The organism is Desulfitobacterium dichloroeliminans LMG P-21439, from assembly GCF_000243135.2.
GTDB classification, from domain to species: domain Bacteria; phylum Bacillota; class Desulfitobacteriia; order Desulfitobacteriales; family Desulfitobacteriaceae; genus Desulfitobacterium; species Desulfitobacterium dichloroeliminans.
In genome coordinates this window covers 1,712,402-1,770,072 of record NC_019903.1, presented here as the reverse complement: position 1 = coordinate 1,770,072, position 57,671 = coordinate 1,712,402, and the positions used below count along the sequence as shown (strand labels likewise).

The window sequence follows — 57,671 nt, the reverse complement described above, 5'->3', positions numbered from 1 at the left end:
CACCAGCCCTGTCCCGTAGAGCGCCCAAGCCAGATAAACAAAGAACAGGACGATGGACTGCACCCAGGTCATATCAAACAGGTCGGCGCCCATATTTCCCATAGCCGAGAAAAAGTTACCGAGGAAGCCGATGATCTGGCCGTAGATCCAATCAACGATCTGGCCGAGGACGGTGTCAGCGACAAAATCCCATATGAACACGGGACGTCACCTCCTTTCGGATAAAAAAATACGGGAGCCTGTCATTTCACAAGCTCCCGAAAAAATTTGCTTACATGCCGCGCATTGTTAGGCCGTTTTCGCACTGACCGGACTCCTCCATCTCCAGCTTCGGTTCACGGTATACGTCAAGGTAATCGTTGATAACCTCGGATATCTGATCATAGTCCGCTTTTGTCGGTTGATAAACATACCATTCGCTTCTGTCCCCATACCTCCATATATATGGGGTGACGCCTTCCCTGAAGTTCGGATTGCTGACCGTTTTCTTGCCGAGCAGGTCGGAAAAGCGCAGCGTGACAGCGTCCACTGGCCCGTCGGTTCGGTTGATGACGGTTGCCTTGATCGCCTCGTAATGATCCGCCGTGCCCATCGTGACGAATTCGACTCTCACGCGGAGGCTGTCGGAGAGCTTTCCGAAGAAAGCTCTGCCGATAAACCTTTTATCAGAGATAGCCGGGTCGTTTCCGAACAGCTTGCGAAGCTCCTGTTCAAAGTAATTCATATTTCGCACCTCCTACATTCCAAGGATCTGCCAGATGTATAGCGGCGCGGTCAGGGTGAATACCAGGCAAGCGAACAGAATCGCCGGCGCCGCCCATTCGAACTGCCCGTGCTTTCGGTAGTCGAAGTAGGCTGTGCCGAGCTTGGCAAAGAAAAATACGGCGAGGATCAGGTCGATTGCTGGGAATACCACCTTGTTCACCACGGTCTTGATCTGCCCGGAGGCGTCGTTCCAAGTGTTTTCAATTGCTCCGGCCACGTCGCCATTGGGCGCAGCATAGGCAGTTGTACAGAGCACGCAGCCCAGCAGCAGAGCCATGAGGAGAACAGGCAGGATTCGATTAATTTTCATAAAATTACCACCTTTCAATATTGATTTTTGCAAAGAAAAAGACCACAAAGCTTTTTAGCCTTGCGGTCTCGTTTCTTTTTTCTGTATTTATGGCTTTACCGGCACGACCGGCATCCAGATAGGAGTGTAATATCTAAGTACTCTCTTGACATATTTTCCTTTCAGAGCGTTACTATTACCACGGGGGTTTCCCCGAACTAAAAAACGTCATAGCAGACTGGTGCGCTTGCGACACACCAGCCCTGCGAAAGGTGAACGAACCACCCCGCGCAACCGTAAACGGCACTATGACGCTTCCATATTACCATTTTTCATGGTGTTTTACAATAAGTTTAGGCGTATGCAAGGGGTCATGGCGGCTGAGCCGCCCGCCTTAGTGTACGCTTTTTTGCCTATTGGGGAACCTCCCGACTAAATAAGAAAGGTCGGGAGAAAACATGAACATTTTTGAAAACGAGTCCGGTTTTCTTGGAGATGCCTCGGTGAAACATCTAAAAAATTTGTTTATTGAATTCATCAAACAGGCAGCCGAGATTCGGACAAATTTAGGTAAACAGGGATATCTGCTGGACAAGTATCTATCCTATCTTTTTGAGACGTCGAACGAGATAATGGCTTATGAGGCGGCATCGGAAGGTTTTGAGACTGGGGGAATCCTAAATGGCCTATGCTCCGGAATACTCAGTGGCGATTCCAAAAACACAGACCACCCATTTTACAATGAAGTCAAAGCGTACATCGAAGCACATCCGTTGAGATCTCAGGAACGTGCCACCAAGGTTTCTATATATTGCTCCGTTCTTTTTGAACGCTGTCTTGGTAGCATGAGCGAGGAGTATTACGAGCGGATTGAGTCGAATGCACATGATGTCTTAGATGTCAGTGATTTTCGTAAGCTATATGACCGAATTGTTGAAGTGCTTGGAGATGAGGAAGCAATGAAGAACCTGAACCTGCTGTTCCGCCAGCGGTTTCTGATTGTTACTGCAATGGCGGCTTTCCTTCAGGGGATTACCAACGATCTTCTGTACTCGCTCACATATCGGGACAGGGAAAGCTCCAAGCAGATTTTTCAACTATTACTAGATGAGCCTTCTCTGATATCTGAGGGGGAGTAAAAAGCACCGGAAAAATTATAAAGAGCTGCTCTTCGAAATCTTCAAAGAACAGCTCTTTATTTTAATGATTCTTTGCTTATGGCTTTACCGGTGCGATGTACCAGTCATCCCAAAGGCTTCCCCGGATAGTCACCGAGTCGGTGAGGTTAATACTGAGCATTCCTGCGGGCGTCCAGCAGTCGGCGAGCCAGGTATACGGTGTGTAATTTCCATCCGGCATCCATATAGGGGTGAAATGCGTCCGGCGTTTGTAAGTCGAGTATTTATTGGACGCGAACTCAAATTTAGAACTGTACCCCCGGCTTGTTCTTTCCAGCAGCCGCCAATACGTTTTATACTGGTATTCAGGGAAATAGGTTACCGCGTTCTGCGCTTCGGTTACCGCCGAAGATTGGTTTGTACTGACATTTACAGTGACTGTTTGATTAATTCCATAACCGCTTTTCATCAATTTTTCAGATGCTGTTGGAGCTTTTGCATCAGGAACGACGCTCATGGAAGATGAAAGGCTTGCATTGTAAGCGTACCAGTCGAATTCCCACCAGCCATGGTCACACCAGTATCCATCTTCTTCAGTTCCATGCCATACCCAATAGGCATGCCACCTTGGATGCCACACGCCCCAGGAGGACGAGGTTTTCTGCGGCTTATTGGGTACGGAGGTACTGGAGTAGGAATTGTTGCGATCATCAGCCACCGGATTGGGTGGATCGTTTCCGGAAAGGTCCACGATCTTTGCAGTGATGGTTCCTTGACTCGCTGATCCGCCGCCCGATACCGATACATGAATATTCATGGTCTGTGGAGTGGGCGGAGTTGTCCAGCGGACCCACACCAGCTGGCTGTCGTCCTCTGGATAATACACACCGCTTACGGTATATGTCTGACCGCCGATTGTAAATCTCACCGTGACGGGATGATAAGGATCTGCCTGACCGCCTCTCACAGTCACCGAGGTGATGACCTCTGTATTGATCCGGTACTCATAGTCGTAAGTGGTGACCTCCGGAGGCTCCGGCTCTGCTTCATTGAAGCGCACAATACCAAGTCCAAGGGAAGAAATAATATCGGTGTTTGATGCAGCGGTGGTCGTAGATCCGTCCCATGCCGGATAACCAAGATCCGGGGTTTCAAGAAACATTGCCAATGGTAGGTTTTTATGGCTAAGCGAAACCATCTTGCTCCGCAGACCGCCATTCAGTTGTTGGTCAAAAAGCGCGGCCTCGGTGGCGGTCATGGCCATTTTGACTCCCTGAAATGTCATATAGGCGATGGGTTCCAAAAGAATTTTATATTGACCGTTTATGAGCACTCCATAATCCATACCAGTAACATCGGATATACGCATTAAAGTGTATTCAGAACAGAAATATCTCTTAATTTCATCAATATCTGCTTGTCCGCTACCGGAGCTTATAATGTGTGGCATGGCTATGCCTGGGGTGTTGTAAGTATAACCATTCATATGCGGAGTAAGTGATGTTCCACTGTTGTATTGTAGCTTGCTGATTTTTCCGAAATGAGCTGTTGTACTGGAAGGAGCCTTATCTGTAAAATCTATTGGCGTGGTAACGACAGCCCGGTCACTTGCACGAACAACAGTGATTCTGACCCCTTCATCTCCGGGATTCCAGTAATTTTCGCCGTTGCCGCTCCCCATTCCACCACCACCGTGGTCGATATTTCCGTCGCCCTCGGCATCAGCTGTAACGGGAAGAAAGAAAGAAAAAAGCAGCACCAGTATAAGAAAAACACTGAGACGCTGTTTCATAGGCTACCTCCTTAAAAAGCAAGAAGCACCGTTTTTTACGGTGCTTCTTGCTCTATATAAAGTTTGTAATAAATCAATCCATGTTTCCAACCGGTTTATTTATATCACCCTCACCATCCACTACTGTTCCGGTATTTGCTCCTTCATCATCGACCCATCCAAAGCCAGGAAACCATATCTGCCCTTTATCATTTTTATCTCCTGCCTTTGGCGTAGACGTTTCCGGAGCTGGAGTTGGCACATTGCTATGTTCCACCGGAGTCACTGCGTCCACCTTTTGGCCATCGGGAGTTTTGGACGGATCGGTCTTTACTTCCTGCGATGGTTCCGGAGGCTTTGTAACTTCTGCCTGAATGCTCTGATCGGTGCCGGTGGAATCACCGGTGTCTGTTGAGGTTGCAGAAGTCACAGTCGAATCAATTGGCTGAGCGTTTACCTCCTGTGTATTGGTTGGACCTGTGGAAGGAGTGCTGGGAGTGACCGTATCCACTGCTGTTGATGAAGGCTGAACGGACACTTCTTTGGGTTCCTCCGTTTTAAACTGCGAGGCTATAACTATAACAAGGACTACACATACCACGCCGAGCCCGGCGATGGTAAGCCATTTCTTTGTTCTGTCAGTAATCTTCATTGGTTTTACCCCCTTTTCAAAGGTTGCTGGTTTGGTCTTTTCAACCACACCATACTACAAAATTTTCCATAAGTCTACGATTATTTTAATTTCGTTAAAATAGCGGCATATATTTTGCCTGCACCTTGAGGTTAATCGTCATAGGAGGCAGGCTTTTGCCACCAAAGGATACAGGAACCTCTAATCGTATAGTCGCATCCGCTAGAAACCCCTTGGAATTATCAGGATTCGCTGGTGCTAATGGCATATTTTTGAGGGAAACGGAAAGTCCCGACAAGCGAAACTCTACAGCGTTTCCGGCATATTTCACATGGTATCCGTTTTCCTGCCGGAGTCCCAGCAGTTGATCCAGTCTGCCATACATATCGCCGTAATCCAGGCTTTCCTCAAAGTCATCCGTGGAGGGCTGATAGGCTCCGCTATATCCTTCCCGAACACCGTGATACACATCGTCATAGCTGTCGTTTACTGTCGAAATCACAGCGGACTGCACGGCATCCCGAACACCTTGGGCGATGATCATCAGCCGAATGTATTCGGATATGCCGCAAAAGACAATCACAAGGGCCAGGGTCACCGCTACGATAAGCGGGAAGGACGTGCCTTTTTTGCTTCTAATTATATCACATATTTTACCAGCTGTCATTTCCAGTACACCTCACTTTTGCCTGACGCCTGCGCCTTCAGGGTAACGGGAAAGCTCCCGAAGCCGCCGAACAGGCCGAGATCCATCTGCATGGTTACTGTAACGGTAAATTCCTCATTGAGCTGGAGCCTTCCGGTTTTTGACCATGATATATTAGGGGAAAGCCCTGTCTTTTCCGAGAGAACCTGCGCCCGGAGTGTTGTTTCGCTGCCGACGCGCCCGGCGATTTCCGCTTCCCGGCACAGCTCGGCGGCATAGGTATCTAGCTGGTTCTTGCTCACAAACACCGGCAGAACGCTGACCGCCAAGGCGATGACCAGCATCACGCACAGCACCAGCACTGCCACATCGATATACCCCTCGCCACGCCGGGACCGGAGATGCTTCAGCATAGGCGCACCTCCTGTTCGGGCGGACGGAAGGCTTCGTCCAGCTTTTCACGCAGCGCCTCCAAAATTTGATTGTTTGTCATTTGGCATACCTCCTTAGAACATATTGCCGAGAGAATTGAGAATCTCCAAGGCGATGATAGCCAGATAGGTAAGCAGGAAGCACATCAGCATTACAAAGGAAAACACCCTGATTTTCGGAGGAATCTTCTGAGCCTGACCTTTGAGACGCTGAAGTTCCAGAGCTTTAAAGTCATGCGCCAGCATCTGAAAATACACGGCACTGTCATCGCCCCGCAGGACACCGATCAGCCCCCTGACCACATCGGAAAGCATCGGGGAGTTGAGCCTTGCTTCAAACCTGGTTAGTGACGCCTCATAGCTGGAGGAGCGCATATCCGCAGTCAGCACGTCCAGTTCCAGAACAAAGGCGGGGCCGGCGTTTTTCTTGTAGTTTTCCATCATCGCCAGCACATCACGGCTGGTCTTGAGAGTTTGCTCAATTGTTGCAACAAACCGGGGCAGCTCACCTTCGATTTGATCCCGTTTCGCCTTCAGCTGCTCATCCGCTTTCCGGATTTCTTTGAAATAGGATAATACGGCAAGGATAATCAGCACCGGCGAGAGCAGCGGGAGCAGAATCAGGCATGGAATCACTCCAAGCAGGATAGCTCCGGCTTTAGTAATTGCGTAGGCGGAGTACACCTCCGGGGTCATGGATATCCCCGCCGCCTTGAGGATATTGGCCATCCTGCTGTGCTTATACTCATCTATGCGGATATATTGTGAGAGTTTTACCGCACCGGACATAAGCCAGGCTTCCACCGTTTTGGCTGCTTTTTTACTCTCTCTCCCCGCACCCAGCATGGCCTTAGCGGTTTTCATGGTCGGCAGCTTCAGCACATCTGCTAAAATGAAATACAGCCCCACAGCAAGAAGGATTCCTGTAAAAAATAATTGTGTCATCATCTCCGTCACCTCCTGTACTCAATGGGCTTAGTCAGCTTAATGACAAACGCCGTCGAGATAAAAATCGCCGCCGCACAGACCGCCAGGATGGCCTGTCCCACCGCGGTATGCATCAAAGTGTGATACCAGTCCTTATTGAGAAAATACATGACCGGCACATTCCCAACGACCAGCAGAGCCATGATGATGAATTCCTTGCGGGGTTCGAACACCAGATATTCCAGCTCCGCATTAACGATGCGCATGTCACTTAGCTTGCTGACAATCGGGGTCAGCGTGGTTTTCAGGCCGCGGTCATACTGACAGGCGGCAATGGCATCGCACCATTCACGAAACACGTCGTTGTCAATTTTGGGCTTCATGGCATGAAGCGCTGTGTCAATATCCGGATTAATGAGCTTTACCCTCGTCAGAAATTCCGCGAACACGCTTCGTACAGGAGGATTGAGATATTGAACGCTTTCCTCCACAGCCGTGAGGATATCCTCGTTTCTAAGATAAGCTGTGGTAATGATGGAAAGGGCCGTTTCCAGTTCCGCGGCGATGCTCTTTTTGTAATGAGTGGCCGTAAGCCGGATATACCAGAAAGGGATAAACATCATACCTACAGCCAGCACAGGAACAAGAAACATATTCCCCATCAGAATGGCTAGACTGCCACCCGCGGCAAAGAACAGAAGAGACGCCGCGCAGACGAGAGAAAAGCGGCTGCTACGTCCGGTGATTGTAAGAATCTCCTGTACTTCTGCAATTTCCCTGCGAAGGATGGATGTTTTTTTACGACGGGTAGTCTCGTTAATTTCTGCACGGATGCTTTTGTTTTTACGAGTCAGGAACCCAAACAGCCCGCCGGTAAATTCCAGCGGTGAGAGTCCCATCAGCAGAAAGGCGCCGATGATAAGACCGGCACATGCAATTAAAAGAATTGCGGTCATCGATTGGCACCTCCCATAGATAGGATTTGTTTTAATGTATCCTGGGGCATACCATTTTCAAGAAAGCGCTTCTGCAGACTCTGGGAAATCTCCTGTACCGCACTGTGCTGGCCGCTCACGATGAATTTTCCATCCTCTACACGGTTTTCAGTGATTTTGAATTGGAACAGGCTCCGGTAGTTTCTACTGCCATCCGGCAGAATTTCGCATTCCATAATCTCCATCAGCTTGCGTTGTTTGTTTTCCAGCTGCTTTGCAAAAACCACTATGGGGAATGCCTCTGTTACCAGATCCATGAGAGTATTGTCCGCCATGTCATATTTCCGTTTGCACAAGGTAACCATGCGGCGCCATGTGGCTTCGCAGCTATTGGAGTGGATGGTGGTCAGCACCGTGTGACCGGTTCTGGCGGACTCCTGGGCGGCATAGGCTTCCGGTCCGCGCATCTCTCCAACGCAGATGATTTCCGGATTAAAACGCAGCGCCATGTCCAGCAGGATATCCTGATCAATGTTCTGTTTCTCGTTTTCACTCATGCGGGTCAGCGTGTGGATGACACTGTTACAGACCATTCCGTCATCTTGCCGTACCAGCGCCAGTTCGCGCGAACCATTTTCAATGGTAAAAATACGCTTGTTATCCGGTATGGTGGTCAGCAGCCAGCCTGCCAAAGTGGTTTTCCCGGAGCTGGTTGCGCCTGCCACGCAGATGGAGATGCCGTATCGCAGGCATTCCGACAGAAAACCCAGCATCGGATCGGTGGCCGTCCCACCGCGGATAAAATCCTCCTTCCGCATGCTCTGCGGATTGACGATACGAATGGAAGCTGCTACGCCTACATCCTCATCCACCAGCGGAGTTTTCAGCACGGCGATGCGGATATTTTTACTCAAATGTCCCAGAATTGCCGGGCTGGCGTTATCCAGCACCATTCCTGACACATGGAGCATACGGCGCACCACGTTGATGGCATGCTCAGGACTGTCAAAGTGTTCATCCAGCTTCTTGGTGATGCCGCTGCTGTACTGCACCTCGACGTCATTCCAGGCATTGACGTCTATTTCCTCAATACCGGTGCCGAAAATGTATTTAGTCAGAAACGAAAACTCCGCCATTTCCGTATACAGGGCATCCACCAGCTGCGTCTGTGTCATACCTGCAACAGCGATGCGGTAATCCTGTACATATTTGGTGATGTACCGTTTGACCTGCGCCTTCACTTCTTCTGTTCCTCCGCTGGTGATCAGCGTCGCGTATTTACTGGAGATGTACTCCTGCACTTCATGCAAGACCGGGCCAAATTCCCTGGCGGCTCCATCAGATGAAAAAAACAGGCTTTGGTTACCTGTCATGCTGATGGTATGTGACTTTTCACCTGTTTCCTTTGAGGTGACATCCAGTACCGGCGCCAAATGCGTCGGTATATTGGTGGCGTCCCGCCTGCGGTTCTTCTTACTCATACGCCAAACACCTCCTTTGAAATCTTTGCGATCTCAGTACGAAAGCTCCGGCTGTCTTTGAGAGCCAGTTCTCCCAGCGTGTTTCCTGCAAGGGCCAGGTTTTCAAGCTCATCCGAGTGCGGCAGCTTGAAAGAGACAGACCCGAGCACCTGCTCGATATGCTCTCCAGCCTGATTGGATTTGATGTTGGAGGCCACCTTATACTGCTTATCCGCATCCCATTTCTGATCCTTGAGGAGCGGCAATTGTGACGACAGGTAGCTGATGGACTTGAGATCGCAGTTGACCAGTCTCAGCACCGTGTCTGCTTCCAGCAGGGAAACCGCCGACAGGATGTCGTTGGCGATGGAGCTACCGCAGTCAATGATGATGTATGGAGCGACGTCCCGCAGATGATCAATGAGCTCGGCCGCCAGCTTCTGGGTATATGGCGGATAGGTGAACACATTCTCGCCCTTGAGCATGCCGATCATTGTGAGATAGCTCAATTTTTTATGGGTAACACAGTTTTGCTTGATCAGCGTATCGTTGATATGGGTTGCTGCGAGGATGCTTCCGAGGGATCTCTCGCATTCCAGCTCTGCAGGCGGGCAGATGCAGGGCAGCATTGGGGTGGTCATATCGCATAACAGCAGCACAACGTTGTGTTTGTGGTCCGCCAGATACCTGGCAAGGCGTACACTGACCGTGGTTTTTCCGCTGCCTGGGCTGCCCCATACCGCCAGCACCTGCACATCCTGTTCCGGTTCCTCCTGCATTGATTCTAATTGCTTTCGGGAGAAGATGCTCCCTTTCATGAAGTTGAGCAAATTACTCACCTCCGGCTTCCGGAACAGTATTTTCAGTCTCCGTGACTGTATTGTGCGGAGGGGATTGTGCTTGTCCATTAGTTGTTTGTGCCGCGGGAACCGGATACAGTGCTTGGATCACCTTATCCTGCAGCTCAATAAATTTGGCGGCGTTCTCCTTGGCGCCTCTGTAAACAAGGGAAAGATGAAGCTTGCCGTCCGCATCCAGCTCCGCAAGGATCTTTGCCTGCTCCGGAGATGCCAAAAGCGTCACGGTGGCAGGAAGTTGTTTTTCATCCTCGTTCTTGCCTGTATCCTCATCCCCGGAAGACTGCTCTGAATCAGTGTCATAACCTGTACTGGCCGTTACACCGATGACCTCGACATAGGTCAGCTCCGGAGGGATTACAGTAGATCCCTGTTTCTTATAATCGGGAGCGATGACAGACACGATGTCGCCGGAAATCAGCTTGCCGGACAGACCCTGGGCGAAGCTTTTGATGCTTACGGAAATAGCCTCCTTATTACCGTTCAGGCTGTACAAATAGGCGTTATCCGCAGCGGGGACATCAGTCAGCTTGGTGGAAATAATATAGTCACCGGGAGACAGATCCGCAATGGTATACTTGCCGATGACCGAATCAGCCTGCTTCATTATATTTTCGGGTAGGTTGTAACCGCCCACCTCCACGGTCTGCACCATATCCTTGGTGATCTGATCGCCGCACTTTATATCCTTTACTACCCGGACTATGGATGTTTTCTGCGATACAGTCTGGTTGAACAGCGGAGTCAGGGCAAAACAAATAAGCAAAGACAGCACAATGCAGATAACGCCTAGCACTGTGCGGTTTTTAAGAAAACTCATAGAGTGTTCCTCCTTAAATTAAGAAATATGCTGCAAAGCAGCCAAGAGAAAGAAAAGGCGCGAGAGGGTATGCCTTTGGAGCATTCCTCCCGCGCAGCCTTTGGATCAGGGTATAGATTGCATGGAATACCAGCATGGCTGTTAAACCAATGATTATGGCGGCCATGCTTTTTTGCAGACCCAGCACCAGCCCCGCAGCCGCCATAAGCTTGATATCCCCGCCGCCCATACCATCCCAGATCAGGGCAGCAAGCAGAAACGGTAAGGCGGCAAGCACCCCGAACAGTTTCAAAGGTTCAAATATGAACAATCCTGTCAGGACAATGAACACACAAATGGTGTCAGGGATGATCCTTTTTTTAAGATCCCATAGGGAAGCAGCAGACAAAAGGGCAATAAAAAAACCGCCCTGCAAGAGAAGCGGCATATCAGTTTCCAAAGTTGAACATGTCAATAATACGCTGTTTCAGGGTCGGCAGGACGGTTTCACCAAACAGGGCGTACAGGCCGGCAAGGACGAGGGCACCGATGACCACTGCCATTAAAATTTTAATGGCGGTATCCACAAAGCCTTCCCCACGCTGGGAGTAGAGTAATGATTCTGTCATCAGGTACTTTAATGTCAGCTGAGCCTTAACTTTTTTTAAGGTGAAGGAAAACTTTCTCTTCATTGTGTACAGGAATTTTTTCATTATGATTTACCTCCAATATGTTTGTTTTAGTGGTTGAGTAACAAAGATGGCGGGGCTTATAGTCCCACCATCTGCATACCGGCGCTCTGCTCCGGTGCCTGTTCCAAAGACGGTTTATCCGCCGTCTTTTGCTGGTTTTGGTTCTGACTCTGGGTGAAGGCCTGATGGTAGGCGTCGATGACCGCATTGTTCAGCTGTTCCCGGAATTCCTTGGTGACCGGAAAGCAGATGTCCTTGTACTCTCCGTTTCCCGCCTTGTAGCTGGGCATGGCAATAAACAGCCCCTTGGAGCTGTCTACCACCTTCACGTTGCGGATGGCGAAGCAGTCATTCAGGTTGATGGACGCGTAAGCCTTGACATTGCCTTCCGGACGGATGGAGCCGATCTTCACATCCACCTTCATAGGTAGAGGCTGCTCCGTAGCGGCTTGCGCAGATTCCTGCGGAGTTTTGGCGGTAGCTTGTGCTTTACTCATGGATGTTTCCTCCTTAAATATTTGTGGGTTAAAAAAACAGCCTTCCGGCTGCGACTGATAGTGTTACAGGCTCATCGTCGGTCCCTGGTACAGCTCCTGCTCCTGTGGCTGAAAGGGGATTTCCTTAAATCCGAATCGGTCAACATAGTGGAAGGAGCTGCCGGAATCATCATACAGCTCCACCACGTCCGACATGGAAAGGCTGTGTCCCTCATAGCCGAGCGGATGGTCAAGGTTGAATTTGGCGAAGAGTTCCTCCAGATTATTGGTTTCCACCTCGCCGTCATAGACCACCCGGTAGTTGTCAGGGTCAGGTTCTCCGAAGTGCTCCAGCAGTTCGTCATACCCGATGAATTTCATCATTACATCCACATCGGGCTTGAGCTGATGGACCCTGCATTTTTTCAGAACCTGCAGGTTGCCTTCCGGATCGATCTTTCCCTCTGCCATCCGCGCGAAGGTGCCGTTTCTCCACTCCAGCTCCAGTCCTTTTTTCTCTGTGAGATAGGACCGGAGTTCCTCGTTCTGAAACATCGGGTCTACAATAGCCCTGTCCTTTTCGATATAGCCGGCTGTATTGCCGTAGTAAAGGATGCGGTTGTTCTTAATCTGAATACCGTTCATAACACTTCCTCCTTTCCCGGCAGGACTGCCGGAGTATTACTGAAAATAGAAGGTGACAGAATAAGTGATATTGCTTTTGTTGTACATGCAATCGTGATTGGTATAATAGTAGAACTCAAGCTGGCTATAGAGTCCCGGTGATAATGAACGGCTGAAGGTAATGCCGTTAGTGGTTGTGCCGTAGTCTAGCTGATCCCATTGTCCGGTCAATATGTTGTAGCCGCGGACACGTCCATAGTCCTGACCACTGTGTCCATCGACAGGCGGCACCGTGAAGGTGTAATTGGTAATGGTCGCTCCCGCGATACCCTGTTCCAGAATGACGGACTCCGGACCGGTCAGTGTCATGCCGCCGCCGTGATTGGGGTCGGCGATAAAGAACACGATAGCCGCCCAGGGCGACTCGGCTCCGGTGGAATCCACAGCCTTCACGCGCACCACATTCTTACCGAGGGGATAGGCAGTGCTGGTCTGTGCCGGGCGTCCTTCCCATATATAGGTGATGGCATCGCCATCGGGGTCTGTGCTGGAGGCGGAAATGGTGATTGCTACGCCGGGTGCAATGCTGTTGCCGTCAGGAGTACGGGTGATCACCGGCGTCGTGGGAGCAGAGTTCGTTACTATAAAGGTGATGCCCGTCCAGTCCGAATACAGCCCCCACGCGTCCTTTGCTCGAACCCACACGGTTTGGGTACCTACGGCATAGTAGCTGTCTGCTGTGTTGCCGGAGTATTCCAGGCTCACAGCATCGCCGTCCGGATCGCTGGCATAGGCTGAGAGGTTAACCAGCAGCTTGCCATCCTTTGCGGTTCGGGTTACCGACGCGCTTCCGGTCGGCTTATTCGGTGCGTTGTTGGTGATGGTGATGTTCTGCGAATAGCTGAAGTTTCTGCCGGTGCTGTCGGTGGTGCTTGCAGTCAGGACATAGCTTCCGGTACTTTGGATAGCAATGGTTCCGCCGCTGTTTGAGAGGCTTCCGGTGTAACCGGCCGCGTTTCCACCCTTGGTCAGCGACCAATTAAGAGTCCTGCCCTCCAGTCCGGATGTTCCCGGCAGGGAAACGTAAAAGCCGGAGCCGATATGAGCGGAGGACGGAACCGTAAACGGGAAGCTGGCAATAGGCTTGACCATTCCTGCATTGGAGGTGAAAGTGAATCTGCGCCCATTGGTATCGGTGACCACTGCCTGCAGCTTCACGGTAATGGTTTTATCCGTATAGAGCCGCAGAGTGCCGCCGCTGATACCAAGGGAGCCAGTGGCATATTCCGTGTAGGGCTTTGCTCCGCCGTTATCCACCGAAAGGAGCCAGTCAACGGATGCTCCGCTCAGCTCAGTACCGGAGGCAGTGACTGCCATAGACTCGCCGCTGTAGGTCAGCGATGGTACGCCAAGGCTCATGGTTGGAATGGGGTACACCGTGAAGCTCTGACTTCCGGCAAAAGTTCGGCCGGTGGGGTCTGTCAGGGTGAGGATCAGTTCATACTGTCCTTTCCAGGGGAAGGTCAGGCTGCCCCCTGCTTTGGTCAGGGTCCCGGAGGCATAGGCAGTATAAGGCTTCGCGCTGCTGCTTCCCTGAATGACCGTCCAGTCTGCAGTAAGATTCTCCAAATCCGTGCCGCTGACGCTGACTGTTCCAGGTTCACCAGCGTACCAAGGCTGCTGGACGCTGAGTGAAACAGACGGGATGGGGTGCACCGTGAAACTCTGGCTTCTGGTAAAGGCACGGCCGGTGGGGTCCGTCATAGTGAGGATCAGCTCGTACTGTCCCTTCGCCGGGAAGGTCAGGCTGCCACCCTCATTGGTCAGGGTTCCGGAGGCATAGGCTGAATAAGGCTTCACGTCGCTATTCCCCTGGATGACAGACCAGTCCGCAGTGAGGTTTTCCAGATCCGTGCCGCTGACGCTGACCGTTCCAGACTCGCCGGCGTGCCAGGTCTGCGATATGCTGAGTAAAATTGAAGGAATGGGATAGACCGTAATGCTCCGGCTTCTGGTAAACGTTCGGCCGGTGGGGTCCGTCATAGTGAGGATCAGCTCGTACTGACCCTTTGCCGGGAAGGTCAGGCTGCCCCCTGTTTTAGTCAGAGTTCCGGAGGAGTAGATGTAATACGGCTGTGCGCCACCGTCACCCTGGATGATTGTCCAGCCCACAGTGAGATTCTCCAAGTCCGTGCCGCTGACACTGACAGTTCCAGCATCTCCGGCGTGCCAGGTCTGCTGAACGCTGAGTGAAATTGACGGGATCGGATAGACCGTAGTGGATGCACTATAGGAGAACACCCTGCCAAGCGCGTCCGTCATAGAGGCCGTCAGGGTATAGCTTCCGATATCTTTAAACTGTATTTTTCCGCCGTAGGCGTTCAGCGTTCCCTCCAAAGCATCAGAGATTTCCACAGGTTCTCCGTCTTTGATAAGCAACCATTCCACCGGCAGCACATTGTTGTTGCCGCGGGTCCGGAGATCAACAGTGCGGTCGGTGTGGGTCGATTCAGGAAACTCGAAGGATATGTTCAGAACCGGCAGAACTTCGATTTTTCCTCCGTTTTCAAACAGGAATACCCGCCCGGTTTCATCTGTGATTCGGGCGATCAGCTCATAGGTACCGGCGTGCTTGAATCGGATGGAACCGCCGTTGTTGTCCAGAGTTCCATCAACATAAGTCGCAAAATCCTGGAATCCGAAGCCGTTCTCTAACAGCCATTCCACTTTTAGGCTGCCTAATTCCAAGGTTTCTGGAATTACACTGACAATGGTATCGGTGTAGGCGGTTTCAGTCAGCTTGTATGAAATGCTGGGAACAGGATAGACCTTAACCGGTGCTGTGTAGCTATATGTCCTGCCAGCAGGATCTGTAAAAGCTGCTTTCAGAACATATTCGCCTTTTTCTTTAAAGAAGATGAAGCCTCCCTCGTTAGTCAATTCCCCCAAGACCGCATCGGTTAAGGTGACAGCCTCTCCATCCTTGGTCAGCGACCATTGGATTGCGGCTTCTCCAAGGTTTTCGAAGCGGCTCTCCACGCGGACAGCCTTGTCTGTATGGGTGATTTCCGGCAAATAGAAACCAATGGAACCTACCGGGTAGATGGTGATGGTTTTAGAGGTTTCAAAGATTCTGCCAGTTTCATCGGTGATCGATCCGGTGAGCATATACACACCCTTGTCCTTGAAGCAAATTTTTCCGCCGTCATTGGTCAGGGAACCTTCCAGTTCATCGGCAAGCACAGCAGTTTCACCGTTCTTGGTAAGGTTCCAAGTTACAGTAAGTCCGTCCGCTTCTGTAAGTGTTGTTGAAACCTCAAGAGTTGTATCCGTATGGGAGGCTACCGGAAGCTCAAAAGCAATTCCAGCCACCGGATAAACTTTTGTTTTTTCTGTATGGATAAAGACTCGTCCGGTGTCATCCGTGATGGCAGCGGTCAGTGTATATTCACCTTTTGCTTTGAACACAAAAGTACCGCCTTCGCTCCCAAGCTCGCCATTGAGAATGTCGGCCAGCTGAACGGTTTCTCCGTCTTTTGCTGCTGTCCATACAATGTCGTGGCCAAAGAGTTTTTCGAGCTGGAAGGTGAGAGTAACCGATTTGTCCGTGTGAGTCGTTTCCGGAAGGTCAAAGCTCAGATCGATGACCGGATAGACTGTGATCTGTTTGGACAGCACAGTTTCTTTTCCAATTACATTCTTTGCCTTGCCGGTCAATGTGTATTGCCCATCCTGATTAAAACTGATGGAGCCGCCCTCTAAACCGAGAGTACCGCTAACGGCATCTTTCAGTTCTACAGGCTGTTGGGAGCCGTCCACGGCTGTTTTGGTCAGCGACCACGAGAAGCTGCTCATGTATTTCCACACGGGCATTACTTTGATTTCCGTATCGGTATGGGCAGTAGCGGGAAGTTCAAACCGTACCTCGGCATCAGGGTAATAATATGAGCCGCCTCCTGAACCGCCTCCGGAGTCATTGCCGGGATTATTCGGCGTGGGTGTTGGAGTCGGCTGATTGTCATCCGGATTCGTTGGCGTGGGTGTCGGCTGCTCCGGGGTCGGAGTTTGTGAAGGAGGCGTTGGAGTTGGCGTGACCGGCGGCGGTGTAGGGGTTTCCGGTGTAACCTTGTCGATCAGGTCATCGGCTTCTCCCTTGGTCACCGGATCATTAGGATGGATTTTGTTATCGTCCGTTTCTCCTATGATACCGTCCTCACGGCCGACAATGAGGTATCCTTTGTCCTCATCGTTAATGGCATCCTGATCCTCATAGCCGCTGTGTCCCTGCGTGTTTTTCGCTTCCTCATCCTTTCCGCTGATCCGCACGAGCATCTTGATGATCTCAGCGCGGGTTATAGGGTCATCAGGATGGAAGCCGTCCGGATAATCAGCAGGGTCAATGATGCCGGCGTCGATGAGTGCCTCAATGTTTTTCTCCGACCAGTGGCCGTCGATGTCAGGAAAGCTGGGTGGGTCTTTCGCCGCGTTTGCGGTATCCAGCGGTATATCCCGCACCATAATGGCGGCAAACTCACCGCGTGTGATGATTTCATCCTGCCGGATGAAGGCTTCCGGATGAAGGCGGTATGCCGTATAGATTCCGCCGCACACCAGAAGGATGAGAACAAGGGCGAGAATGCCGATGCGTTTTCCTTTTTGTTTCATGGGTTTTCAGTCCTTTCTTTTTGATTTTAACAATGACAAGGCCGGAATCAGCAACCTGACCCCGGCCTTAAGTCTCAATTGGTTTCATAGCTTCAGATCCATTCCGCCTTGCTCCTGTTGTTCCTTCTGGTAGGCTTCCATGGTTTCCGGCAATGGATGGACGATCTGTCCCGCAATCATCTCAAATACACAGAAATCTTCACGGTCGCAGATCATCACCCTGTGCTGGTAGTCCTTCTGCATCTCGATGTAGTCCCAAACCTCCTTGGCGCTGCATAGTCCTACACCGGAGGTGTAGCGTCCGTCCGGCAGAAAACAATAGCCGCTGTACTGCGGCTCGTTATTTTTCAGATCTAGTGCACCGTTTGGACGGATTTGCGAGAGCTGCAGCTGTGCATATTCAGGAAGGAGTTCTGGCTTTAGAATGCCAAGAATGTCGTTCCTGTTCCAGCGGAGTTTTTCGCCTTCCGCCAGGGATACTGTGAAGATGGAGCGGCCGATGGGATTCGGATTGCTGCCGTTTCCTCCTGTACAGAAGTACATCTGGTACTTCGCATTCCGGAATTCCTCCGGCAATGAGGACGGATGAAGTACAATAACCTTTCCGTCAATGGACATGTCATATCCAGTTAGCAGGCAGTCCTCCTGAGTAAACAATACTTTTTCACTCATGGCTCTGCCTCTTTCTCTGCTCGATCAGCTCCAGCAGCCGGGCGGCTATGGCGATTTGGGTGTCCTCCGGCATCTCACGGATAGCAGCATGGACAAAGGCTTCCACCGCCTCAGGCGACTGATCACCTACCTCAATGAGATCCACCTTCTTTGCTGTGACAACGCCCTGATGAATGCTCAGCCTCACAATATCGCCGTAATCCATACCGGAAGCTGTGCGGAGTTCCTTGGGAATAAGAACACGGCCTTTGCCGTCCACGATTTTATAAATGGGTTTAGCTTTCATATAAAATATCCGTCCTTTCTCATAACCTCCCGGACTGTGCCGGGGTCGATGCCAAGCTCGCCGAAGAGCTCACGGAGCTCGTCAGGCAGGTTGTCCAGAACATCCGATTCCATAATGACAATAGCTCCGGCCGTGCAGACGATCTCCAGATCGCTGTCCGCCGGAATCTCCGCCGCTTCCAGAAGATCGTTAGGCAGAGTCAGATCACCTTCCTCATCGTCCTCCCGCCAGCCGGTCAGCTGCACCGCAATTCCCACGCCCTGTGGTGTAATGACAAGCTGCGGGCATAGGTTTTTCGTTTCTTCCTGCCCCACAGCGAGAGTGGCACACAACTCATCGCCGGGCTTCAATCCCGCTGCGCCAAGCGCCTCTCCCGGCAGGATGATGCTGCCTTGTTTGTCTACGAATGTACGCATTTCAATCAGTTTCATAATATTGACCCTCCTAATAAATTTGGATTAGTTATTCCATGCCGTTAAAACAGGCGAGGTCGAATAGTCCCAACTGGGTCGGCATGTCCCTCAGTCGTTCACCGGTATCGTAATTGGAGATAAGAACTTCAGCATATTCGCAGCCGTTGTCATAGCGCTGAGCAAGGTTGTTGATGCGGCTGACCGCTTCAATATTAAAGTCCTTGTACAGCTCACGGATGAATTCGCAGTCGTTGTAGCTGACCAGCCATTTTCCCTGGCAGGCCACCAGGGTATCCCTGAGCCTCGCATGATCTTCCTTTTTAAATTCCACCGCGTAGTGACCTTCCGTCTGATAGTAGGGAGGGTCGCAGTAGATGAAGGCATTTTCACGGTCATACTGCCTGATCAGTTCTTCAAAGTCCTTGTTCTCAATGACCGTATCCTTCAGTCTGCGGCTGCCCTGCCAGAGAAGATGAAAAGTTTTCCGGATGTCGAAGGGCTGACAGCCATAGCTGGTACAGCCGCTTCCGTAGCTTAAGCGGATCTGCCTGTAAAAAGCGGCAGCGCGCTTCACATCGTTCATCTGCGCGTTTTCCAAAAGGATTAGCTTGATTTCTTCAAACTGCGGTTCCGGAAGATATAGCTCAGCAATCTCCAGTTCCTCCCGCAGGTACTCGTTTGTAAATTCCTCCTTCTCCAGATACCTTTTCAAGACAATGAATTCATCCCGCCCGTTCAGCGGAAGGAAATTCAGCTCCTTGAGTAGAGCGAAGGGTCGGTCGCGGACGCAACGGAAAAGATTCGCAAGGTCAGAATTAAAGTCGTTGTAGACCTCCATGGCGACGTCGGGCGTCCGTCCGAACAGCACCCAGCCCCCGCCGCCGAAGACTTCTATGTACCGTCCGAATTCTTTTGGCATCCGCTGGTAGATCAAATCCCGCAGTGCTTTTTTGCCGCCCACCCAGCTGATGATGCTGTTCATTTTCATCACCTGCCTTTGCTTGGACGGCTGAATTTATCAACCTCGGTTTTCATGCAGGAGCCGTCCGGACTCCAGCAGATGAAGCCGACTCGGGGATAAGGACACCCTGTACAACGATCGAGATCTTTGGGCAGAGGTAAGGAATACTTAATCGGCGGATCGCATACTCCCGTGACTGTTTTTTCTTCTGGTGTTACATCATGATTCATGATTCAGCTCCTTTCTCGGAAAAACAAAAAAGGCGCTGCCTTTTTCGTAAGACAGCGCCTTTTCGTTCTTTTATTTAGTTGTAAAGCTCACAGCAATCTGCTGTAATAAAAAAGCGCCCTCCAGCTTCAGAAGAAACCAAAGAGCGCTATTTGTCCGTTCACTTTTTCATTCATTGCATCACCGGGCCTCCGTATCCGAGGTCAGGCGAATTGTTTTTCATATCCTGTTCAAGCTTGAGAGAATAGTTTTCATGATTCCAGAAGCTGACGTAAATCTCACCGTCAGGAGTTTTAATGGGCCTCTGTTCAAATCCTTCGCCATAACCGTCACTCGCCTGACCAGTCACAAAGTTTAACAGCTCGGCTGTTTCTTCGCCAGAGAGGGGTTCTTTAAGCCCTGCGGTCATAACGCCCCACAGCTCGCCGTCGACAACCTCCACAGATGGGATCAGGCTATACACCTTTCCCTTTAGAGCTTCGTCATGGATGTACTCGGCGAGACCCCGGTCATTTTCAAAGTGTCGGTTTTCCTTTGTAATAGCAGCGAGAATTTGATCCTCATACGCCACCGCCTCCCTGGGTGAGATATCCTCTCGCTCATCCTCCGAGCAGTTATACTGAGGATAGGTGAAGATCGTCAACGGTAAGAATATACGCATTGTTTCGTTTGCCATTTTGGTTTCCTCCATTCTTTTTGAGTTTGAGCCCTAAAAAGGGCATAAAAAGCGGGGGTATCTTCGTTAGAAAATACTCCCCGCTGATTTTCAGGAAACAGTTATATTCCGTAATGTATCATAAATTTATATCTCTGCTTTGCTTCATCTATCTTTTCAGAAAGAACTTTTCACGTAGGTTTTAATGAGATCAACCATCACCTGTTCGACCTCAAATTGTTTCGCAATAGCCTCACTCGCATCGTTACCCTCAATCAAGGTTTGAACTATTTTCAGTACCTTACCAATAGTAATGTTCTTCTTGAACTTGGAATTATCGAGCAATGCATTTACGCCATTTTCGTCTAAGACAAGCTGTCGCTGCTTTTTTTGCGGAACAACATTATGGGAGGTAATCTCTTGCACAGGCAGAGTTATCTGAACCTGAACCGGCGGCTTAGATTCAGAGCGAGGCTGTGCATCCATATCATACAATGAAGGCTGCTGAGGCAACGGCAACCGACTATCTGTGCGTTTAGGCTGATTATCGAGCTTTTGCATATCTTTCGTGTATAAGGTCTGTCCCAGCGCGGATTTCCATTTTGTAATGGTTACAATAGCGTATTTACCGTTCGGAACAGTTGCCGTGCCGATTTTACGCATACGACCAATTGCGGTATTTACCCAATCGGATTCATGAGTCTTTGCCTCTGTCACATCGGCTATTTCAGTATGTTTACTGTTATTAGCGAGTAAGAGGTCGGTAAGCCGGATAAGGCAATCGTAGTCCTGGACCACTTTCCACTCGATCGGAATCCAATTAATGCCGCAAAGCATACCCAATAAACCGCCAGTAATGGAGGCGATGGTATCCGTATCTGTTCCGAATGAAAAGGCGGGAACCTTTATACCGAGCGTAGGATTGGTTGCATACCTTGAAGCCAGATAAATTGCGGCCAAGATAGCTACATCACCAGCGCCGTTTGCAGTTGAGAAGCATTCTAACTGAGTCAATACCTTTGTATCGTCCATCATTAAGCCCTTCTTGAGTGAATCCTTGATGAACTCGAGTTGCTTCACCATACGGAAGCGAGTATTCTCCCATTCCGTTGCGTACTCATAGTCGCGATGCTGGCTTGCAATATTAAGCCAGTTTCCAAAGGTATCGTAACTAAGGCATGCCCCCCAGATTTCCTTGCCTTCTATCACTGCGGTCACAAGTTCGCCGTATTCTAATACAGCATCTTTCCTCAGAAGATAGTCCAGCGCATATGCGTAGCAGGTGGTGCCCAAAATTGCCCTCGGATGACCATGGGTGATAATGGCGTCTTTTATAACATCAAGTAATACACCCTTGATATCAGACGTTTGTGCCAATGCTATGACGTGAGGTAAAATACGCATGACAGCACCGTTGCCACCCGCGTTAAAGTAGTCCTTTGAATAGCTGGACTGCCACAGCACCGAACCTTCTTTGCAGGATTTTGCCGCCTTTAATAAGGCCCCGCCGCCACCGCGCTCGTAATTAAGCCAGAAAGGGAGTTCTTTTTCAGCGAAAAATTTCTCCCAGTTGCCCGTGATAATGCTTCTTGCAACGGATAAGGTCATCTGGGTGTCGTCGCTATATTCACCTGGGAGAATCTTCTCGTCATGATAGCATGGCTTGTTATTGCGACGAGTCCACTCAACAAAATAGTCGTTGACTTTGGAGTTCTTTATTTTGTTTTTTGAGCGTAGCTCATTAGGCCAACCTAAAGCATCACCAATGGCGGTGGCCAGCATTGCTCCTTTGCATTTTTCTATATGGGTTGGTATCGCTGTAGACATAACTTACTCCTCCTCTGACCAGCCGCACTGGGTCTCGATTGGTCGACGACCATTCTTAATCATACTGCTCCAATTTGGCATCACTACATCTGGAGCAATATAAAGCGGTATTTGTTCCATGCCGTACATTTTCAGCATCCCATAAATCCGCTTCGCAACCTCCTCATTCCCAACGGCCATGCCGATAATGTACTCTCGTGGAATACTGTCCCTAATCAAGATTTCCGCTTGCCCGTCTGTCGGGCAGGAAGCGAGCATTTGTGGAGACCTCGGGTATGCAAACGTAGGGATAGAAGTTGCAAAGATTGAATCGATATTTTCCATCCTATCATCTATATGGGTTCCATATGATTTGCTCGCATTGCAAGGGCAGAATTTCGCGCTTTTATATTTTAGTATGCTCAAATCGACATATAGAACAACCCAATCTTTGAAGATCTTATCGGTGTTGTTCTGCATAGCCTTTTTCAAGAACCACGAGTTTGGGTACTGAACAGAGCAGCACACATAATCCAATTCGCCGTCGTACCGAGCCGTGTCGGTGACGTTTTTCGTATCTTGGCGTATCGAGCTGCTCGCCAGAATGCCATCCGCCGAAGGAATAATGTGCGTCAGGCTCTGGAACTTCGTAAAGTGGCATAAGCGGGTCACACCACGAGCCGTCAAAATTTCATATGCGCTCATTCCACTTCCTCCTCATCGTGAAAATCACAGCTATCTGAATCCTCAGGGAACAGCGGAGACAACGTGCCGCTATATGTCATGTATAGCCCGTATTTCGAGCGGGTTGTCGCAACGTAAAGCAGCTTTATCTCATCAATATATGCGTCCTCTTCAGATACGGCATTCGCAACTGTATCAGGGTCTGGGAGTTTATCGTCCGTCAAAAATGGGACAAACACGTTGTCGAACTCCAGTCCTTTTGCGGCGTGGAAGGTCGTAAGATAAACCGTCTTTATATGGGCATATCCGGGAGTGTCTTTATCGATTTCCGTTGCGTCGCATCCTTTGTTCTTCAACACTCGCAAAAAAGAATCAATGTCAGCCCTGGTCCTGCAAACAATCACCGTAGACGAGGTTTTTCCTGTGGATATAGCTCGCTCAACTACCCAAGCCATCTCTCGCGGCTTATTTGAGAATTTCACGAGTATGGGCTTAGGTCCTTCGGCAATCTGGGCAGTAGCTTCGACCATATCGCCGTCTTGCCGCCAGTATTCGCTTTCGGTTATGTCTTTAGCAAAAGCCGTAATGGTGGCGGGGTTGCGGTAATTCACATCGAACCGCCAGACCTTATCAGCGTTAATTCCAGAGTCACGCCAAGATAGACGGCTGCCGTAAATCTGCTGCGCTACATCCCCGAAGAAGGTAAACGACCCGCCGTCGGCCACAGCGTCTACCAACGACTTAATCATCATTGGGGAGAAATCCTGCCCCTCGTCCACGATGATGTGGGTATATCTGCGTTCGTTTTCGTCATCCTGCAGTTCGTTGTAGACATAAAAAGCCAAATCATCCCAGTCATATTTCCGACCAGCTGCCTCGCGCAGTTCTATGTATTTCTTATATACCGCGAAAATCCATTTGCGGTTTTCTCGCTTAATATTAGCGGCTGCACGACCAATACGTTCTGCTTCATTGTATGCGGCAAGATCGGCAACCCCGAATTTCTCGATGAAGGTTATCTCGTCAATAAAGAACTCCTTAGAGCGCCTTAACGTGGATTCGGCAGGATGCTCCTTTTTTAATTCTTCTACGGCTTGCTCTATGTAATAAGCCTTTTCGTCCGGGCTCAGAATTCCGTTCCAACGAGGCATCTTTCCTCTACTGTTCAAATAGCCCCTGGCAAACTTATGATAGTTCTCGACAACAAGTTTTGCTGACCGAGATTTACTTATACCACGCATATATTCGACTAACGCGCCGTTGAATGTAACGAGTAACACCCTGCCGTTTTCGGGTATGTTGGCAAGGTGATGGGAGCGAAGCAAAGCAATGGTAGTCTTGCCGCTACCGGCAGTACCAAGCACAACGATGTGGCCTTTTGCGGGCAGAGCCATGACCTCTTCCTGTTTTCCCTTTGGTGTAATCCCATGCATACTTTATCCCCCTCGGATGTTCTATTTACCATTGTTATATCCACACTACGGTGTTGGTATTTGTTTATAGTGCCTATTTATATATGCAAGTAAATCATTCTTATATTTTATATCTGTATTTGCGAAATCATCTTTCCAAAACTCATAATACTTTACTGCTTCTGGTGAAACTAAAAATGGTATTTCCATTCTGATTAATGTATTTGGAAAATTCTCGTAAGAATCATAGTCTTCGTCATAATCAATAGCAAACAAACCCCAACAATCATTTATAAAGGGATCTATTACTTCAAAAACGAACTTAAGTGTAGTCTTTGAAGCATCTATATTACCTGGTATTGGTGAAAAATGTTGTATTCCATTTCTTAGTTTACCAAAATCTTCAAAACTTCTTTGGTTCGGAATTTTTATTCCTGTTGTAGCCCAAAGTCTTGTAGGCAAGTCACTCCACTGAGCGGTTTTTCCTTTTTCGAATAAACTCTGTATTGTGAGTGGAATACCTTCATCTTTAGGTAGCTTTGGAAATTCCTCGAAAATAAGTAGTGGGTGTTCCTGTGCTATTCTTGCTTTGATAATTATTTCTGCTGCGTGTGCGGCTTGTAAAATTGATAATTCTGACCATCGTGAATTTTCAGGATCATGGTACGCAGCATGCCGATTTGCATGTGCCAAAGCGGCTAATCCAAGATCTCGCATATGTTCCCATATACCTTCTAATTCTCGATTCATTCAGCGGCCTCCCCTGATATTTTAAATATCGTTATTGTGCAACCATTTCATTAACTGTCCGTTCAACAGTCTGACTGATCATAACTTTCCATTCCGGAGCCTCACAGTCTGATCGGTATTGCTCACAGTCATTCATTAAATTAATAACTGCTTCTGGTGCTACATTGTTTGTAGTAAACAACGCCTTAAAAAACATATTAAATTGAGAAATAGTTATGGGGATAATATGCAGTTGCATTCTCTCATCGCTTCGTGAATACCACGCACCAATTCTAAATGTTTCTGCGGTGTTGGAATCTATATTGTTGGCAATAAACAAGCCATACACGGGCTTCCCATTAGCTTCGGCATACTGGTTCATAAGATCAGCCACATGACGACGGACGGGTTCTCCTTCGGCAGCCTCCTGTCTAGAGCTCTCGGTCAAAGTAACTTCGATAACAATAACGAAATCACGAAACTCCATAATTAAGTCTGGGCCATTGCCAGGTGCGGTACCCACCGGTAAAAAGTCCTGATCAATCCTAAAACGCCTTGCTTCATATGGCTTGTTCTCCAAACTGTCAATAGCCAAGAATGCGCGCCATAAAGTCCACTCTAGATATGCTGGAGTCTCGCTTCGAGGAATAATGATCTCGGTTTCCTCATCAATACGGCGACGATCTCTACGCGAAGCAATGAGATCAATGTATGTAGCAATTTCTTCCCATTGACCAGCTTGCTCGCTTGCGTAAATTTCTTCTTTTTGCTTAAAAATAATATCTTCAACTTCGTGCCGGATAATGGCGATGTCAGCCGGCGTATTAACTGGCCGATCACCAAGCACAAACGGAATACCCATCTGTGATAACTGTGCAAGTAGATCGTGTAGAACGTCCAACGCCGCATCCTGTGTGTCTGTAGGAAGCACCGCGCCATTACACAGCGTAGTATACCTATCAAGTTCAGTTGCCGGAGCAGATGTATCTCTTGCCATCAACTCTGAAAACAGACGTTTTTCTGGTACTAAAGCAATACCGCGTCCTCTATTTTGGACAAGACCGGTTGCTTTCAAGTATCTGAAATTGGCGTCAGCATAGTCACGGAAGGTTGATGCTTTTAGACCGAAAGCAATACCCGCCTCTTCGTATTTGGCCGAATCGAAACGACGTTTCGATTCAGCGGCGTTGCGTTCATTTCTTAACACGATTATGCGTTCAGCTACGTTCACAATGTTATCTGCGCTACTGGTAGTCTGAACATGAAGAGCCATCTCAATAAAGCTAACAGCAGCCACACCAGTTTGGCGTTCCACTTCGAGAAGAACTGCCAATGTGTGCCGGAGCGGTGAAAACCATGTAGATTGCCCATCGGTATTTTGGATTTCTATATATTGAGCAGCTAGAGCACGCAAAAAACACTCTTGCATGGCAGGCACGGTTTCCGAGCGTATCAGTCGCCATCCATTGGGAGTGATGGTATCCATGGCACCAACGTCTTCCTGACGAATTGTAGCAGAACTCGGAATCTCCGGGTACAGAAATCCCAACTTGCCAAGAGCTGATCGCCATTTCCGTCCTACGCTGTTTGTTTCATCTGTTCCAAGCGAAACAATGCCATGCTGCCCTAGCAATTGACGAAAAGCGCGGTCACCATCTTGACCACGCATGTTGCCTTGTAGGTAAGATGTAGAAAGCGCAACTAAACCGTCACGTAGGCGGAATGCACTTCTGACGGATGTGTTACCTATATACCAAAGTGTCATATCTGCACCTCCTTAATATCCCACAAAAAGGTATTCTTGGACTTGGTTTTTGTTGTTTCCTACTTTGTTACCCTGATTACCGAAAGAGTACCGGTAGTCCACCGGAATAACTTCAACGTGTTCCTTGTGCTTTGAGAGAATGGAAACCATCTCATCAAGTGTTGGCAAACTGTTTGACGAATAGGAAACGATGATTATACTACTTGCATACTTTTTGAACAGTAGATCAAAGGCATCAGCAGCGCCTTTCCTCGTGGAGAAGGGTGTAGGATACGACTTAAACTTTTTTGTTTGCGTATGTTGCTGTATCTCAACGCCTTCCCAATTTCGAGCGAGGCCCTCAACAAAATGGTAACGGCGTACATACTCATTATCAGAGTATGGGGAATAATATGGGGGATCAATGTATACCATGTCCGGCGTTTCAATTCGCAACTGCATGGCATCACTGTTTTTTGCTTTGTTAACTTTCCCATTATTAAAAACAGAACTATTCACAGCAGTTACTGCATCCATGAACTGCTCTTCAAACGATTTTTTAAGATCTTTTCTTCCATCGTCATAGCGTTCCCCAGTGTAAGTAAAAATGCCTCGAGCGCGCTTCTTAATACACGCACGGATTAATGCAGACATAGCAATTGCACGTTTATAGGGGTCTCGGATAGCTGCTATATTTGCACGTAACGTGTCAATAACTTCGTTATCATGATCAGAGAAATATAATCCGGCAAAAGTAGTGTAAACGAAATGATCAGACGCTTGTGATTCTATCAGAAGTTTTTGCGCTTCATTCCGTGGAAGGATAACCGAATTGTTCTCAATCATGGCTTTTGCATAAGTTGCAGACATTGCCATGTAATCATTGCTAATAACTGTTTTGCCTTGAGCTTTAAACATGTATCCAACAATACCAGATCCCGCAAATAGGTCAACAACGCTATCAAATTTGAATTGGGAGGCAATATCCCATATCTGTAATAGTAATTTACTCTTAGATCCCATATAGCGAGTAGACGGATATTTATCAACCTGTGCAGGTAAAGGTGCAGGTACAATTGATAAAGAAATACTCCTTTTCGGAGGAATTGTAATGATGACATCTTCACCTTTACGACTGTTACCATTGCATGAGATATATCGCTTGGTTTGCACAACATCAATATTAAAGGTACTATATAGTTCATGCACTAATGGGTGGTTGGAATTTGTAAGAATTACATAGCAGCCTAACTCATGAAGCCGCTGTACCTCATTTGCAAGTTCTACGTGATCTTCCTCATAGAATTGCTCCTTTGTGTATCGCTTGAAATCCGAGTACTCTGACACAGGAAGATAAGGCGGGTCAAGAAACACAAAGTCGCCCGGCTGTGCATAATCATTTAAAATCTGAAGATAATCAGCACACACAATTGTAGCTCTTTGCAAAACAGCAGATGCTGCATACAAAGCTTCAATATCACAAATTTTTGGGTTCTTATATCGTCCAAAAGGCGCATTAAACTGCCCCTTTTTATTTACTCGGTATAAACCATTGAAGCATGTTTTATTAAGATAGATTGTCCTCGCTGCGGCTTCTGATAATGAAAGTTCATGCCAGTCCAGTGATCTGACAGCGTAAAACATCTCTTCTGTGTTACTATAAGTTTGAAGGTATGTAATAACATCATCCACATTCTCTGCTACTTGCCTGTACATATTAATTAATTCGGGGTTGCTATCTGCTATAATACCATCAGAAGGATTAAGAGCAAAGAAGAGCGCTCCTCCACCAATGAACGGCTCTATATATCGACCATACGGAGTCGGTATTTTAGGTAAGATTTCATTGAGCATTTGGGTCTTGCCGCCCGCCCATTTAAGTAAAGGACGTGCGGGGACACTCGATTGGTGCTGTTCAGCTTTGTTGCGTAATGAATTTAGCACTGTATACAGCCCCCTTTCTTTTGTGGTTATTTTTTATCGGACGTATTTGAATCGTTTACGATCTCCATAATATCACTAATGTCACAGCTTAAAGCAGTACAGATCCGAACAAGTACATCCGTTGTCACATTTTCGTTTTTTCCAAGTTTGGCCATTGACGCGTGACTTATGCCAGCTTTAGAACAAAGGTCTTTCTTTTTCATTTCGCGATCAATTAAGAGCTTCCAAAGTTTTTTGTAGCTCACAGACAAAACAATCACCTCGCTGTCAGGCTTATCTTTCCATAATTATATCGTAATAATTCTGCGATTACAATATTCAATTCAGCGAAAGTAGAATAGAATACATACAAATCTTATTTTCATCATGTTCACTATTTCACAATATATTGGCATCACAATTCCGGTTTTGAATTGGATTTCGATCAGTTCATTATTGATTACCTTGATGCATTGCAGCAAAATTAAGACGACAGATCTATGTAAAATGCAGAGAAGTATTGCCATGACAACAATGCTTCTCTTATCACTTTTTGCATATCGGCAAAGATACGATTCAATAAGTTACCCTATTGAACCATGTCTTTACACAGGACTTTTTAACTCTTAATTCCTGTTTTATCAAGTGTCCGATCTCACTATGGTAGGATATGAAAAAACCACAAGGTCATTTGGCCTTGTGGTTTATCGTCTTTTGGTGGAGATAAGCGGGATCGAACCGCTGACCGCTTGAATGCCATTCAAGCGCTCTCCCAGCTGAGCTATACGACCATATATCAGTATCCAAACGTGGGTTCGAATCCCTCCAGTATGTCAAAATGGCTCGATGTCATCTATGAAACTGAGGGACAAAAAAACGAGGGTAAAAACCCCCGAAAAGGCAGATGCCATGCGGGTTTGACCGCATGGCATCTATATTCACCTAAATTGATGGCGGAGAAGGAGGGATTCGAACCCTCGCAGCAGTTACCCACTCTAACGGTTTAGCAAACCGTCCTCTTCAGCCACTTGAGTACTTCTCCGCAATATTTACTTATGGTGCGGAAGACGGGACTTGAACCCGTATGGAGTTACCCACACGCCCCTCAAACGTGCGCGTCTGCCAGTTCCGCCACTCCCGCATTGTTTATGGAGCCGTTAACCGGATTTGAACCGGTGACCTCATCCTTACCAAGGATGCGCTCTACCAACTGAGCTATAACGGCGTAAGGGATTGTTTAATACAATTTAAAATGGTGCGCTCGGAGAGATTCGAACTCCCGGCCTTCTGATTCGTAGTCAGACGCTCTATCCAGCTGAGCTACGAGCGCATTGTTTTGGAGCGGGTGACGAGATTCGAACTCGCGACTTTCACCTTGGCAAGGTGACACTCTACCACTGAGTTACACCCGCATCTCATTGCCTTGTTAGAAAATGGTGAGCCATCCGCGACTCGAACGCGGGACACCCTGATTAAAAGTCAGGTGCTCTACCGACTGAGCTAATGGCTCATAATGGCAGGGATGGCAGGATTCGAACCTACGAATGCCAGAGTCAAAGTCTGGTGCCTTACCGCTTGGCGACATCCCTACGCTTCTATTAAATCAACTTCCGTTGACTTAAAACCTTTGGTTGCGGGAGCCGGATTTGAACCGACGACCTTCGGGTTATGAGCCCGACGAGCTACCGCTGCTCCATCCCGCGACGTTTTTTTAGTGGTGGGCAGGGATGGATTCGAACCACCGTACCTTTCGGAACAGATTTACAGTCTGCCGCCTTTAACCACTCGGCCACCTACCCACTATGTGTTTCGCGCTATTAAATTAAAATGGCGACCCCGATCGGACTTGAACCGACGATCTCCTGCGTGACAGGCAGGCATGTTAACCACTACACCACGGGGCCGTATTTTGGTGGGCGATGACGGGATCGAACCGCCGACATCCTGCTTGTAAGGCAGGCGCTCTCCCAGCTGAGCTAATCGCCCTAATTTTGGTGACCCATACGGGATTCGAACCCGTGTTACCGCCGTGAAAGGGCGGTGTCTTAGGCCGCTTGACCAATGGGCCGTAGCGCAATAACTATAATACATGGACTAGCTTTACTTGTCAAATGGTTTTTTCAAAGTTGGTGTCAAGTAGACGTGGGCAAAAATTCTATTCCTCGTAGTTGTGTAGATACGTAATAAAATCCCTTTTGCTTCCAGATGCAGTTCAACTCTGGGGTAGACTTGACATGGGACCCAACGGCGGATGCTTCCATGGGTCAAGGCATGGGGCTCACAAGATGTATTCCTTTGGGGTAGGCCCCATCCCCCTGATTTAGGGTAGCATCAGCCGCCCCCATGTCAAGTCTTGATCTGGGGTCTTTTGGTTAAACCTTACCGGTAGATCATCTCGCTAAATGTTTTGAGATTGAACATATTGCGAATGACTTTCCTGCCGTTTGTTACTGAGCAGTTTGTGTAGGGCAACTCTCCTCTATGTACCGGGTATATTGATTTCTTTACGGCCTTCTTTAGTCCGCTTTTGCTGTTCGTTATGGTTTCTACGAATCTCTCAGTCAACCGGTCCGGGAGCTTTCCTGAAACTAGGGCTGCTATCTTTTCCTTGAAGCCTTTTCCCATTTTTAAAGCGATTATTTTGGAGAGATGGGTTGCTCCTTTTTCGCTCCAGCTTCTTGCCCCTTTCATGCGGGAAGCGAATACCCTCACTTGCCTTTCCATCGTGCCTAAATTCCTGTATTCTAAGCCCTCAGGGGCTTTGGGTAACGTCATATCTTCTCTGTCCTTATAGGGTACTATCCCGTCAATATTGCTTCTTATGTAGCTTTCTAGTCTACCAAGTTTTTCTATCTCTTTGGCCACTCCGCCGCTTTCATGCTTGAGCTGCTCAATCTTTTCGAATACCTTTCCAAATTCCCCAGCCTTAAGCCATTTTAGGATGGGTCTTCTAGCCTTTTTGTCTGATACATTTCTAGTGACTGCTTGAGCAAGATGAAAGGGATCGAGCTGAAATTTATCTGTTTCTTGATCATGATCTCGTCTTATCCATGATGCTCCATCACCATTTAGGACTCGATAGATAATTTCATCTACATTGTAATTCTGAGATATTGATGCGTCTCTTAGTTCTTTCATCTCTTCCGATTTCATGTAACCTGCAAAAGCCATTTTGCCCACGGTTTCGTACTCTTTAGATGACGGATATCTTGGCTTCCAACCCTCATAAGTAACACTAATCTTAAGCTCTTTTCTGCCTTTGGAGCTCCCTTTTTCTCTGCTCTTTCCCTGCATAGATAACCACAGGCCATCCGCTTCCTCAAAGAGAATGGGAACGTCTTTACTCCCGCTTAATTCATTTTTCTTAAAGGAGTCCACTAGTGCCTTTTCTGCTTCAATTTGTTTCTCTCCCACAGCTTGCACGATGTTCCATACTCCTTGGTGGCTGATGGTTTGATTCGTTAAGGTTGAAACCGCTTGTGCTACTTCTCGGTAGGACATTGCACAACTGTATTCTAAAATCTTCTCTACGAGATTAGGAGACATAAAGCCCATTGTTTCCAATCTCAGAGCTTCATGCAAAAGATAAACATACTCTTGACTACCATCGTCTTTGGCTTTCCTATATATTGCTCGATCGACTGATACTTCTCCCATCAGGGTCTTCATTGAGGTTGACTTTTTGCCTCTATGTCTTAGAACTGCTTTATCCCTGCTCTCTGCAAGCTCTGTATCCATTTCTTCCAGAAACTTTTGGAGGAGCAGTTTCGCAACTTCACAACCTATTTTGTAAAAATCTCTCTCAATATCCTTGAATGTTATCTTTTCTTTGGTTAAACTATTCATGTCACGCACCCCTGTATTTTGTGGCTTTAGCAACTACCAAACTACAGGAAATTCGTGATTTTGGGAAGAGTTTTTTAGCTCTTCCTAAATTTTTTGCTCTTTTGCCCACGATAATTTTACTCTAACTTTTTCAAAATTAACTACCCTTACTTGTTAAGAGAATTACTGTGGTAATAATAAAGGCAAAGCCAAGGATATCGGCTCCAACAAAAGGTGTATTCAACCAAAAGGCGGAGAACAAAGTAGCTGCCACTGGTTCTACACAGGCGATCATACTGGCCTTGACAGGCCCAATATCACTAACTCCTTGTAAATACAAGGTAAAGGACACTACTGTTCCAATCACAATGATAGCCAGCATTCCCAGAAACACTTGCCAATCCAGGGAAACAGGAATTCGCCAAGGCCGAACCAATACAAGCAAAATCAACCCGCCCATTAACATACCGCAGCTAGTCACTACAATGCTCCCCCACCTGCTGATAATCCTTCCCGGAATTATCGTATAGAGCATCAACCCTAGGGCGGACATTAGTCCCCAAAAAAGACCTTGGGAAGAAATGACCAGGTTACTGAGACTTCCATGCGTAGTCAAGAGAAAGGTGCCGGTAACGGCTAGGACAATAGCTATACCTTCTATCTTCGTCGGCAACCGCCGATCGATTCCGCACACGAAAACCATAATCAACAAAGGCCCTAGATACTGTAGCACCGTCGCTGTTCCCGCATTGGTATATGATATGGCCAACAAATAGGTATACTGGCAAAAAATAAGTCCAAATATACTAAAGCCAATGAGCGTCCAGCGGTCCTTTTTATTACTGAATAACCCCACCATTTTCTCTTTGTATTTAAATAAAACAAAACAAAATATGATCAACCCCGCCGTAAACATCCGTACGGCTGTAACCCAATGAGGATTGATTCCCTTCACAGAAAAAAGGTATTGCCCGCAGGCACCGGAAAATCCCCAACTAATTCCGCCTATCAGTGTAAACAGTACACCTCTAATAGCTTTTCTCGTGATATCCTGGGTCTTTTCTCTATTTTTATCAACACCAATCTCACTCATAATTCTACCTCAAGCACTCACTTCCCTAATAGCATTTGCCGTTGCCTCAATTTGGGATTTTTTAAAAATCCTTCTATATAAGAAGCTATAACAATTATGTGAATTCCTCAGATCTTATACTTTCCCGTCTGACGATTTTGGTCATCTCTTTCTGATGTTTCTCACAATAGACTTTCCAGGCAAATTTATCTGGACGATTAAGACAATATCTTGCCATTCGCGTATTCACAGCTTTTTGGCAGAGGCAACAACGAATATCACCATGCTTTGGTCTCTCCTGCATTCTCATCTTGCGAAGGCGAGCAGCATATTCATTGCGAATCCCTTGATCTTTTACATTGATGCTCTCAATAGCTTCTAGGACTCCAAGAACCTCTTCATCACTAAGCACCACAGGTTGAGTCTGAGCCAGCTTCATAATGGAAGCAAGAAGATCTATATCATAAAACACCGAGCTCAAGAAGACTTTCAGGTTACTGCGGCAGTTAAACGTCACATAAGAAAACACAGGGATGTCCTCATCAAGACCTGCTTGCTCTCGTAATACTTCAATGCGGGCTTGGTTCTCTATGACAGGATTAGGAAAGGTTTTTACCCTCCAGGTAATCATCTGATACCACTTCAGATCGTTTTCTTCCCCGACAATTAGTCCTGACAAATTATAGGCCTCTATAACAAAAAGCCCATAGGGAGAGACCAAGAGATGATCAATCTGCACATATCCCCCCTTGGTATTCAATAGCACACTGCTTATAAGTTTAAACCTTTGAGGTAAATGGGAGAGTTCTACTTCCAGTTTATATTCACCAATTTCATCTTTTCTCTGCCTTTTACTTCGCAGGGACTCTCTATTTCTTATAGAATTCTTAGAATAGTAATTACTTTTATATTTCCTGCACTTCAGAGATTTTTCATGAATCTCTGACTTAGGTGCATTAATTTTCTTTTCTTCTTTTCTCTTTCTGAATAACAAGGAATCCCCTCACTTTCCCCATCGGTCCTCGTCCAAGAGTATATACGATGCCACTATTTTACCATATATGAAAAGGTAATAACTAATCTGTAGATGTCTATCCAATAAAGTAATGGAATTTCCACGTATTACATATACATGAAATGAAGGAACTTTAGGTCTTGATGTCGAATCAAATTGAGTCGAATCAAAATATAATAATATGTGAATCATAGAATAAAGCTGAACCTAGATAAACCTAGGACGGGGGACTATTTCTTGGGGTGAATCGCGTAGCGCACGCGTAGGGCTCACACTTTTGCCCGAATCCGTCAACTAACCTCGTAAGCTAAGAAAGGTGTCAAAGCATGCATTTTCGGGAGAAACTGTCTCAATTTAGAATCGCTTCAACTGACCAAGTCCAGAAATTTGCGAAGACTATTCCTTGGAAATCTCCAAAAGTGATTGGTTCTTTATCTGCTGTCCTGATTTTAGCAGGTGGCTTAAGTTTTTATTCTTTAACAACTACCTCTGTAGCTGCTGTGATGATTAACGGTCAGCAAATGGGGTATGTAGAGAATGTTAAGAGTGGTCAGCTTCTTGTGGATAACTTTCTTCAAGAAAAAGGCGAGCCATACGGTGTCCTTGCCAAAACACGGGACCAAATCGCTTATGAAAATGTTCGAATCAAGAATTCCGCCTATGAGGCCTTGATAATCAACGAGGAGACATTAGCTGAATCCTTAAATTATTATCTAGAAGGCTATAAAATTGTTGCCGGCGGCACACCTATAGCTTATTTGCCTAGCCAAGATGATGCTGAAAAGCTCCTTAAAGAATACGAAGAGTATTATGCTAAAGCAAGCGATGAGAACCAAGTCACATCCGTCAGCTTTGCTGAAGAAGTGAGTATTGAAAAAGTCTCTATCAAGCCTGACCAGATGAACCAAGTAGATCAAGCCTATGAAAAACTCATCGATGGCAAGGTCACCTCAAAGGAATATAAAGTAGAGAAAAACGACTCCTGGTGGTTAATTGCTCGTAAAAACAACATGTTAACCGAGGAAGTTCTGGCTGGAAATCCTGGAACCACTGAAGATTCAGTGATTAAACCAGGTGAAGTGATTAATCTCGTAACGGTTGAACCGTATCTGACCGTATTAAGTCAAGGTACATATTCCGGGGAAGAGATAATTCCCTATGATGTTGTTACAAAGACTGATTACAAGCTCAATCCTGGACAAACGAAGGTTATCACCAAAGGAAACAACGGTTCAAAGTTTGTCACCTATTCTTATGAACAAAGAAATGGTGTAGAAGTAGCCAAGAAAGTCTTGGATGAGAAAATCGTTGAAAAACCTGTGGATGAAGTTGTTGCTAAAGGACCACGTAAACAAACGACCAATATCGCCATGGCGACTTCTCGTGGTAGCGCTGATGGTTCTTCCATAGTCGATCGTGCTCTCAGCCTTCAAGGAACCAGCTATGTATTCGGAGGAACTTCCACAAGTGGCTTTGATTGTTCCGGTTTTACGAAGTATATCTATTCCGGTGCCGGGATATCCCTCCCACGTACCTCCTACGATCAGTTTAGTTCTGGTTCTCAGGTAAGTAGCGATAATTTGCAATCAGGGGATTTAGTATTTTTCAGCACCTATGCTTCCGGAGCCTCTCATGTGGGGATTTACATCGGTAACGGCAAATTTGTTCACGCAGCCAATCCTGGTAGTGGGGTAAAAGTATCCGGTGTAAGCGATAGCTACTACGGTCCTCGCTACCTTGGGGCACGTCGATACTAAGATGCAACTATAATCCTATCGTGTTATATCATCGAAAAGAACCCCATCATGGGGTTCTTTTTTATGTGCATTCAGCTTCCCAAATAATCCTCATTTATTGATACTTAACTCAATAAACCAAATGATAAAAAACACCCTCCTTACAAAGCACGTAAAGAAGGTGTTCGGACTTTTAAGCTCTCTTCGTCGAGCTAAAGAACGCACCTACAAACATAATAAATGCAAATAACCCAAGGTAATAAAGAACAGTTACAAAACCATGTGCGTAAAACGCAGCAATCACCATAAAGATGCAGGCACAGATAGCCAAGACCGGCATCACAAATCTCTTAAAGGAACTTAGGGTCTTCTCTTTAACCATCATCATAATAAAAATTGGGATATACATCGCATACAGGGTAACAATAGGAAGCTCTGAACTATCAAAGCTAAAGGGGCCGAACCAGGGCACGGGTACCAAATTAGCACCGAAGAAATATAGTAACCAAGCCCCACTAAATAACAAACCTAAGATAGCAGAATTGCTAGGCATATTTGTGTTTGCATCAATGTTTTTATAAACATTAGGTTGAGGTCCTAGCCCTCTGGCAGCTAATGAATAGAAACCTCGAGTACAGCCAATCATTAGACCATTGAGGGTCCCTAAGCAAGAAATGACAACAAAGACAAAGAGTACACTTCCGCCAAGACTAGAGAACACCGTGGCGAAAGCAATTTTAGCACCGGTCTCCCCCCCTTGCATGATGACGCTGTTTTCCACGGCGCCTGCAAGACCAGTGTAATATAAAATATAGATGAGTGCTACAAAGAGGGTTCCAAAGGTTAGGGCCCGCGGAAGATTCTTTTTTGCATCTTTTAATTCCGCATTAATACTCGTGGCAATAATCCATCCTTCATAGGCAAAGGCTGTAGCCACCACGGCTGTAAACATAGGATTGGCTGTGGTCACATCGGCAATGACTCCACTAGTGAAGTTCTTGATTAAAACGCCATTGCTTAAGCCAGCAATTGTCCCTAAAACAGCCATAAGAATCAAGGGTATGAGCTTAATGATCGTGGTAGTAACTTGAAACTTCCCAGCTAATTTCGGTGATAATGCATTTAAAGCATAGCTTCCGATCAAATAAAAACCGGCTAGGGCCATCGCCTCTGCACCTACAATATCCCAACCTAAGAGTACACAGGTATAGCGAGCCGAAACCCAAGCCAAAACAGAAGTTATAGCCGGATAATAGATTGTGGTCATAAACCAACCAACGTAAAAAGCATATTTGCTACCCATGGCTGCTTCAGCGTAGTCCACGACTCCATTTACTTTCTCATAACGCGTGGCCATTGTAGCAAAAACATAGGCGCAAATAATCATAATAATGCCGCCAATAATCCAAGCCAATATACCTAACGGCAGATTGCCTCCGGTAGCCACCAAGATCTTCTCCGCTTTGAAAAACACCCCGCTGCCGATAACGATTCCGATAACCATAGCAATAGCCATAAATAAACCGTACTTTTTCTGTAGCTCATTTTCCATACGCAGCTCTCCCCTACTTTTATAATTTTTAGACAAGATCACTTAGTCACATGCACAACTTTAGCAAATAAAGAGGGATTATTCAATAACTTCATCGTCTTACCTACAACATATTTTTCTTCTCATTTCCTGGTATCATCACGAAAGAAAACTTCCTTAATCTCCGCTCGCCATCGCCTTTATTATTTTCAAAACTGCTAAGGGTATTCTTTACTATATGAACCAATTGATCGCACTCCTCATCGCTTAGATAAACAGAGTAATCTCGAAAGGATACTCGATCCTTTTCAAAATTGTGCTCCTTATATTTTGTACCAGCCGAGCCATTTAAATAGTTCTCAAAATCACTGAGCAAGACCATGTTGAAGGAATAAAAATCTCCAAAAAGCTCTTCTGTATTGGCATCCTTAACACGTTCATCGTTATAGAAAGGATTGCTTTTCAGACGATACACCCTCTCCACTGTTCCCCTGATTTTATATTCCGCACAAATTTCGATGATATCAGCCTCAACCAATTTGTTTATATGACGATATAGACTAGCAGGCGGAACGTCGGGAAGCTCTTCGGCAATCCTTTTCACCGTTTCCGTATCATGGCGTAAAAACAGTTGAAAAATTTTCATCCGAACTGGATTCAACAAACTACTCATCTCTTTACTATCCATCAGATACCCCTCGTTTCTTTTGATTTTACAGCATCAAATTTAGCAATTAGCAATATTGATAATGTTCTCGAATATAATATTACTATCACATATGATAATATACAAGTGTAATAAAGTATAATAGCACTTACTTTAGATGTTAGTAAGTGTGCTTTTAGAACTTCGGAAACCTAAAATGTCCCGTAATAGGACTTTGCCAGCTGAGCAATCGATCCTCTTCGGAGGCCACCGGACCACCATTATGTAGCAAATAGGGAACCCCATCCGGCCGGCGCCGGTCGGAAATTATGGCAATATGCTCATAGGGATCGCCAAAAGTGACTATATCCCCTGGCTGCCATTCTGTTAGATTATCTACATCCCCTGGGATAACTTTTGTGGTTAACGCTTGACCATAGCGTTGAAAATAAACAAATAGATTCTGAACTCTGCGGAAATCAATATTCGGTTCTCGCACTCCATCTACTCGAGGGTACAACGATATATTCTGCTGAATGTCTTCATCCACATTTTCTTTGAGGTCATATCCAGCATCCTTAAATGCTCTCCAGATTACATCTGTACATACACCCTCATTCCGAGGCGGATAACCCCCTGCATAATAATTGTCTCGGTAGCGTGGCCTCCGCGAAACTTCGTCTTTGGCGCCTTTCACGATGTCCTTGAGATCATTGATACCGTCGAGATCTATGTCGACAGGGCATTCGATCGTGGGTACCTGAATGTAAAGCTGCGGTTCGAGGTACTTTATTTCATTGGAACTGTCCCTGCTACAACCTGAACTGATAAGTATTGTGAAAATACTTAAGGTAGCCCCCAAGACTAAAGATTTCCTGTACTTTATAAGGCACATAAACTGCTTCCCCCTATGGACAAAAACATGCATTTATTCATATTCAAAGGAAGTTAAAGCTATGATAATGCTGTGGATATTAATTCATTCTTTAGGTAGGTTACATACATTTGTATAAGTATAAAGGGAGTGTCGCAAAACTACTTTTTAGAGTAGTTAGCGATGCTCCCTTTTCCTTCTTGGATAAGACTTTAATTGCAAATATTATATTCTTTCAAATTTTGTTAGGTCCGAACTAAATTTGAGCACACAAAAATAAGCCTATGGTTTTCAAAGATTTTTTAGGCTGTTTTTAATGGATGAAGGGGCTTACCTATCCTTTCATTTTGTATTTTGGCATGAAGCTTATTCACGTTATAGCCCAAGCACAGCAGCATAAATTCTGTCTTTACGTTACTTTTTCCTCGCGTCAAAAATCGGTTGAAGTTGTAGTCGTTTTTTAAAACGCCAAATGCTCCTTCAACCTGAATTGAACGGTTAACTCTAAGCAAGATTCCTTCTTCCGTTGTGATGTTTTCATAAGATACCTGACGTTTTTCTATAAACTTTTTAGATACCTGCATCTTCCGATTGCCCTTCGCCTTGGTACAGCGGCTTTTATGCGGGCAATCACTGCACTCTTCACATTCATAGACGGTTATTTCTGAACGATAGCCAGTTGCTGAGGTTCGGTAGGTAATTCCCACAGGCTTTAGCTGTTTACCATTGTGGCAGGTATATTCATCCGTCTCCGCATTATAAAACATATTTTCTCGTTTACCGATGTTCTTTTTGAAACTCCGCTTTTTCCATTGTTCATGGGTTTGAGGTTTTATGTAGTAGGTCTGCTTTTGTTTTTCGAGATAAAGATAATTTTCTTCGCTCTCATATCCGGAGTCTGCAATCACATTTTCATAACGCATCTTTAGTCGAGACTCCATTTCCTTTAAGAAAGGAATCAGGGTGGCTATGTCATTTCGGTCTTGGAAAACTCCAACTCCAGTGACGTACTCACTTTCTACACCGATCTGTACATTGTAAGCAGGCTTTAACTGAGCGTTGCGCATATGATCATCTTTCATATGCATGAAGGTCGCATCGGGGTCAGTCTTGGAGTAGCTATTTCTTCCCTCAAACAACTGGTTATGAGCATTGTATTGTCCCTGGCGGGCAGAGAATGCCTGCAATGCTTCTGTAAACTTTTGCAGCTTTGATTTCCGTTTACCAATCCCGTGAACAAACTCAAGCTGCTCCTGCTGACGTTTCTCTTTTAAGTACGCTAACGCGACGTTTAGGTCCGCGAGCAAGCTCTCTTTAGAGACTTTGAAGTCAGCCTCATAGGTAGCGTTCATCTCCTCTATGCATGACTGAATCTTTTCGAACATCTTCGCTTCGTTTTTGTTAACGGCCTTTTTCCAGACAAACGTGTAGCGATTAGCATTGGCTTCAATCTTTGTTCCATCGACAAAGAGGTTCTTAAATTCTATCTCATTGATGCTATGTAGATAGTGAACCATTTGATAAAAAAGATTGTCGATACATCCTTGGAGATAGTCTTTTCGGAAACGGGCTATGGTGCTGTGATCGGGAGTTTTATTGCCTTCCAGTAACCACATAAAGTTAATATCCCTTTTGCAGGCGGATTCAATCTTTCGGCTAGAATAGATATTGTTTAGGTAGGCATACGTCAATACCTTGAATAGAATTTTAGGCTCAACTGCAGGTTTTCTTCCAGTGGAAGAGTAGGCCTTGTAAAGTGCGTCGTAATTTAATCCCTCCAAAATGTGGCTTAGCAGTCGAACGGAGTCATCCTCAGGTATTAACACTTCAAGATTAAGTGGCAAAACTAGTTGATAGATGCCACCTAATTGAGTATAATTCTTATTGTATGATTTGGTTTTTTGCATAACTCAATTATACAATAACTGTGGATCTTTCGGGATCCACAGTTTTATTTTTACACGAAAAAAGGGCTGTTGCTCGACGAACTCTTCTGTTCGTTTTGCAACAGCCCCAAATCGTTAGCTCAAACTCTGACTAATCTTTACGTTCCCAATCCGATCTTTTCGGCAAAAAGGGGTCATGTTCAGCCCTAGACTTCATCAGAATATTTAACCATTCATCTTGAGTAAACAGTCTACCTAGCTGAGATATCTTATTTTTCAATGTATCATATTTTTCCGGATAGTCTTCTTCTATAATATCCATCACCAATTTAGGCTGCTCAGGTTCTACCTGTGATATATTCTTTTTTCTTGGGAGTTTCCTTAGCTTTATGAATCGACTCATAAAAACCTCAAGTTTTCGCTTTATTTTATTGTGATTTTATCTCTGTCCATATTCTATCATAGATTGGTAAAACTTCGGAGAGATCTTCAAAAACTTCTGAGTTTTCCAATTGACCATCCGCAGGGTAATATGCAGGATCAGAAGTCAGCTCAGCAGGTAGCATTTCTATAACTTCCTTATGCGGAGTAGAATACCCGATATAATCAGCGTTTTTAAAGGCTACGTCCGTGCTACACATAAAATCAATGAACTTCTGGGCCATGGCCTTGTTTTGGCTGGTCTTAGGAATAACCATTGCATCATACCAAATATTGCTACCTTCTTTAGGAATGACATACTCCAAATCTGGATTTTCGCCTTTCATAAAGACAGCATCCCCTGACCAGACCACAGCCATGGCTGCTTCGTTGCCAATCATCTTATCCTTCACTTCGTCCCCGACATAGGCCATTAGCAAAGGCTTCTGCTGAATCAGCAATTCTTTGGCTTCTGCCAGCTCTTTTTCATCTCTGCTGTTCAGAGAGTAACCCAGCTTTTTCAAAGCTACAGCTATGGAATCTCGTTGGCTGTCCAGCATGAGGATCTGCTTGGTGTATTTTTCATCCCATAAGACATCCCAGCTATCCACCGCTTCCTTCACCATAGTCTTGTTGTAAATTATACCCACGGTGCCCCACATATAAGGAACCGAGTATTGATTCTTAGCATCAAAAGCTAGATTCTTAAAACGATCATCGATTTTGGCGTAATTAGGAATAGCGTTCATATCAATAGTATGCAGCATATCTTCCGTGATCATTTTCGAGATCATATAATCCGAAGGAATTGCCACGTCATATTTTGCAGTCCCTGCTTTAATCTTGACATACATTTCTTCATTCGTCGCGAACTGTTCGTAGATGACATCCACATTATTTGCTTTCTCAAAATCCTCAAGAACCGATTCATCGATGTAATCTCCCCAGTTATAGACATAGAGCTTTTCCTGACCGGATCCACCACAGCCGGCGAGACCTAAGACCATTCCTGCCAGGAGCACAACCACTCCCATTTGCTTAAAGATATTTTTTTTCAATACTTCTCCCTCGTTTCATTTTGTTTATCTTTGGCCATACGGTAATTCACAAAGACTAAGATTATCATGATAAATATAAACATTAATGTTAGCAGTGCATTGATTTTGGGGTTGATTCCTCTTCTAGCCATGGAATAGATGGTGATAGCCAAATTAGATACCCCAGAACCCGTGGTGAAAAAGCTTACCACAAAGTCGTCGATAGACATGGTAAAGGCCAGCAGAAAACCCGTAATGATCCCCGGTGAAATCTGCGGTAGAATGACTTTCTTATAAGCTTCAAAGGGGGTAGCCCCTAAATCCAAGGCTGCATCATAGGTGTCGTTATTGAGCTGACGTAGCTTTGGTAGTACAGAAAAAATCACAAAGGGTAAGTTAAAGGTTATATGGGCCAAGAGCATGGTTATAAAACCCAAATTAAGCTTAACAAAAATAAAGAGAAGCATCAAGGATATCCCCATAACAATATCCGGGCTAAGCATGGGCAAATACGTTACATTTAATGTCATCGCCTTGGGAAACCCGTGCATATTATTAATCCCTATGGCCGCAAGGGTGCCGAGGACTGTAGCGATCAGGGAAGCAAGAATTGCCACAACTATGGTGTAGTACAGAGCTGATGCAATCTGACCATCCTGAAACAGCTCAATATACCATTTGAAGGTAAACCCATCCCAGTTTCCCCGAGACTTGGAATCATTAAAGGAAAAAATCATCAGGATGAGGATCGGTGCATAAAGGAAAAAGAAAATCAGGAAGGTATAGCTTTTCATCAAGAAGGACTTCACCAGAGTCCACCTCCTTCTTGATCCTTATCAGTCTTGGCCATGATTCCCATAGTCAACAACAAGAAGATCATCAAAATCAGGGCTAGCGATGAGCCGAAGCCCCAATCGCCTGTTGTCAGAAACTGCTGCTCGATCAAGTTTCCGATGAGCATATACTGTCCCCCGCCTAACAATCTGGAGATGACAAAGGTCGTAACTGCTGGCATAAAGACCATAATAATCCCTGATGCCACACCGGAGAGACTTAGGGGAAAAATAACCTTAAAGAAGGTCCTGGTGGGAGTCGCCCCCAGATCCTCGGCTGCCTCGATCAGAGACCGATCGATTTTCCGTAAGACGGAATAGATGGGTAAAACCATAAAGGGCAAAAAGTTATAGACCATGCCCAGAACCACGGCCTTATCTGTATAGAGAATATTCAAAGCAGGCAAACTCAAGGCTGCCAAAATCTGATTGATAATCCCGTTGTTTTCTAACAACGTCATCCAAGCATAGGTTCTGGCTAAGAAATTCATCCACATAGGCAACACAAAAAGAACAATTAAAAAGTCTCTCATTTTAAGCTCTTTAGAAGCTAAAATCATAGCCAACGGATAGCCTAGCAACAAACAAAGTAGGGTACTGATAAAAGCTAGCCCTACGGATCTCATAATAACTTTAAGATAAATTGGTTCAAAGACCCGTTCTATATGCTCAGTGGTAAACCGAACCCCAGCGGGCCCAGACTCAAACACACTGAAATAGACCACCAACACTAGGGGGACAATCGTAAAGATTAACATCCATAGCAGATAAGGGGTGGTCAAAAACTTTCTTTTCAATCCCCTCTCACCTTCTTCATAATGTGAATATCATTAGGCAGAATCTGTAGACCGACCTTGTTCCCCACTTCCACCATCTGGGTACTATGAACCATCCAGAGGGACTCGCTACTCCGAATCATCATTTCATAATGTACACCCTTAAAGACCACAGATTGAACTTCTCCGGTGAGCATGCCTTCCTCTACGGTTAAGAGCTTCAGGTCCTCCGGACGAATGACCACGTCCACAGCTTCGTCGTCTGCAAAACCCTTATCCACACATTCGAATTGGCGACCATGGAAATGCACCAAATAGTCCTGTAACATGACCCCGTCAAGAATATTACTTTCCCCGATGAAATCTGCTACAAATACATTTTTGGGCTCATTATAGATATCGATGGGAGTCCCGATTTGCTGTATTCTCCCTTCATTCATCACCACGACCGTATCGGACATGGTTAGTGCTTCCTCTTGATCGTGGGTGACAAAGACAAAGGTAATTCCTAAACGCTGCTGAATATTTTTCAGTTCCATCTGCATCTCTTTTCTCAGCTTAAGGTCAAGGGCTGCTAAAGGCTCGTCCAGCAAAAGCACCTCAGGCTCATTAACAATAGCCCTAGCGATGGCGACCCGCTGGCGTTGTCCACCACTTAGGGAATCAATATTTCTCTTTTCAAATCCTCTTAGATTCATGAGTTCCATAACCTGAAGGACTTTTGATCGAATCGTCTTATTGTCTAATTTCTTAATGCGTAAACCAAAGGCAATGTTCTCAAAAACATTCATATGAGGAAACAGCGCATACTGCTGAAAGACAGTATTTACTTTTCGCTTATAGGGAGGAAAATCGTTGACCTTCTGATCTTCAAAGAGAACCTCCCCGCTGGTGACATTTTCAAACCCTCCAATGATCCGGAGGGTTGTCGTTTTTCCACAACCGCTTGGTCCAAGAAGGGTTATAAATTCATTACGCAATATGTATAGGTTTATATTATCTAAGACTTGTACCCCGTCATACTCTTTCGTGACGTTGACAAGCCTGATGATTTCTTTGTTCATACCTGACCTCCTAATTAAAAGCATAACAATGTCTATTTTACATTTTAGCAGAATATCGTCAAGAATTCTTCAGGAAATATAAAAATAGAACATATATCCAGTGCCTAAGAGTATTTCAGCGAATCTTAGCTCCAAAAGGGATAAGCCCCAGCATTGCAAACTTAAAATGCTGAAGTCCAAAGGGAATACCGATAATCGTCAAGCAAAATAATGCGCCAATCACAAGATGACCGATAGCTAGCTCCCAACCCAAAAAAATGAGCCAGAGGATATTTAAAAGAAGACCTCCCACTCCAAAATGACCCAGCTCGATTTCTTTACCAAAGGGCCACAATACAAACTGAGCTATCTTAAAGCATTGGAGCCCAAAGGGTATCCCGATCACGGTTATGCACAAAATCAGACCTGCTAGAAACCAGGCAATAGCTGCAAGAATTCCGCCAAAAACCAGCCAAATGATATTTCCAAGTAAATTCATTATTTCTCCCCACATTCTCATAAGTCAGTGTTGAAGTCCTTCAGTAATATCTCTATGTCTATAAAAGACTCTTGTGCTGACCGTATTCAACTTATTGATTTACTTGCGAGCATGACACCTTAAGGTTTTAAATACTCAGCAAAAGCAAAGGTAAAGGGCTCTGTACCCTCACACTGGTAGGTTTTAACGAGCATGTAGTTTTCAAGTGCTTCAACTGCGCGGTTTATTCTAGTAACTGTCAACCCGGATTGTTTTTCTAGTTTGAGACCATCTATAAAATTCACTTCTTCAATTATTTCAAGTACCTTTTCAGCATCAAGCGTAGGATCAAATCTCAATTCCTTCTCAAAGATGAAGAAAAGCATGAATGTAGGTCTTACATACGCAAATTGAAAGGGTTCTGTACCTGGTAATCTTTCAAGCTTAACAATCCCCCGTGCTTCAAGCTCTAGAACCCCCTTGTTAAATTGATCAAGACTTAAACCACTTAAAACTTCATGAAAAAGTTCTCTTGCATGATATCTCTTTTCCACGACTTTTACTTCACCTTCACTATATGCCATAACCTTTCCAATCTGTGACGCTTCATTGGATAATTCAGTATTTGATAGTTTCTGTTGATATATTATTCCTTTAATATCCACTTTACTCATTCCCAGTCCTCCAATAAAGAAAAATGTGTGTACCAATAGTATAGCATAAATTATATCGATCCGGTCTGGAGGTAACTGGCATGTCTAACAATCCGACAGCGCTGTCGGATTGTTAGACATGCCCTATAAATGAGATTATCACTTTTGTCATCATCTGCATATCCTGGGGATAAAAGCTATAGAAAGGATCAGCATGTTTATGAGCATAATCACAGAACGCACCCCGCTTGTAGTAGCGGCTGAAATCAATTCAATTAGAAATCAGACGGGGAAAATCCTTCTTGTCAGTGCTATTGAGATAGGTAGTCGTCTGAGTGAAGCTAAAAATATGCTTCAGTATGGGGAATGGCTGAAGTGGTTGAGTGAGTCAGTAAATTACTCTGAAAGAACAGCACAAAGATTGATGGGCCTCTTCGAAGCCTATGGAGAGAACTTGTCTCAACAGCCAAATTCCCTTGACACCACCAACATGCCGAATTTAAATTATACTCAGGCGCTCATCCTATTAGGAATCTCTGAAGAAGAGCGAACCCAACTGATAGCGGAGATAGATGTGGAAAGTATGTCCAGCCGTGAGCTGCAAAAGGTCGTTCAAGAGCGAAGTCATGCCCTAGAAGAACGGAATCAAGTCCTTCAAGAAAAAACAGATCTTCAGATAGCACTCGATGACCAGGTAAACAAAGTAACCCAGCTGACCTCAGAGCGGGATGGCTTAAGGAGGAAAGCAGAGGAATTAAGAAAGTACCAAATAGGGATTGAGACCAAGGTGGGGAAGCTTAGCTCCGAGTTAAACTCGGTCAAGAAAAGTTCATCTTACGAGCATGTCCAACGAATGACAAAGAACCTTACTGAAGCCTACTTCAAGACCTCAGCGAATAAGGTTGCCTTTCTCTATGAAAGTTTAGATAAAACCTTTAAAGATCTTGTATGGGAGCTAGGACAATTGTCTAACAAAAACCCCGAAGTTTATGAAGAGTATAAAAATAAACTAACTAAATTTCTGGCAAAGAACTTGGACAGAATCTGATGGAATGTAAAAAGGCTTAGGGTTGTACCCTAAGCCTTTTTTGAATGGCAATCCACTAACCATTAACTACTGTTCCCCCATTAACATGAAGGATCTGCCCCGATACATACGCAGAACCCTCGCAAGCTAAGAACAAATAGGCAGGTGCTACTTCTACGGGTTGGCCAGCTCGTTGCATAGGGGTAGTGCTGCCGAAGGTTGAGACTTCGTTGGCATCAAAAGAAGCAGGAATCAACGGCGTCCAGATGGGACCAGGGGCAACTCCATTGACTCGTATTCCCTGTTTGATTAGTGATTCTGATAGAGAACGGGTGAATGCTACTACTGCTCCTTTGGATGCGGAATAATCGATAAGCTTAGCATCACCTTTATACGCAGTAATCGAAGCTGTATTGATAATCACAGAACCATACTTAAGATGAGGAAGGGCTGCCTTGGTTAGATACAACATGCCAAAGATATTGGTGCGGAACGTCTGCTCTATTTGTTGTGCAGTAATATCCAGAAGTGAATTCTGGGGATGCTGTTCCGCCGCATTATTTACGAGAATATCCAAACTGCCAAAGGTTTCTAGTGTTCTCTGTACAGCCTGGTGACAGAAACCTTCATTTCCGATATCCCCTGCTATCAACAGACAGCGTCGACTGAGCTGTTCAATTCTTTCTTTTGTCGCCTGTGCATCTCCATGTTCATCAAGATATACAATAACAACATCCGCACCTTCTTTGGCATAGAGCAAAGAAACTGCTCTGCCGATTCCGCTGTCTCCACCACTGATGAGAGCAACTTTCCCTTGCAGTTTGCCACTGGGACGATAGTTCAGATTTTCAAAAATGGGGCTAGGATTCATAAGTGTTTCAATACCAGGTTGCTGATCTTGATGCTGGGCTGGAAAGGTGGGTTTTGGGATCTTTGTTTCACTCATAATTGTCACTCCTTTGATTGTCGGGCTCAACATAAAACTCTCATTAATGTTGCCCTGAAAGGGTGACATTACTCATAATATTAGAAAAAGCCGTCCCACGGACGGCTTTAAAAGTGTTTCTAATAAATAAATTCAGTCTCGACTGCCCGTTTAAGGTAACAACATATCATATCCACCTGTGAACTTTTCTCACAAGCTTTCCACACGTCGGACTATCAAAACATCGTCTTTTCATGTTAAGCGCATCTAAATCCCTTTCCAACAGCCATATCTACGAATTCTTCCTTACTACATTTGACCTTGACGATGCAATTGTATAAATTTCTGAAGTGCGTATTATTATTCTCCACGAAGTCTACTTCCCATTCATAACCTGCTGTATCTGCAAACGTTAATAACTTCGCTAGATATTCCAAACTAACATTGACGAGCCCCCCTGGGTAAACACAGACATCATTATTTGTTGTGAATTTATTGATAATCTGTATTCCACTAATATCATTCGCAATCTCGCCAGCCTTCTCTATATATTTCCTGATGAGTTCCGCATATATTTCCTCATAATTTTCTTTTTCACGTTCGCAGAGTTCTCTAATTCCGCTGTTTTTATTTAATGAAGCGTATTTTTGACTAATGTTAGCTAAGGTTTGGCAACAATCTGACATAACACTACCTCCTTAGAATACGTTTTGTACGGGCAGCTTGTTATTGTAATTTCTTTCACTTTTATCATATAACAAAACTCTCACTTCTTCAATCCTTTTTTGTATTTATCTGTGTCCATCATTTCCTGAAAAGCATTCACATTATAGAAAATCATTACAATAAAAGGCTTAGGAACATACCACATTGGTATACCTCTAAGCCTTATCATTTAAGCCTTTATCGCCCGCACCAGCGGTCTTTACAATTTTCACAGCCCGATCCACACTGGCTGTAATTCGGAATCATGTCAAATTCCTTGGCGATTGCGATGGCAACCTGGTTATCTTTACCTAAATTAGACACAATGCACTGGCTGTGAACATCACAATTTTGATCTGTGCTGTGTATTAGTTGCCCACCTTTATTGCAAAATACGCATGTTTTATTTGATTCCATCTTCTGTATCTCCTTCTCAAACATATATCTCTAGTTTCAATGTTTCGGTTCCTTATGATGGTCACTTAAATATAACATTCGTAATTATTGCAAAGCAATGGGCACATTTTCCTATCACCTTATCAATGTCGACTTGCATAATTGACATAGCTCACCCGGAGCTATTTCCTTTACAGGATAGATCTAATTAAGTCAGACCGGTTCATATTTTGACAGCGAGTCGGTCGGGGTTGTGATAGAAGTTGTTGGTGCAGAAGAGTTTGGGTTTGGTTCTGGTGAGGGAGATGACGTTGGGTCTGGAACAGACTCAGAAGAAGGTGGTGTGGTTTGGATCTGAGATTGCGATTTATTATCCGGGGCAGTTGTCGAAGCATTTCCACACCCTGTAAGACCAAGTGAAATTAGTAAAACAATGAATAACGATAGAATTATCTTTCCTGATATAATTCTTCTCAATTCCAAAACTCCTTTCTTATCCTGTAGATCGGTCATTCAAATTATAAGCAACCCGCGACACGAAGCCGCGGGTTTTTTACAACTAACTAGTAAGGGTTGTCTTAGTGCTTTTGATTCACCACGGAGCCTAAATCAATCTTGACTGTTGACTCGAGTAGTAGTCCAATACCCTTGTAAAATGGATGTCGAGACTCTTTGGATAATTTAGCACCAAACTTGGGCAGCCATGGAAAAAGGTGTTCCATAAAGAAAGCATTTGCCTTTTTCAAGTAAACATCCGAATCTTTTTCCTCAGCATACGCCCGTGATAGCAAATAGTACATGAATTCCAACTCAATTGCTACATGGTCACTAAGTTCAGCATAATCAAGGGTTAACTCTAAACCTTCTTCAGCAAGGGCTATTTCCATAGCCTCAGAAGAAGGCCCCATCAAGGTGCCTTGGAATTCTTGGGGTCGATTTGTATCAAAATACGATTCATACGGAGGACACGCGGGTGACATGGGACCGAGGAACAGACGAGTATACTCAGCTTTTAGATCCTGGTGACCTAATTTTCCGGCGTTGTTTACACCGTCTAATGTATGAAGTATTTCTTGCATTAGCTCTACGCCCTTTACCTCCAGAAGCAACCGGCTAGCCTCAAGCAGATCCTTCTTACTGTCCTCTTGTTCAAGTTCCACCAGGAAATTATCCGCTGGTTCGTAAAAGGTCATCGCTAAAAACTGATACAGTATCGTCCGCGCAAACTCTTGATCAGCACAATGTTGGCGGTTCATCATTTCGCAACACCACTGGTGAGATTCTTTCCACCGACAACTTTACGACTAGCAGCATTACCTGCATTCACATCGGTTTGTGCTCCCATATTTCTGACAAGACCGGTGCCATAGACGATTATAAAAGCGACCAAAGAGAGCACCCCTACAGTAATGGCGATCTCGCTAAAGGTTGGAACATAGGAAGGAATCAACGAAAAAGAAGTTTGACCGGCTTCAAAGAAATTCCCTGTGCTTTCAACAAAACGTCCGGTTGATACACCAGGTGCAAAACTAATGTTTTCAACCAAGAAGCCCGGTAAGATGATGTTGATACGCTTAAGGAAAACAGCTACCATAACTAGTAAACCGGCTATAGCGAGCCAACCTGTTGAGCGATTTGTCGACTTATTACCCAGGATGAACAAGGGGACCACCATGCCCACAATCAACTCAAACCAAAGTAACGGAGCAAATTTACCAGTCAAGATCAATAAAGCTGCTTCTGCTTGGACTGTTCCACCAGAATAGACCAAGGTGAAAAGGTCACAAAACAATAGAAATAGGTCAAGGAAAATAAAGCCGACAAGAACCTTGGCCAAAGTGCCTAAGTTTTCTTTATCGAGGCCAGGAATACCTACTTTTCTGCCGAAATGAGCTACAAGTAATAACAGCCCTACACCGGATACTACAGCGGATGAGATAAAGATGGGAGCCATCAAAGCAGTATCCCAATAAGGTTTACCTACTTGCAGACCAAAGATCCAAGCTGTAATAGAGTGTACCAATAAGGCAATCGGCAAAGAGAAGATAGCTGCTTTCGCTAATTTATGCTCGCGCTTTTCTTCGCTTTCCCCTTTCCATTTATTACTGAAGAAGATCCAGCACTCATAAAGACCAACTAATAAATAGATACTGATCACTAGGAAGTCCCAAGCAATCGGGGAAGTAAAGCGCCCACCGAAAACGATATTTAATACACGTTCCGGATGTCCAACGTCAGCCATAATCATGGCAGCCGCCCCGATGATACAAGCAACGGCAACGACAACACCAATAGGGGCAACACTTTTCAATCTTTCGATCTTAAGAACATAAGCGGAGGAAGAGATAATCAATCCACCCGCGCTCAAGCCCACGAGAAAAGCGAAAGTAACGATATAAAGTCCCCAGGATACAGAGTTATTCATACCGGTAACTTGCAGGCCGTTTATTAGCTGATTGACATAAAAGCCTCCGCCGATTAACGCTAATCCGGCCAAAACAGCCATCAAAGTACGTCGGGTGTTGGATTCATTATTCACCATAGTAACCGCTCCCTTCAAAAGCAGGCTTTTTGAGTTTACGGCGCGGTGGCACATAGTAAACACTAGGCTTAGTGCCTATATCCTCCAATAAAGGCTTAGCACCACGCTCCCTAATCAACCGGGAAATTTCACTATTTGGGTCATTTAAATCACCGAATACACGGGCATTTGCTGTGCAACCGGTAACACAAGCAGGACTTTCCCCTTGGGCTACTTTCTCCTGACAGAAAGTGCATTTTTCGACTACGCCCTTTGGACGACTGGGAACACGCGCATCGCCAATGTGATCATCATCAAAAGCTGGTACGTGCTCTGGCGTTCCCCAGTTAAAGACACGAGCGTTATATGGGCAAGCAGCCATACAGGTCCGGCAACCAATACACTTCTTATAGTCTTGTCTGGTAATCCCATTTTCATCCTTATAGGTGGCCCCGGTAGGACAAGCACGTACACAAGGTGCATTTTCACAGTGCATACAAGCGGTGGGCTGGTAGTATAGTGTGGGTTGTCCGTCTAAACCCGTGGCCGGAGTGGTTCCGTATTCATCTGTACCGTTACTGAGGATGCGGTTCCACCAGTTCCCTAAACCAATATTGTTCTCCATCTTACAGATAACCGAACAAGTCCAGCAACCAATGCAACGATCTTGGTCAATTAACATTCCTAATTTCACACTCATCTTTATACCCCCTTAACCTGGACTAAGGTTGAATTAAGGGCGTGCCCATACGCTTGGGGATGAGTATAGTCATTACTCAGGACACTAGAGCAATAGCCCTGTTGCATCCACCAACCGTTAGGCATCGATACAACCCCAGGACGAATTCCATTACCCACGTGGGCAGTTACTTTAACAGAACCGCGATCGTTAAATACTTCTACCATATCGCCATCCTTGATTCCTCTGGCTTCGGCATCCACTGTACTCATAGTAACCCATCCCTTCGGATAAATCTCCGAAAGCCACGGCATGATTGCGTAAGTGCTGTGGACCTTGGTCCGAATTTTATTAGCTACTAGGCTTAACGGGTATTTCTCGTACAGCTCAGGTGCAGTCTCTTTTGATTCCTCAGGTGGGAAATAATTGACAAGCGGTTCGAATCCTTTATCTTCCCAGCGTGATGCGTGGAACTCAAAACGCCCGGAAGCCGTTTTGAAGGGTGTGTCAACAAAGAAGGTGAAGGGTTTTTTATCCCACTTTACGCCGTACTTATTCAATTTTGGATCGCTCCATTGATAAACCGGACCACTCTTACGCAAGCTCTCGACGGTTAGTCCGGTTTGTTCCAAAACAACATCGATCCATTCTTCTTCAGTCTTGTCGAAGTATTCACCAAAGCCCAAACGTTTTGCTAATTCGGTATAGATCCAACCATCGGATTGAGCTTCCATGAAGGGCTCGATGGCTTTATCCATGAGATGATAGTAGAAGGAGCGGGAGTTACACATTACATCATAGCGTTCAAACAAAGTCGCTACCGGTAAGACGATATCAGCCAAAGATGCGGCATCACCAAAGAAATGCTCTTGCACTACAATGAAATCCATCTTCTTAAAGCCTTCAACAACCTTATTGGTATTCGGCAGCTGTCCCATACCCTTACCTTGCCAATAAATCGCTCTGATCGGATAAGGCTTACCCTCGCTCAAATATTCCCCAACCTTGGTAGCCGGGATTACTCCCTTATTATCAGCCTTAAAGGGTGCATTTATGGCCACATTAGTACCATGTGAGAAACCACCGGTATCGTTAACACCGCCACCCAGTAATCCAATATTTCCGGTCAAGCCAGCAAGGTTTAAGAGCGACTGGACGAAATAGGCGCCGCTACTTGTGCGTTGGGCACCGGACATGCCGCTATCGATCATAGCCGGTTTAACAGTTGCATAAGTGTAAGCAACTTCGCTGATATCCTCGGCCGGTACACCTGTGATCTCACTGGCGTATTCGGGGGTAAATTTCGCAACTCTTTCTCTCAAGCGTGCAAATACTGTGCGCACAGTTAGATCACCGATTTTAAATGTTCCCTCGAGGACAGGAGCTACTGCCTCATTGGGAAGAGCAGGTCCATTAGTCGACTGATCCCAGACCACAAAGGCCTCATGGTCACCACCGGCAACGACATCGTCTTGGCGTAATAATTTACCGGTTGCTTCGTTAACCAAAAAGGGTAAATTACTTCTGCCTAAGGCAAATTTTTCGTCGTAAAGATTCTCTTCGATGATGATTCTAATCATGGCCATAGCCATTGCTGTATCGGTACCGGGTTTAATGGAGATCCATTTATCAGCCTTAGAGGCAGTCTCACTGAAGCGTGGGTCGATTGTAATCAAACGACAGCCTTTATCCAATGCATCAGCCATTATGCGTGAGTGCGGAATATAGGTAACGGCCGGGTTATGACCCCAAGCAATGAGTAGTTTACTATATGCCTTCTCTTCAATTCCGGCGGTACGATAACCTTGGGTAGCTGTTGAGGCTTCACCTTGAGCCGCACAGCATAGGGAACCTATTCCGCCGGTCATTACACCTTTACCAAAAGCATTAGCAAATCTTCTTTGCATGGAATTCGGCAAAACTGACATTACTGCCCCAGCTGTAAACCAGACTGATTCAGGACCGGACTCATCGCGGATTTGTCCCAACTTAGTGGCGATTGTATCTAACGCCTCTTCCCAAGAAATGCGCTCCCATTTTCCTTCGCCGCGCTCCCCGACCCTTTTGAACGGATACTTGAGCCGATCCGGATGGTAATTCCACTGTAAGCGGGAACGACCACGCAAGCAGGGTCTGGTGTAATAATTGGGATTCGGAGAAATTCTGACAAGCTTACCATTGCGAACATGAACTTGTAAGGAACAGTTGTTACATTCCGGGTTACAGCAACTATAACTGATTTTTTCTTGGTCATTTACCGGGGCTGCGTTAACTTCCTTTGCTATACCTAAACCCCGTAGGATGGACGCGGGTGCTCCAGTTGCAAGAGCGCCGCCGAGCGCCAGACCCCCGCCTAAAAATTGTCTACGTGAAAAGCCCATTAGTTCACCCCCATAATTTTTGGACATTAGCTAGATGATTATTCGAGCAATCATCCTTCGTTCAAACGACTCAAACCACCATCTTTCGATAAAATAGTTGTTATTTCAACTATTTATATATTCTCTTTTTCTAGTCATAAGCCTGTGGAACTTTCCACAAGAAAAAGGAGTCCTCTTTGTAGAAAACTCCATGGAAAAAATTATTAATTTGGGGAGAAGCTATTTACATTTCATCGTACTCCATATTCAGAATTTGCAGGGCAATATAGATATTGACAAGGTGGTCCACTCGGTTAAGATCGAGACGGAGCATTTGTTCGATTTTTTTAATTCTGTTGCGCAAAGTATTTTCGTGAACATAGAGAACCTTGGAAGTATTGGAAATTTGACATTTTTGATCAATATGGGTTCGTAGTGTGCTCAGTAAAGCCGTTTCCATCTCCAAATCATAAGCTATGATTTCACCAAGAGTTCGTTGTGCGAACTCTTGGAGCTCTTGGGCTGGCGCCGTAAAAATGAATTTCAGAAATCCCATCTCATCAAAGTGGCTTATGTTACCCGATCCGAACACTTTACCGAGTTCTAGGGCAATCTTTGCTTCCTGAAAACGTTGATGTAAATCGGTTAAGGCAACTGCTGTAGAACCCACACCCATGTGAACATCTTTTATGCTGCAAAATGACAGGTTACCTAAAAGTTCAGTAATAAACTGGTTTATGGCTCCCTTAATCTGAAGGTTTGGTAAGTTGGTCAGGGAGAGGATAACAACGGCATTTTCATTGATAACCGTGTAGATCGGTGGGAAGGAATTGAACCGGGACGGTCCTAGCCGCCTGACCTTGAGAAGCTTATCCGTGGGAGATTCTAGGACAATAATTGCAAAAGGTCCCTCGATATTCCAATGCAAACGCTGGGCCTTTTCATAAAGTGCAATTTTAGAATGATAGTTATTATACAGGACATCGTATATAAACTCATCCAGAAGCCAACCCCGCTCAGTCTCCCTGATTGAGGCCTCTTTTAAAGCCAGTAGCAGTGTCAACGACACTTGCTGGATAAGAACCCTTTGGCCAGGCTGTAAATCCTGGTTCGCACAGAGAACGATACAATGGCCAAAAAGTTTACCGGGCACTTTAATCGCATAATAGACATAATGGAGTACTCCCTTTTGTGTTTCCCATAGACCCTCGTTAAACTGGTTCACTTCAGTAAAGAAATCAGCTTCTATATCATCGCCATTTCCAAGGCGAAGTGGGAAGAATTCCCCAACACTCACCCCGGTTCCTCGTGGATCGTGAAGTACCAAGACACGATTAACAGAATCAGTAATAATGATGGCTTTGCCTATCTCTTGAGCAAGCCTCGCCGCAATGTGAGGAATATCTTGGCCTTGGGCCAAATCCTTCATTGAGCGGACAAAGAGCTCACTGTAATTCATCCTCGTTTCCATACCCATCCCCTTTCCTTCTTGGATGTCGCAAGATCTGCTTTCCTATCTTCAGTGCAACGTAGCGAATCGAGGGTCGCGTGAGTTGGATCTTTACAACCCCTGGCAACCTCCGCACGATATCCGCAGTCTTTGAATTGGTATCGCTTAAATCTATTAGGGTTAATGCCTGTACTGGACACGAGGATACACAAAAAGGCGTTTCTCCTTCGTCCAATTTTTCATAACACAAATCACATTTGATTACTCTTCCCGTGGCTGGATTGACGACTGGTGCTTCAAACGGACAGCCTCGTGTGCAAGTTCCACAACCTGTACATTTTGTTTGGTCAAATAACACTACGCCATCATGTCGTTTTCGGTAGGCTTGCTCCGGACAAAGGCGGAAACACTCCGGATTGGCGCAATGATTGCACGAAGTAGAAAGGTAGTATTTTATAACCTGAGCCCCTTTTTGAAATTCTTGCAGCTCAACGTTGCGCAAATAGATACCAGGTGGCAAATTGTTCCCAGTAGCGCAGGCCATGACACAGGTCCGGCACCCTAAGCAGCGATTGGGATCAAAAAGGAATCCTCTTTGTGTTCGAGCCATTTTCTCACACCCTCGCTAAATTCACATACGTATTGTTAAAGGCTAACCCTTTAGCATCAGAACAGCTCTCTCCCAAATCGGTATCAATTAAAGCAATAATGTTATTTAATTCAATATCATGCTTTGAGTCACAACCGATATATACCGATACAACATCGGGTGGAATACTCTCAGACAGACTCACAGGTAATACGATTTGACCTAACTGGTTATACACCCTAACCTTTACCCCTTCCTCGATATCCTTCAATAGAGCCGTCTCTGGATTAAGCAAAACCTTTGTCTTTTCGGAGACTCCCTCCATACCCACAAGATTCCTGAACTGCGAGTTAAGGGTCGCGTAACTACGAATGCGCAATAACCGAAAAGGGTAGTCTTTACCTTCTTGACCTTCCTCGATATCCTGAGCAAAGGAAGAGATCTCATGGGTTAAGGCGGGTTCCGTAAGGAATTCATATTTCCCGGACCGAGTCAAAAAAACCTTGTCTTGCCAAGGTACTTTGGGCAAATCAACCCGCCGGTATTGTTCCATCAAGTCGCGATAGTCGGATATCCCTAATTTAGGATATTGAGG

The 57,671-nt window shown here is 45.7% G+C and carries 57 protein-coding genes, 12 tRNA genes and 1 riboswitch (2 of these 70 running past the window's edge); of the genes, 3 read left to right on the top strand and 66 right to left on the bottom strand.

The window, feature by feature from the left end; genetic code table 11:
- The 3 genes from DESDI_RS08380 to DESDI_RS08370 form a co-directional block, all read right to left on the bottom strand.
- Positions 1–201 carry the beginning of a conjugal transfer protein TrbL family protein gene (locus DESDI_RS08380; protein ID WP_015262197.1) on the bottom strand. It extends 705 nt beyond the left edge of the window, so only the first 201 of its 906 coding nucleotides appear in the window; its start codon is at positions 199–201; its stop codon lies off the left edge, out of view.
- A gap of 70 nt (positions 202–271) precedes the next feature.
- On the bottom strand, positions 272–724 hold the full coding sequence (locus DESDI_RS08375) for a hypothetical protein (RefSeq protein WP_015262196.1): 453 nt from the start codon (positions 722–724) through the stop codon (positions 272–274).
- A gap of 12 nt (positions 725–736) precedes the next feature.
- Positions 737–1,075: a DUF3852 domain-containing protein gene (locus tag DESDI_RS08370; RefSeq protein WP_015262195.1), complete on the bottom strand. Its 339-nt coding sequence runs from the start codon at positions 1,073–1,075 to the stop codon at positions 737–739.
- A gap of 437 nt (positions 1,076–1,512) precedes the next feature.
- On the opposite strand from DESDI_RS08370, the gene DESDI_RS17310 reads away from it, so the two are divergent.
- Positions 1,513–2,193 (top strand): hypothetical protein, encoded by a 681-nt coding sequence (locus DESDI_RS17310; RefSeq protein WP_015262194.1) that lies wholly within the window; start codon positions 1,513–1,515, stop codon positions 2,191–2,193.
- A 76-nt stretch (positions 2,194–2,269) separates the two neighbouring features.
- Here the strand turns inward: DESDI_RS17310 and DESDI_RS08360 are convergent, their stop codons facing one another.
- From DESDI_RS08360 to DESDI_RS08150, 42 genes are all read right to left on the bottom strand, one after another.
- Entirely contained in the window at positions 2,270–3,964 is a 1,695-nt protein-coding gene (locus DESDI_RS08360) for a DUF8193 domain-containing protein (RefSeq protein WP_015262193.1), read from the bottom strand.
- 73 nt (positions 3,965–4,037) lie between these two features.
- Entirely contained in the window at positions 4,038–4,595 is a 558-nt protein-coding gene (locus DESDI_RS08355) for a DUF6550 family protein (RefSeq protein WP_015262192.1), read from the bottom strand.
- Positions 4,596–4,689: 94 nt separating this feature from the next.
- The gene (locus DESDI_RS08350) at positions 4,690–5,241 is read right to left on the bottom strand and encodes a hypothetical protein (RefSeq protein ID WP_015262191.1); all 552 of its coding nucleotides are present in this window, start codon (positions 5,239–5,241) and stop codon (positions 4,690–4,692) included.
- On the bottom strand, positions 5,238–5,633 hold the full coding sequence (locus tag DESDI_RS08345) for a DUF4320 family protein (protein ID WP_015262190.1): 396 nt from the start codon (positions 5,631–5,633) through the stop codon (positions 5,238–5,240). The genes DESDI_RS08350 and DESDI_RS08345 overlap by 4 nt, the downstream gene beginning before the upstream one ends.
- A gap of 93 nt (positions 5,634–5,726) precedes the next feature.
- On the bottom strand, positions 5,727–6,596 hold the full coding sequence (locus DESDI_RS08340; protein ID WP_041219864.1) for a hypothetical protein: 870 nt from the start codon (positions 6,594–6,596) through the stop codon (positions 5,727–5,729).
- An 8-nt stretch (positions 6,597–6,604) separates the two neighbouring features.
- Positions 6,605–7,534 (bottom strand): type II secretion system F family protein, encoded by a 930-nt coding sequence (locus DESDI_RS08335; protein WP_015262188.1) that lies wholly within the window; start codon positions 7,532–7,534, stop codon positions 6,605–6,607.
- Positions 7,531–8,994 (bottom strand): type II/IV secretion system ATPase subunit, encoded by a 1,464-nt coding sequence (locus DESDI_RS08330; protein ID WP_015262187.1) that lies wholly within the window; start codon positions 8,992–8,994, stop codon positions 7,531–7,533. The genes DESDI_RS08335 and DESDI_RS08330 overlap by 4 nt, the downstream gene beginning before the upstream one ends.
- A complete protein-coding gene (locus DESDI_RS08325; protein ID WP_015262186.1) occupies positions 8,991–9,803 on the bottom strand; it encodes an AAA family ATPase in 813 nt (270 codons plus the stop codon). The genes DESDI_RS08330 and DESDI_RS08325 overlap by 4 nt, the downstream gene beginning before the upstream one ends.
- A gap of 1 nt (position 9,804) precedes the next feature.
- Positions 9,805–10,650, bottom strand: a complete 846-nt coding sequence (gene cpaB / locus DESDI_RS08320; RefSeq protein WP_015262185.1) for a Flp pilus assembly protein CpaB — start codon at positions 10,648–10,650, stop codon at positions 9,805–9,807.
- A gap of 13 nt (positions 10,651–10,663) precedes the next feature.
- Complete coding sequence (locus tag DESDI_RS08315; RefSeq protein ID WP_015262184.1) at positions 10,664–11,077, bottom strand: prepilin peptidase; 414 nt, start codon at positions 11,075–11,077, stop codon at positions 10,664–10,666.
- Position 11,078: 1 nt separating this feature from the next.
- Positions 11,079–11,342 carry a DUF6133 family protein gene (locus DESDI_RS08310; RefSeq protein WP_015262183.1) on the bottom strand — a complete coding sequence of 88 codons (264 nt, stop codon included), beginning with the start codon at positions 11,340–11,342 and terminating at the stop codon, positions 11,079–11,081.
- Positions 11,343–11,398: 56 nt separating this feature from the next.
- A complete protein-coding gene (locus DESDI_RS08305; protein ID WP_015262182.1) occupies positions 11,399–11,818 on the bottom strand; it encodes a SpoVG family protein in 420 nt (139 codons plus the stop codon).
- Between the two features lie 63 nt (positions 11,819–11,881).
- A complete protein-coding gene (locus DESDI_RS08300) occupies positions 11,882–12,442 on the bottom strand; it encodes a YodL domain-containing protein (RefSeq protein WP_015262181.1) in 561 nt (186 codons plus the stop codon).
- Between the two features lie 36 nt (positions 12,443–12,478).
- Positions 12,479–17,086: an S-layer homology domain-containing protein gene (locus DESDI_RS08295; RefSeq protein WP_015262180.1), complete on the bottom strand. Its 4,608-nt coding sequence runs from the start codon at positions 17,084–17,086 to the stop codon at positions 12,479–12,481.
- Between the two features lie 84 nt (positions 17,087–17,170).
- Positions 17,171–17,758 carry a hypothetical protein gene (locus DESDI_RS08290; protein ID WP_015262179.1) on the bottom strand — a complete coding sequence of 196 codons (588 nt, stop codon included), beginning with the start codon at positions 17,756–17,758 and terminating at the stop codon, positions 17,171–17,173.
- A complete protein-coding gene (locus DESDI_RS08285) occupies positions 17,751–18,044 on the bottom strand; it encodes a hypothetical protein (protein ID WP_015262178.1) in 294 nt (97 codons plus the stop codon). The genes DESDI_RS08290 and DESDI_RS08285 overlap by 8 nt, the downstream gene beginning before the upstream one ends.
- Positions 18,041–18,475, bottom strand: coding sequence for a hypothetical protein (locus tag DESDI_RS08280; protein WP_015262177.1), 435 nt, complete (start codon positions 18,473–18,475; stop codon positions 18,041–18,043). The genes DESDI_RS08285 and DESDI_RS08280 overlap by 4 nt, the downstream gene beginning before the upstream one ends.
- Positions 18,476–18,506: 31 nt before the next feature.
- Complete coding sequence (locus DESDI_RS08275) at positions 18,507–19,439, bottom strand: DNA adenine methylase (protein WP_041219367.1); 933 nt, start codon at positions 19,437–19,439, stop codon at positions 18,507–18,509.
- Between the two features lie 5 nt (positions 19,440–19,444).
- Positions 19,445–19,648, bottom strand: coding sequence for a hypothetical protein (locus DESDI_RS08270; RefSeq protein ID WP_015262175.1), 204 nt, complete (start codon positions 19,646–19,648; stop codon positions 19,445–19,447).
- A 170-nt stretch (positions 19,649–19,818) separates the two neighbouring features.
- Positions 19,819–20,322 carry a hypothetical protein gene (locus DESDI_RS08265; RefSeq protein WP_015262174.1) on the bottom strand — a complete coding sequence of 168 codons (504 nt, stop codon included), beginning with the start codon at positions 20,320–20,322 and terminating at the stop codon, positions 19,819–19,821.
- Positions 20,323–20,478: 156 nt separating this feature from the next.
- Positions 20,479–22,128: an ADP-ribosylglycohydrolase family protein gene (locus DESDI_RS08260; RefSeq protein WP_015262173.1), complete on the bottom strand. Its 1,650-nt coding sequence runs from the start codon at positions 22,126–22,128 to the stop codon at positions 20,479–20,481.
- Between the two features lie 3 nt (positions 22,129–22,131).
- Entirely contained in the window at positions 22,132–22,812 is a 681-nt protein-coding gene (locus DESDI_RS08255; protein ID WP_015262172.1) for a DUF4433 domain-containing protein, read from the bottom strand.
- Positions 22,809–24,185 (bottom strand): 3'-5' exonuclease, encoded by a 1,377-nt coding sequence (locus tag DESDI_RS08250; RefSeq protein WP_242825473.1) that lies wholly within the window; start codon positions 24,183–24,185, stop codon positions 22,809–22,811. Before DESDI_RS08250 ends, DESDI_RS08255 begins: the two co-directional genes overlap by 4 nt.
- Positions 24,186–24,269: 84 nt before the next feature.
- Positions 24,270–24,953 (bottom strand): hypothetical protein, encoded by a 684-nt coding sequence (locus tag DESDI_RS08245; protein WP_015262170.1) that lies wholly within the window; start codon positions 24,951–24,953, stop codon positions 24,270–24,272.
- A gap of 31 nt (positions 24,954–24,984) precedes the next feature.
- Positions 24,985–26,697, bottom strand: coding sequence for an AlwI family type II restriction endonuclease (locus DESDI_RS08240; protein WP_015262169.1), 1,713 nt, complete (start codon positions 26,695–26,697; stop codon positions 24,985–24,987).
- Positions 26,698–26,709: 12 nt separating this feature from the next.
- Positions 26,710–28,620: a Dam family site-specific DNA-(adenine-N6)-methyltransferase gene (locus DESDI_RS08235; protein ID WP_015262168.1), complete on the bottom strand. Its 1,911-nt coding sequence runs from the start codon at positions 28,618–28,620 to the stop codon at positions 26,710–26,712.
- A 26-nt stretch (positions 28,621–28,646) separates the two neighbouring features.
- A complete protein-coding gene (locus DESDI_RS08230; RefSeq protein WP_015262167.1) occupies positions 28,647–28,871 on the bottom strand; it encodes a helix-turn-helix domain-containing protein in 225 nt (74 codons plus the stop codon).
- Positions 28,872–29,550: 679 nt separating this feature from the next.
- A tRNA-Ser gene (locus DESDI_RS08220) sits at positions 29,551–29,641 on the bottom strand.
- A gap of 14 nt (positions 29,642–29,655) precedes the next feature.
- A tRNA-Leu gene (locus DESDI_RS08215) sits at positions 29,656–29,740 on the bottom strand.
- A gap of 8 nt (positions 29,741–29,748) precedes the next feature.
- Positions 29,749–29,824 (bottom strand) — tRNA-Thr (locus DESDI_RS08210).
- A 28-nt stretch (positions 29,825–29,852) separates the two neighbouring features.
- A tRNA-Arg gene (locus DESDI_RS08205) sits at positions 29,853–29,929 on the bottom strand.
- Between the two features lie 7 nt (positions 29,930–29,936).
- Positions 29,937–30,011 (bottom strand) — tRNA-Gly (locus tag DESDI_RS08200).
- 22 nt (positions 30,012–30,033) lie between these two features.
- A tRNA-Lys gene (locus tag DESDI_RS08195) sits at positions 30,034–30,109 on the bottom strand.
- A gap of 4 nt (positions 30,110–30,113) precedes the next feature.
- A tRNA-Gln gene (locus DESDI_RS08190) sits at positions 30,114–30,188 on the bottom strand.
- A 39-nt stretch (positions 30,189–30,227) separates the two neighbouring features.
- A tRNA-Met gene (locus DESDI_RS08185) sits at positions 30,228–30,302 on the bottom strand.
- 12 nt (positions 30,303–30,314) lie between these two features.
- Positions 30,315–30,398: transfer RNA gene (locus DESDI_RS08180), tRNA-Tyr, on the bottom strand.
- Between the two features lie 29 nt (positions 30,399–30,427).
- Positions 30,428–30,503 (bottom strand) — tRNA-Asp (locus DESDI_RS08175).
- Positions 30,504–30,509: 6 nt separating this feature from the next.
- Positions 30,510–30,585, bottom strand: a tRNA-Val gene (locus DESDI_RS08170).
- Between the two features lie 6 nt (positions 30,586–30,591).
- Positions 30,592–30,667 (bottom strand) — tRNA-Glu (locus DESDI_RS08165).
- Between the two features lie 311 nt (positions 30,668–30,978).
- Positions 30,979–32,445 carry an ISLre2 family transposase gene (locus DESDI_RS08160; RefSeq protein ID WP_015262166.1) on the bottom strand — a complete coding sequence of 489 codons (1,467 nt, stop codon included), beginning with the start codon at positions 32,443–32,445 and terminating at the stop codon, positions 30,979–30,981.
- A 136-nt stretch (positions 32,446–32,581) separates the two neighbouring features.
- The gene (locus DESDI_RS08155; RefSeq protein WP_015262165.1) at positions 32,582–33,517 is read right to left on the bottom strand and encodes a DMT family transporter; all 936 of its coding nucleotides are present in this window, start codon (positions 33,515–33,517) and stop codon (positions 32,582–32,584) included.
- Between the two features lie 94 nt (positions 33,518–33,611).
- Positions 33,612–34,490, bottom strand: coding sequence for a nuclease-related domain-containing protein (locus DESDI_RS08150; protein WP_015262164.1), 879 nt, complete (start codon positions 34,488–34,490; stop codon positions 33,612–33,614).
- A 210-nt stretch (positions 34,491–34,700) separates the two neighbouring features.
- Positions 34,701–34,835, top strand: a riboswitch (cyclic di-AMP (ydaO/yuaA leader).
- Between the two features lie 2 nt (positions 34,836–34,837).
- Here DESDI_RS08150 and DESDI_RS08145 point away from each other — a divergent pair.
- Positions 34,838–36,268, top strand: a complete 1,431-nt coding sequence (locus DESDI_RS08145; protein ID WP_015262163.1) for an NlpC/P60 family protein — start codon at positions 34,838–34,840, stop codon at positions 36,266–36,268.
- Positions 36,269–36,440: 172 nt separating this feature from the next.
- Here the strand turns inward: DESDI_RS08145 and DESDI_RS08140 are convergent, their stop codons facing one another.
- The 11 genes from DESDI_RS08140 to DESDI_RS08090 form a co-directional block, all read right to left on the bottom strand.
- A complete protein-coding gene (locus DESDI_RS08140; protein ID WP_015262162.1) occupies positions 36,441–37,799 on the bottom strand; it encodes an APC family permease in 1,359 nt (452 codons plus the stop codon).
- Positions 37,800–37,902: 103 nt separating this feature from the next.
- Complete coding sequence (locus DESDI_RS08135) at positions 37,903–38,466, bottom strand: helix-turn-helix domain-containing protein (RefSeq protein WP_015262161.1); 564 nt, start codon at positions 38,464–38,466, stop codon at positions 37,903–37,905.
- A 154-nt stretch (positions 38,467–38,620) separates the two neighbouring features.
- Entirely contained in the window at positions 38,621–39,319 is a 699-nt protein-coding gene (locus DESDI_RS08130) for a DUF1287 domain-containing protein (RefSeq protein WP_015262160.1), read from the bottom strand.
- A gap of 281 nt (positions 39,320–39,600) precedes the next feature.
- Positions 39,601–41,205, bottom strand: coding sequence for an IS1182 family transposase (locus DESDI_RS08125; protein WP_015262159.1), 1,605 nt, complete (start codon positions 41,203–41,205; stop codon positions 39,601–39,603).
- A 130-nt stretch (positions 41,206–41,335) separates the two neighbouring features.
- Positions 41,336–41,506, bottom strand: a complete 171-nt coding sequence (locus tag DESDI_RS08120) for a hypothetical protein (protein WP_242825455.1) — start codon at positions 41,504–41,506, stop codon at positions 41,336–41,338.
- A gap of 106 nt (positions 41,507–41,612) precedes the next feature.
- Positions 41,613–42,662, bottom strand: a complete 1,050-nt coding sequence (locus tag DESDI_RS08115) for an ABC transporter substrate-binding protein (protein WP_015262157.1) — start codon at positions 42,660–42,662, stop codon at positions 41,613–41,615.
- Positions 42,659–43,450, bottom strand: a complete 792-nt coding sequence (locus tag DESDI_RS08110) for an ABC transporter permease (protein WP_015262156.1) — start codon at positions 43,448–43,450, stop codon at positions 42,659–42,661. Before DESDI_RS08110 ends, DESDI_RS08115 begins: the two co-directional genes overlap by 4 nt.
- Positions 43,447–44,271 carry an ABC transporter permease gene (locus DESDI_RS08105; protein ID WP_015262155.1) on the bottom strand — a complete coding sequence of 275 codons (825 nt, stop codon included), beginning with the start codon at positions 44,269–44,271 and terminating at the stop codon, positions 43,447–43,449. The genes DESDI_RS08110 and DESDI_RS08105 overlap by 4 nt, the downstream gene beginning before the upstream one ends.
- Positions 44,268–45,314 (bottom strand): spermidine/putrescine ABC transporter ATP-binding protein, encoded by a 1,047-nt coding sequence (gene potA / locus DESDI_RS08100; RefSeq protein WP_015262154.1) that lies wholly within the window; start codon positions 45,312–45,314, stop codon positions 44,268–44,270. The genes DESDI_RS08105 and potA overlap by 4 nt, the downstream gene beginning before the upstream one ends.
- Positions 45,315–45,429: 115 nt before the next feature.
- Complete coding sequence (locus DESDI_RS08095) at positions 45,430–45,792, bottom strand: YccF domain-containing protein (protein ID WP_015262153.1); 363 nt, start codon at positions 45,790–45,792, stop codon at positions 45,430–45,432.
- 119 nt (positions 45,793–45,911) lie between these two features.
- Positions 45,912–46,445 carry a hypothetical protein gene (locus tag DESDI_RS08090; RefSeq protein ID WP_015262152.1) on the bottom strand — a complete coding sequence of 178 codons (534 nt, stop codon included), beginning with the start codon at positions 46,443–46,445 and terminating at the stop codon, positions 45,912–45,914.
- A gap of 193 nt (positions 46,446–46,638) precedes the next feature.
- Between DESDI_RS08090 and DESDI_RS08085 the strand changes: the two genes are divergently transcribed.
- Positions 46,639–47,472, top strand: a complete 834-nt coding sequence (locus tag DESDI_RS08085; protein WP_015262151.1) for a DUF3102 domain-containing protein — start codon at positions 46,639–46,641, stop codon at positions 47,470–47,472.
- Positions 47,473–47,527: 55 nt separating this feature from the next.
- Here the strand turns inward: DESDI_RS08085 and DESDI_RS08080 are convergent, their stop codons facing one another.
- From DESDI_RS08080 to DESDI_RS08040, 10 genes are all read right to left on the bottom strand, one after another.
- Positions 47,528–48,397, bottom strand: a complete 870-nt coding sequence (locus DESDI_RS08080; protein WP_015262150.1) for an SDR family oxidoreductase — start codon at positions 48,395–48,397, stop codon at positions 47,528–47,530.
- A 236-nt stretch (positions 48,398–48,633) separates the two neighbouring features.
- Positions 48,634–49,062, bottom strand: coding sequence for a hypothetical protein (locus DESDI_RS08075; RefSeq protein ID WP_015262149.1), 429 nt, complete (start codon positions 49,060–49,062; stop codon positions 48,634–48,636).
- A 217-nt stretch (positions 49,063–49,279) separates the two neighbouring features.
- On the bottom strand, positions 49,280–49,498 hold the full coding sequence (locus DESDI_RS18065) for a hypothetical protein (RefSeq protein ID WP_015262147.1): 219 nt from the start codon (positions 49,496–49,498) through the stop codon (positions 49,280–49,282).
- Between the two features lie 557 nt (positions 49,499–50,055).
- Positions 50,056–50,736, bottom strand: a complete 681-nt coding sequence (locus DESDI_RS17305; protein ID WP_015262146.1) for a TorD/DmsD family molecular chaperone — start codon at positions 50,734–50,736, stop codon at positions 50,056–50,058.
- Entirely contained in the window at positions 50,733–52,019 is a 1,287-nt protein-coding gene (nrfD, locus tag DESDI_RS08060; protein WP_015262145.1) for an NrfD/PsrC family molybdoenzyme membrane anchor subunit, read from the bottom strand. The genes DESDI_RS17305 and nrfD overlap by 4 nt, the downstream gene beginning before the upstream one ends.
- A complete protein-coding gene (locus DESDI_RS08055; RefSeq protein WP_015262144.1) occupies positions 52,009–52,698 on the bottom strand; it encodes a 4Fe-4S dicluster domain-containing protein in 690 nt (229 codons plus the stop codon). Before DESDI_RS08055 ends, nrfD begins: the two co-directional genes overlap by 11 nt.
- A 2-nt stretch (positions 52,699–52,700) precedes the next feature.
- The gene (locus DESDI_RS08050) at positions 52,701–55,058 is read right to left on the bottom strand and encodes a molybdopterin-containing oxidoreductase family protein (RefSeq protein WP_015262143.1); all 2,358 of its coding nucleotides are present in this window, start codon (positions 55,056–55,058) and stop codon (positions 52,701–52,703) included.
- Between the two features lie 223 nt (positions 55,059–55,281).
- Positions 55,282–56,514 carry a PucR family transcriptional regulator gene (locus tag DESDI_RS08045; protein ID WP_015262142.1) on the bottom strand — a complete coding sequence of 411 codons (1,233 nt, stop codon included), beginning with the start codon at positions 56,512–56,514 and terminating at the stop codon, positions 55,282–55,284.
- A complete protein-coding gene (locus tag DESDI_RS17630) occupies positions 56,483–57,097 on the bottom strand; it encodes a 4Fe-4S dicluster domain-containing protein (protein ID WP_015262141.1) in 615 nt (204 codons plus the stop codon). Before DESDI_RS17630 ends, DESDI_RS08045 begins: the two co-directional genes overlap by 32 nt.
- A gap of 4 nt (positions 57,098–57,101) precedes the next feature.
- Positions 57,102–57,671: the final stretch of a molybdopterin-dependent oxidoreductase gene (locus tag DESDI_RS08040; RefSeq protein ID WP_242825472.1), read on the bottom strand. The gene runs 1,218 nt beyond the window's last position; 570 of the gene's 1,788 nt are visible here — the last part of the coding sequence; the start codon falls outside the window, past its right edge — the gene reads right to left on this strand; it ends in the stop codon at positions 57,102–57,104.

Bases quoted from the DNA above. Each gene is read 5' to 3' on its own strand.
- DESDI_RS17630 (WP_015262141.1), bottom strand. From the start codon at position 57,097: ATGGCTCGAACACAAAGAGGATTCCTTTTTGATCCCAATCGCTGCTTA.
- DESDI_RS08240 (WP_015262169.1), bottom strand. From the start codon at position 26,697: ATGACACTTTGGTATATAGGTAACACATCCGTCAGAAGTGCATTCCGC.
- DESDI_RS08270 (WP_015262175.1), bottom strand. From the start codon at position 19,648: ATGAATCATGATGTAACACCAGAAGAAAAAACAGTCACGGGAGTATGC.
- DESDI_RS17305 (WP_015262146.1), bottom strand. From the start codon at position 50,736: ATGATGAACCGCCAACATTGTGCTGATCAAGAGTTTGCGCGGACGATA.
- DESDI_RS08095 (WP_015262153.1), bottom strand. From the start codon at position 45,792: ATGAATTTACTTGGAAATATCATTTGGCTGGTTTTTGGCGGAATTCTT.
- DESDI_RS08135 (WP_015262161.1), bottom strand. From the start codon at position 38,466: ATGGATAGTAAAGAGATGAGTAGTTTGTTGAATCCAGTTCGGATGAAA.
- DESDI_RS08085 (WP_015262151.1), top strand. From the start codon at position 46,639: ATGTTTATGAGCATAATCACAGAACGCACCCCGCTTGTAGTAGCGGCT.
- DESDI_RS08345 (WP_015262190.1), bottom strand. From the start codon at position 5,633: ATGCTGAAGCATCTCCGGTCCCGGCGTGGCGAGGGGTATATCGATGTG.
- DESDI_RS08050 (WP_015262143.1), bottom strand. From the start codon at position 55,058: ATGGGCTTTTCACGTAGACAATTTTTAGGCGGGGGTCTGGCGCTCGGC.
- DESDI_RS08350 (WP_015262191.1), bottom strand. From the start codon at position 5,241: ATGACAGCTGGTAAAATATGTGATATAATTAGAAGCAAAAAAGGCACG.
- DESDI_RS08285 (WP_015262178.1), bottom strand. From the start codon at position 18,044: ATGAAAGCTAAACCCATTTATAAAATCGTGGACGGCAAAGGCCGTGTT.
- DESDI_RS08305 (WP_015262182.1), bottom strand. From the start codon at position 11,818: ATGAGTAAAGCACAAGCTACCGCCAAAACTCCGCAGGAATCTGCGCAA.
- DESDI_RS18065 (WP_015262147.1), bottom strand. From the start codon at position 49,498: ATGGAATCAAATAAAACATGCGTATTTTGCAATAAAGGTGGGCAACTA.
- DESDI_RS08130 (WP_015262160.1), bottom strand. From the start codon at position 39,319: ATGTGCCTTATAAAGTACAGGAAATCTTTAGTCTTGGGGGCTACCTTA.
- DESDI_RS08340 (WP_041219864.1), bottom strand. From the start codon at position 6,596: ATGACACAATTATTTTTTACAGGAATCCTTCTTGCTGTGGGGCTGTAT.
- DESDI_RS08265 (WP_015262174.1), bottom strand. From the start codon at position 20,322: ATGGCAAACGAAACAATGCGTATATTCTTACCGTTGACGATCTTCACC.
- DESDI_RS08080 (WP_015262150.1), bottom strand. From the start codon at position 48,397: ATGAGTGAAACAAAGATCCCAAAACCCACCTTTCCAGCCCAGCATCAA.
- DESDI_RS08310 (WP_015262183.1), bottom strand. From the start codon at position 11,342: ATGAAAAAATTCCTGTACACAATGAAGAGAAAGTTTTCCTTCACCTTA.
- DESDI_RS08125 (WP_015262159.1), bottom strand. From the start codon at position 41,205: ATGCAAAAAACCAAATCATACAATAAGAATTATACTCAATTAGGTGGC.
- DESDI_RS08055 (WP_015262144.1), bottom strand. From the start codon at position 52,698: ATGAGTGTGAAATTAGGAATGTTAATTGACCAAGATCGTTGCATTGGT.
- DESDI_RS08245 (WP_015262170.1), bottom strand. From the start codon at position 24,953: ATGAATCGAGAATTAGAAGGTATATGGGAACATATGCGAGATCTTGGA.
- DESDI_RS08370 (WP_015262195.1), bottom strand. From the start codon at position 1,075: ATGAAAATTAATCGAATCCTGCCTGTTCTCCTCATGGCTCTGCTGCTG.
- DESDI_RS08355 (WP_015262192.1), bottom strand. From the start codon at position 4,595: ATGAAGATTACTGACAGAACAAAGAAATGGCTTACCATCGCCGGGCTC.
- DESDI_RS08360 (WP_015262193.1), bottom strand. From the start codon at position 3,964: ATGAAACAGCGTCTCAGTGTTTTTCTTATACTGGTGCTGCTTTTTTCT.
- nrfD (WP_015262145.1), bottom strand. From the start codon at position 52,019: ATGGTGAATAATGAATCCAACACCCGACGTACTTTGATGGCTGTTTTG.
- DESDI_RS08045 (WP_015262142.1), bottom strand. From the start codon at position 56,514: ATGGGTATGGAAACGAGGATGAATTACAGTGAGCTCTTTGTCCGCTCA.
- DESDI_RS08275 (WP_041219367.1), bottom strand. From the start codon at position 19,439: ATGAACAGCATCATCAGCTGGGTGGGCGGCAAAAAAGCACTGCGGGAT.
- DESDI_RS08295 (WP_015262180.1), bottom strand. From the start codon at position 17,086: ATGAAACAAAAAGGAAAACGCATCGGCATTCTCGCCCTTGTTCTCATC.
- DESDI_RS08145 (WP_015262163.1), top strand. From the start codon at position 34,838: ATGCATTTTCGGGAGAAACTGTCTCAATTTAGAATCGCTTCAACTGAC.
- cpaB (WP_015262185.1), bottom strand. From the start codon at position 10,650: ATGAGTTTTCTTAAAAACCGCACAGTGCTAGGCGTTATCTGCATTGTG.
- DESDI_RS08120 (WP_242825455.1), bottom strand. From the start codon at position 41,506: ATGGATATTATAGAAGAAGACTATCCGGAAAAATATGATACATTGAAA.
- DESDI_RS08300 (WP_015262181.1), bottom strand. From the start codon at position 12,442: ATGAACGGTATTCAGATTAAGAACAACCGCATCCTTTACTACGGCAAT.
- DESDI_RS08250 (WP_242825473.1), bottom strand. From the start codon at position 24,185: ATGGCTCTGCCCGCAAAAGGCCACATCGTTGTGCTTGGTACTGCCGGT.
- potA (WP_015262154.1), bottom strand. From the start codon at position 45,314: ATGAACAAAGAAATCATCAGGCTTGTCAACGTCACGAAAGAGTATGAC.
- DESDI_RS08140 (WP_015262162.1), bottom strand. From the start codon at position 37,799: ATGGAAAATGAGCTACAGAAAAAGTACGGTTTATTTATGGCTATTGCT.
- DESDI_RS08375 (WP_015262196.1), bottom strand. From the start codon at position 724: ATGAATTACTTTGAACAGGAGCTTCGCAAGCTGTTCGGAAACGACCCG.
- DESDI_RS08090 (WP_015262152.1), bottom strand. From the start codon at position 46,445: ATGAGTAAAGTGGATATTAAAGGAATAATATATCAACAGAAACTATCA.
- DESDI_RS08330 (WP_015262187.1), bottom strand. From the start codon at position 8,994: ATGAGTAAGAAGAACCGCAGGCGGGACGCCACCAATATACCGACGCAT.
- DESDI_RS08290 (WP_015262179.1), bottom strand. From the start codon at position 17,758: ATGAGTGAAAAAGTATTGTTTACTCAGGAGGACTGCCTGCTAACTGGA.
- DESDI_RS08335 (WP_015262188.1), bottom strand. From the start codon at position 7,534: ATGACCGCAATTCTTTTAATTGCATGTGCCGGTCTTATCATCGGCGCC.
- DESDI_RS08255 (WP_015262172.1), bottom strand. From the start codon at position 22,812: ATGAGCGCATATGAAATTTTGACGGCTCGTGGTGTGACCCGCTTATGC.
- DESDI_RS17310 (WP_015262194.1), top strand. From the start codon at position 1,513: ATGAACATTTTTGAAAACGAGTCCGGTTTTCTTGGAGATGCCTCGGTG.
- DESDI_RS08280 (WP_015262177.1), bottom strand. From the start codon at position 18,475: ATGAAACTGATTGAAATGCGTACATTCGTAGACAAACAAGGCAGCATC.
- DESDI_RS08155 (WP_015262165.1), bottom strand. From the start codon at position 33,517: ATGAGTGAGATTGGTGTTGATAAAAATAGAGAAAAGACCCAGGATATC.
- DESDI_RS08160 (WP_015262166.1), bottom strand. From the start codon at position 32,445: ATGAATAGTTTAACCAAAGAAAAGATAACATTCAAGGATATTGAGAGA.
- DESDI_RS08315 (WP_015262184.1), bottom strand. From the start codon at position 11,077: ATGCCGCTTCTCTTGCAGGGCGGTTTTTTTATTGCCCTTTTGTCTGCT.
- DESDI_RS08075 (WP_015262149.1), bottom strand. From the start codon at position 49,062: ATGTCAGATTGTTGCCAAACCTTAGCTAACATTAGTCAAAAATACGCT.
- DESDI_RS08260 (WP_015262173.1), bottom strand. From the start codon at position 22,128: ATGTCTACAGCGATACCAACCCATATAGAAAAATGCAAAGGAGCAATG.